Origin of the sequence: Escherichia sp. E2661 (assembly GCF_004745185.1) — a bacterium.
Lineage (GTDB): Bacteria > Pseudomonadota > Gammaproteobacteria > Enterobacterales > Enterobacteriaceae > Escherichia.
The window spans coordinates 1-55,433 of sequence record NZ_PDIG01000035.1 but is presented as its reverse complement, the minus strand read 5'-3'; the positions used below and the strand labels follow the sequence as shown (position 1 = coordinate 55,433).

Here is a 55,433-nt window from a genome sequence, read left to right as displayed (position 1 = left end):
TCCAGCCCCAGATCCACATCCACCGCACCCGGCATTCCGCCGCCGCGATACTTCTCATATTTGCGGGTGAATTTCGGCAGCGTCAGCGACTCAACGATCCCCTGCCAGTTGTTCCCGTCATTAAACAGGTTCAGGTGTTTTAATTTACGTGGTAAAGCCATGTTGCCCCCTTACGCGCTTACCTGGCTGGAGAAATTCACCAGGTACTGATCGGTGATGCGCTGACGCAGCATCAGGTTTTCAAGTGGCGGTACTGGCGTGTAGTCGTAATCGATGGTGAGTTTTCCGGCTTTCAGCGTGTCTTTGTCATTCACCGACTCGTCCAGCCAGCAATCACCACCAATGAGATAGCCCTGACTGACCAGGCTGCGCATTTTGGCGCGGATACCTTCGATAATGTCGCGGGCCAGCGACGGGTTCAGCGGTTTGTCCACCGCCCACATATGCGCTTCTGCCATTGTGTCCGTCAGCACCTGCGCCGTGCGGGTGTAGTTTTCGAAGGCAAAGAGCGGATCATCGCTCAGACAGCGGGAACCCCAGAAGCGGAACCCGTCTTTACGCACAAGCGTGGTGACGTCGTTCTGGTTCAGCAGACCTGCATCGGTTGCCGGGTCCTGCAGATCCCAGAACACATCTGCAGAAATTCCGGTGACACCGTTCACGCCCACGTTGGACAGGCTTTTGTGCCACCCGGTCTGCTCATCAATTTTGGCACGCAGACCAAGCGCACGAGCGGTGGCATATGCCATTGCTTCGGCATTCAGCACCGTGTCCCAGCCAGTAAAGTCAGGCCAGATCAGCATTCCTTCGCGCTGGCTGAAGTTTTCACGGTAAGTGATCGCCTCCTGTACCGTCTTGCAGCCATACGCTGACAGGTAGGCAAACCCACGCAGCTTTGCGCCACACTCAGCAACTCAGTAGCAACGGCTTTGTTATCGTGACCTGGCACGCCGAGAATGCGCGGTTTAACGCCGAGCTGTGTCTGGGCAGATAACAGGGCTTTCATGCCTGTTTTTTTACCTTCAGCAGTCACTGCGCCGATGATATTGGTCGTGGTTTCTTCTTCCGTTTCACCCTGCGGCACACGCACAACAACGGTCACGGGTTTTGCCTGGTCAGCGATGGCATCCAGCGAACGGGCCAGCGTGCCGGACTCACCCGCTTTACCGCTGGCGGTCAGTACATCAGTGATCAGCACGGGTTTATTAAGAGGAAACATTTTTGCATCGGCATCATCGCCCGTGCAGACCATACCCACGATGGCGGTGCTCACCGTGGTAATGGATCGGGTGCCTTCGTTGACTTCAACAACGCGCACCCCGTGGTGGTAATCCTGAGCCATAGTGGCGAACCTCCTGATTGGATTAGGCTTCGCCCTATATTGAAGTGATTGTGCCTGACAAACAGCTAAGCGCAGTTGTACCGTTATTCACACAAAATGACGGTATTTGTCCGCTCACAGAAAAAATCAAAATAATGCTGATTCAGGGCGATTCATTGCTCTTATTTGCCGGAAATTTTCTATACATGGCCAGATTATCTGGATGCGCTTGAGGTGGTAGATACGACCATCGCACCAGATATCAAATGGCCTACACCTCCGGCTTCGGTGGAAAGGTAATGTCAGGCGCGGTACTGGTATCGACTTTAGTCAGTTTGTAGCGGTACCGCTGCCATTCAGCCAGACGTGGCACGTCAACATCGTCGATGTAGCCTCCTGCCTGAGCATCTGCCAGTGGGGCGATAATCGCCGTTGCCTCCGCCAGTAATGCTGATTTCTGAAAGTCCGCAGCGATAATTTGTTCTTTTTTAGATGGTGGCTGTGCATCTATCCATGATGGTTTCCCATTAACATCCGGGCCGCGAGTTTTGCCTTCTGGCGGTGTGCCGCTATATTCCGTAAAAATATCTTCGTCAACATCCACCCCATTTTCAGGCCATGCATTAACTCGCGTGTAATCATCAAATAATGCCCAGGGATAAAAAGAATTTGTCTCGCCAGAATATCTGTATTTCATTATCAATACCCCACAGCTATATATGAGAGGTTGAATCCACCGGCACCACTCATCCAGGCCTGAAAACCTGTCCTGGTTTGTGACCCCACGACTATTCCATAAGACATTGTAGTCCCCGGAGCTGCGCCACCTGACGTGACGTCAGACCACGTTAGATTGACTACTGCCCCTGAAGCAAACGCGATCGGAAATGTAGTGCTTGATAGATTTGAACCAATACTAAATCCCAGCGATCCCTTTTGAATAATCATTCCACCTACAGTTTTGACCCAATTAGGCCCATAACCCTGAAAGCTCATATCCGGTATCTGATTTACCCCCGTTCCCACATCCCGTTTTGCCGCTTCTCCCAAACCAAGGTATGCGAGAAGACCAGCAACATCCTTTCCACTCAAATTAGTCAGCGTATTATCCAGCGGTTGTTTTCCCGCCAGCGAATTGAGCATTGTCGTGGCAAAGTTCGGGTCATTCCCCAGCGCCGCCGCCAGTTCGTTCAGCGTATCCAGTGCCGCAGGTGCAGAACCCACCATTGCCGCAATTGCCGATTTCACAAAAGCCGTGGTGGCAATCTGTGTATTGTTGACCGACTGTGCCGCAGTAGGTGCTGTTGGCGTTCCGGTGAGTGCAGGACTCGACAGCGGTGCTTTGAGTGCCAGCGCATTGTTAATGGTGGTACTGAATTTCGGGTCATTATTAATAGCAGCTGCAATTTCTTTCAGCGTGTCCAGCGTGGCTGGCGCACCGTCAATCAGGGTGAGCAGTGCCGCCTGAACAAACGCGGTGGTCGCAACCTGCGTGGTGTTATTCCCTGCCTCTGGAGTTGGCGCTTTGGGGGTTCCGGTAAACGTCGGGCTGGCTTTTGGCGCGTACTGTGAATGCGGGTCCGGTGCGGCAAGATGTTTTGCCATCAGGTCATCCACGTACACCTTCAGCTCCAGTACCTTATCATCCACATACTTGCGGGTTGCCAGCACGACGGCAGGGTCGATTTTCAGGATGATATTCTCCGTGCTGCTGGTAATCAGCACCATGCGCACAGTCTGGGTGCGCCCGCTGCCTTCAGCCAGTTGCGGCTTGTAGCTTTCCGGGCAGTTGCCCACGGCAATCAATGCCCCTGACTCATCAAAAAGTCCCACTTCACGTATCCACCAACCGCCCTCGTTTTCAGGGATCACCTGTTCAGCAATAATCTGACTGCTGTTTTGCGGGTCGATATAGAGCATATTCAGCGCAGCCCGGCGTTTCTCATTTACCAGTGCAGTCTGCTTTGCGTCCGGCGTCGGCAATGCTCCACTACCATCCCCCACCGCCATATGGGTAATTTTAAGCGGCACACCGAGCGCGGCGGCGCTGGCAAGTTTCGCCGCACCAATCTCCGTCAGCAGGGTATAAAATTTTGTGCTCATGGATTCACTCTCACTGTGTCAATAACGTGGACCGCCCCGCCTTCATGCGCGGTGCCGCCAGAAATAATTGTTTCGTTGATATACGGATAGATCGTGATTTCTTCGCCAAGATAACTGGCTGCCCCCACCCAATGCGGGCCGCTGGTCTGCAGATTGATGGACATGCCGATCATGTGACGGCTACATGGTTTGGCATCGCTTATCAGCCGCTCAAGTTCCAGATAGGTATCTTCAGTGATGCCCTGGTCCTGCACGCCGATGTCCAGGCGAAACGTGCCCGGTGTCTCTCCGGTCTGCCACCACTCAATAATGCGGATCAGAAAGCCGAACGGCTCCACCACCCGCCGCACGGCACTGGTGGTTCCTTTATGCTGATGGATATAAAAAGCATCCTTTACCACCTGGCGCTTGACGCTTTCCGTCCAGTCCTCGTCCCAGCGATCCACAGAGAACGCCCAGGCGAGATAAGGCAGGAAACTGACCGGACAGGTAGCCGGATCCCACAGGTCACGCAGCGGTACCTGCAAATCAGAAATCCCGCTGCACGCTTGCGCCAGTCGGCGCTCCAGTGGCGTTGAACCCGGTGGCAGCAGACTATTCATCCGTTCCCCCGTTGGTCACGCTCCACTGCGTACATGATGCCGCCTGCGTTTTGTTCAGGACCACATCCGCCTGCGGGGAAGCCAGTTCCACACGTTGAACACCCTCAACATGCAGGGCGGCAAAGATGGCACTACGGCGAATATCCCGACCAAGCCGCGTCTGACTGGCGATGTACTTCTGCAGGCTGGCTTTTGCCGCTGCCATTACCGGCTCTGCTTCCGGCCCCGGATAGAGAAAAATGGTGGCTTCCACGCGGTACGGGATGATTTCTGCGCTGCGAACCGTCAGACGGTCAGCCACCGGGCGGACGCTCTCACTGTTCAGGGCGTTCTCCACCACATCCAGCAGGTCTTTTTCTGCTGTTCCGTCGCCTTCGCGGCTAAGGACAGTCAGCACCACCTCTGCAGGCGCCGGACTGGTTGCACTGGCATCCGCCACCCGACCGTCGGCGCTTCGGGCATGAAATTCATAAGCTGCAGTTGGCCCCGCAACTGAAAGTCCTTCAAAGGCTGCAGGCACACGCAGGCGTAACGCTTCATCGCTTTCCATCACAGCCGCAACGGGCGGCACAGCGTCATTATCAGCAGGCGTCACCGTCAGGCGTGTCACGTTGTAGTTGGCAGCGAGCTGGTCCAGATCACCGCCCATCGCATAAGCCACCATCACCGCCTGCGCGGCTTCGTTAATGCGCTGGCGCAGAAGCAACTCACGGTAAGCGTTTTCCTGCAACAATTTAGTGACGGGTTCAGATTCCAGATCCAGCGTACGCATCACAGCTTCCTGTTCATCTTTCGGATGAAGCGCCACAAATTCAGCCTTGCGTTCGGCAAGTAGCGTCTCAAAGTCCGGCACATCGACAATCTGCGGTGCAGGTAACTGCGAAAGGTCAATCACTGCCATTCTCTGCTCCTGTTGATACGGAAAGGGAAACAGGCACACCGTTATTACGCCGCCCGGTCAGCTCCACCACCATTGAACCGTCAAAATTGCTGTTGATGGTGATGGAATCCAGCGTCAGCCGTGGCTCCCAGCGACTCAGCGCCACATACACTGCCGACATGACCTGCAGGCGTAACGCCGGATTTTGTGGCTGATCTATCAGTGCCGACAGCAGGGAACCATATTCACGACGGGCAATACGGCTACCCTGCGGTGTCAGCAGAATGTCCCGCACCGACTGGCGCAGATGGTCAATATCAGTAATGGCTTTACCGCTGGTATTGTTCATCCCGCTATAAAGCGTCATACCGGGCCTCCGGTTGTGTCGCCGCCTTTCAGGACGCCAGTATGCTGATGTGCATCAACCACGATCCCGTTAGAACTCATCGCTCCGCCGCCCTGGGTAACGCCACCATTGATCACCACTTCACTGTTAATACGTGTGCGGTCAGCCTCCAGTACAAACTCACTGGTTTTCAGGGTTATGTTGTCGGCAGCCTCAATGACCATGGATTTGATGCCCCTGACATACCAGCGCCCGGTGGTGGGTTCGTATTCAAACCAGCCACCGTCAGGATGTTCTGTCACGCAGGCTTCCGCCGACGTCGACGGTGGCGCGAAGTGATTCGAATAGACAGCGGGCAGCGCAAAGGCGGTTTCCAGATTGCCTCCCAGACTCAGCAGCACCACCTGCTCACCTTCCGATGGTCGCCACCATGTGCGGGCATTCCCGGCACGCAGCGTCAGCCAACTGATCCAGTTAGTTTCAAGGTCGCCCGTTTTCACCCGACACAGCCAGTTTTCCCGGTCCACTTCGGTGACTACACCTGTGCGGATCAGATTGGTGATAAGGCGCATGATTTCGGTTAATTGTGCGTTCATAGGGAAAGGTTGCCATCAGGGGAAGAAAGGCGGCAGTGCTGCAACTTGTATCAGTGCTGATACAAAGATCACCCCGCCAGCCATTGCAGAATCATGTCACGGGTCATTGCCTCAACATCATCATTTACACCCAGAAGGCGACGCTCTGCGTAACGGACCTCCGGTCCCTTACGACTGACGCGATCGCGCAGGCCGTAGTGATGAACACGGGCAATGCGCTGTACCTTGCCTTCAAACTGGACGCTGGCAGAGTCGGCGCTGGCGGCGGTTTTCAGGTATTTTGTGGTGCGCAGCTTTGCAAACATCTGACGTTTTGATACGGCCTTTTTTACTGCGTGCTGTTACTCGCCTCGGTTCATAGCTGCTGCCATCAGGATTGCGCTGCATCCTGATGTTCTGCTGCTGTGTCCGGCGCAGTTCCTGCGCCAGCTGGCGCATCATGCGGCTTCTGGCGGCTGGTTCCAGATTCGCCAGCAAGGCATTCAGCCAGTCGTCCACCTTCTGCAGTTCAGCCACGTTTCACCGTCCACATTTCTTCAGGTTCATCGGGTTCCGCTACAGCTTCAACACTCGACACACTGCCGTCAGTGCTGACCAGCACACGCTCCGTCAGTTGCAGGTTAAGGCTGATATCACAGACATCGTTGCGCAAAATATCCACCTCAAAGGTGAATAGCTTTTCCCGTAACGCCGGGTTATTGATGGCATCGGGCTGGTTATCCCGCAGCCACAGCAAAACCGGTGCCATCAGCAGATTCTGGTCGCCGCTGAAATCCTCAATCACCACGTTCAGGGTGTAACGGTACTCCCATGACATGGAGCTGGCCCCCGTGGCAACCAGCGAACCGTTATCCACAAACAGATGCAGTTTGTCCGGGTTATGACGGACATAAGGCACCGCTTTATTGAGGGCATGGCGCAGGGATTGTGGTTTGTTCACTGTTTCGCTCCTGACACGCAATAATCATGTCCACTTTGTCTGCACAGACCGCCCAGGCGGCCTCCGTTTCATCCAGCAACGCGTTCAGGTCACCGTTAGTGCGCGGCGCTTCCTGCCCCAGCCGACACGGCGTCACTCGCGGACAACCACTGACGGTAAGCTGCACCTCCGGTGAGTGTCGGCCGTTCCCGCAGCCGGATAATGTCAGCAGGCAAAGGAGTATCAGCCCAGCGGCGTAAATCCTCGTTCTCACGTTTCAGTTCCTCGATCCGGTGTTGTCGTTGTCTCAGCAGCGCGCTGGTCTGTTCTGCTTCGGCATAGAGTCGCGCCTGCTCCCGGTTGTTGGTTTCAGTCAGAATGGACAGGCTGATAAGCTGGCTGTTGCTCTTTGCCAGTGCCTGGCTTTTGCTCTGCAGCTCGTCTGCCTGCGTGGTGATGGTCTGGCTGGCATCAGCCAGCCGCCACGTCTGCCAGCCCAGCGCCGCCAGTAATAACACCAGCACAACCAGCAGCAACCGGTTCATGCTGCTACCTGTTGCGCCATCTGATTACGGGTGATCCAGAAGGCAATAACGGTCAGCAGATAAAAGACCAGGGTAATGGCCCACCCCGTCCAGGCGAGACTGACGACAATCAGCAATCGCATCACCCAGCTGATAAATACGTTTTCTTTTCGGGTAATTTTCTTCAGCAAAGATGCCCTCAACTCCTGCCAGAGCGGGCCATTCTTAATTAACGCAGCCAGTGCTACCGGAATTACCGCCCATGTCAGCAAACAGGCTACCCAAACGCCGGACGCTGCCAGTACCGGAAAAATCCCCTGCGGATACACCATTGCTGCGATTAACAGCGCCATCCATAACATCAGAAACAGCCCGCTGATTAATTTCTTTTTCATTTCAGTTTGCTCCCTGTAAGCACCAGGCCATCTCCCGCGCACGGCGGTTATCCAGCCCCTGATTAAACACACCTTTCACATAAACCCAGCGCGGCAACTGTCGGCACGCATCCGCCCAGCGCCGCTGGTTGAGTAATTTCACCAGCGTGGAACTGCAGGCATTGCCCGTTCCCACGTTGAAGGCAAACGACACCGTAGCGTCATACACCTTCTGCGGCGGCTGTTGCTTCACACACCTTTCCAGCGCCCGCTCCACACGCAGCACGTTAGAGATCAGCCCTTCCGCTGCCTGTCGCTCCGTAATAGTTTTGCCGGGAATGACGCCCGACGTATTACCAATGCCATCGGTCCAGACACCCGCGCTACACTGATACGGCTGCAGACGACAGCCTTCGTAATCGGCAATCAGTTTCAGCCCCTCCACGGAGGTGTGAAGCTGCTGAAAACCCGGCAGCGTGGCAGCAATAGCCAGCACGGTCCCGACAAGGCAGCGTTTAACGATTGATGGATTCATAGTCCTCCCGCGAGATCTGCCCGTCGCGCAGAAGCTGGTAGGCTTTGTGTTTGTAGTACCAGTTGATAGCCAGCATCAGCACACCAATCATCAGGCCGCCCAGCGTTGAGGCATCCTTGATGGACAAATCACCCAGCCAGGCCAGCACAACGGCGATGCAATACGTGATAAAGGCGCTGATTCGCTCAAGCGTCATAATTCAGTCCCATAGCTGGACGTCTGCACGGTGGTGGTGGTCGGAATGTCCGGCAGCTCCACCTGCAGCCCGTGAGGTAAAAAGGGGCCATATTCGGCAAGCCCCGGATTTGCCTTCAGTACCTGCTCCGTGAAACCCTGCGTGCGTCCGTAATGACGCCAGCAAAGCGCGTCCACCGTGTCATACTGATGCGCACGTACTTTCATCAGATAAGCTCCACTGTACAGTGCGGTGCATCCTGTACCCGGCTGATGGCCCAGCGGGCGTCACGCCACAAATCACCGCTGGCTTCCGCCAGTTCTTCGCCCCGCTTCACACCGGACGCCGTGGCGTCATAGTCCTGGTAACGTTCGTTGAGCATGGCGCGTGCCCAGCAGTAAACCGCGTTGAAATAGTGCTGAATGCGCTCACTTTTCCCATCCAGCTGTTCTGCCGGAACCTCTGCCAGCGAGGCATATCCCAGCATCTGCTGGCGTCTGCGAAACTCATACAGCTCTGCGTTGACCTCCGAAATTGCCGACAGGGCAACCTGTTTTAAACGCGGCTGCGTCACCGTGCCGTCAGTGCGCATGACACTGCGAAACTCCGACAGGTCCACATCAGGCCAGAACGGCGTATTTCTGATGATTTCCGCCTGTTCCGGTGCCTGTTCTGGCGCAACAAACTTCATGCTGCTTTCTCCTGAAATAAAGGGCGGTGGACGGGGTTTTGATGTGGCAGTGCCTTTCGCCACCCCGTGCCGCCCGTGCGCGGGGGCACGTTCTGTCAGCGGCTGTCATTGCGCAGTCTGCGCTCCAGCTGCTGTTTGTCTTTTTTCACGCCACAGCGGGGATCGAGCTGTAACGCATGGTTGAGATGATTAAGGGCGGAAGCCGGATTGCTTTCACTCAGGACAGCGCCAATCGCTTTATGCAGACGCGCCCGTGACTGGTCCGGCATATCCAGACCGTCTGTCAGCTCCAGTGTCTGCAGCAACAGATCGGCATCAAAGCCGGTGGCGGCAAGCATTGCGCTCTGCGCGGCGTCTGCCATTTCCTCTGCCAGCACGGTCTGCACATTGCGATTACCCAGCGGCATCACCCAGCCATGACGCAGGGCATGACGCCCGATCTCCAGCGCCCCGGCATAATCTCCGGCATCAATGCGCCACAGCATCACGTACATCAGCACGTCATCCTGTTGAGCGCCTCCGGCAGCCAGGACGCCCTCCGCCCAGGCGGCATATTTCGGCAGCAGCTCCACCTTGATTTCCGCTTTTTTCACCGTGGACTGAACGCCCTTGAGACGGCGGCGGTCTTCCGCCAGTTGCAGCAGCATCAGGTCATAGCCCGACGCGTGGCGAACGCTGCCGCCCTCGCGGGCGGCCTGTTCAGCCTGAACGCGCAGGCGATGCTGCCGTGCGGGACTCAGGCTCATGGGTTACGCTCCGGCTTCTGCTGCGGCGGCGCTGAAGTCGCCAATCTGGATGTTTTCCACCAGTGCAGCGCAGCGGTAGTCCTCAACCACATAGGCTTCGTTAACGGATTCAAAATTTTCAATCCGGTCACGTTTCGGGTTGTCGATAACTGAACGGCGGCGGGTGTCTTCCTGCCAGTAGATGGACAGGTTATCCAGACGGGTGATAAGCAGCGCATTCGGCGGGAAGAACGGCGCACGCACGGCCTGCAGGCCACCCATGCGTTTCTGACTGATGATCATATCGGCAGCCAGTTTTTCACTGTTTTCCTGCTCTTTGTTGACCAGCGGGAAATACTTGTCAGACAGCAGTTCACGACCGCAAATCACCACCAGATCGTCATCGTCCTGGTAGACCACGTCGATAAGCTCATTAACGGCATCCATCACTACGGCGTCCAGGTTGGCATATTCGCCACCTTTGCCGACTTTCACCGCGCCCGGTGTGGTTTCACCGCCCGTGGTGGTGCTGCCCATGACGTGATCCGGTGCATCCTCACGGATTTTCTGCAGCCAGCCTTTATTCACATCCTGCAGCAGCGGGTTTTCGCTACGGTTGGAGGTTTTCGCACGCTTCACGCCGTTAAAGCCGATCATGATGCGGTCCAGTGCCTGACGTTTCACGATGGCGTCACGGATGCGCACCTGGAAATCCTGAAACTTCGCCCACAGATCCAGCTTCGCGTAGGTCAGCACCGTGTCAAAGTTGGTCTGCTCGCATTTATATTCCACATCGACCATCAGCGTCGGATCGACAGGCTCACGCTCTTTAGCTGTGGTATCAGTGGTTCCGGCAATGGTGCTGCCAACACCCAGCCCCAGCAACTGACCAGACTGCTCAGTCACTGGCGTGACGTTAATCAGCGTCAGGAAAGCGGCGGACTGCTGGATCTGGTCTTCCAGCGTCTGCTGCACGGACGGCTCTACGGTGAACTTGCTGGACAGTTCTTCAACTGCCACACCGTTCAGACGCGCCAGCTGCTGCAGGTAAGCGTTAAAAGCAAAGCGGGTATTCTTCTTCATCGGGTTTTGTGCTCCATCAGCAATTGGTCAGAGTGTCAGCGGGGGCGTTACCGCCTGTTGCACGCTGGCGGTAGTCCTGGCGGCTGTCTTCATGACTCAGCTTATTCACCAGTTCGTTAAAGGCGGTTTGCTGCTCCTGCAGAGCAGTCTCCAGCTCAGACAGGCGTTCTTCCTGCTCAGACAGGGATTTTTCGGTGCGTCCGCTCAGGTTTTGCTGCTCAGTGGCGACCAGCTCCACGGCCTTATGCACATCAGAGAACCGGGCATCGTCTGACTGCTCTTTTTGGTGAACAGCGCCGTGACGCGGGCAAACAGGGACGGTTTGTCGTCCTGGACTTCTTCCAGTTCGATCACCGTTTCCTCTGCGGCGGTAAAGAGATTGGCGGGATTCTGCTTGCGATTTGCCAGCGGGTTATGGGCTGCACTGGCGCTGAATGTCAGCATTTCCGTACCCAGACTGGCGGGATCATCAGTGGCAGCCAGGCCGACCAGGTAGGCTTTGCCCGTATCAGCAAACTTCGGGCTGACTTCCATAGAGGTGAATAATTTCTGGCCTTTTTTCACCAGCTCCACCAGGGACTCCGTTGGCTCAACGTCGGCATACAGCGCCATCTTGCCCGCCAGCGGACCTTCCGTGATTTCTTTAGCAAACAATGCCGTCACCTTGCCGTAGCGATTAAAGGTGCTGTCCGGCAGATAAGACTTAATGTGCTCAAGGTTAATCAGCGCGGTATACACCGCCGGGTTGTAGCTGGCTGCCATCTGTTCCAGCCATTCACGCTGGATTTCGCGTCCGTCGGTGGTGGCACCTTCCACCCCGATGCGAAAACGCTTTGCTTTCACTGTCATGAGCCGTGCTCCGTTAGAAAAAACTTACTGGAGCCTTATGGTTGCGGTGATGGGGGCAGTGAAACAATGCGCGGTATTTGTACCGACAACCACACAAACCGCAGGCGGGGAAAGCCTTCATTCAAGGCTGTAGGTTTGTGCCATGAACACCACACTGACACCCGCAGATCTCGATCCCCGTCGGCAGGCCATGCTGCTGTACTTTCAGGGATACCGCGTAGCCCGCATTGCTGAAATGCTGGGCGAGAAAGTTGCAACCGTTCACAGCTGGAAAAAACGCGACAAGTGGGGTGATTATGGGCCGCTGGATCAGATGCAGCTCACCACCGCCGCACGCTACTGCCAGCTCATTATGAAGGAGCACAAAGAAGGGAAAGATTTCAAAGAGATTGACCTGCTGGCGCGCCAGTCGGAGCGCCACGCGCGGATCGGCAAGTTTAACAATGGCGGCAACGAAGCGACTTAAACCCTAACGTCGCCAACCGCAACAAAGGCCCGCGTCGTCAGCCGGAAAAGAACGTTTTCACCGATGAACAGATTGAGAAGCTGGAAGAAATCTTCCATTCCTCCATGTTCAACTACCAGCGCCACTGGTGGGAAGCCGGAAAAACCAACCGCATCCGCAACCTGCTGAAGTCACGCCAGATCGGTGCGACCTTTTACTTTGCCCGTGAAGCCCTGATTGACGCCCTGCTTACCGGACGTAACCAGATTTTCCTTTCTGCCAGTAAGGCACAGGCCCACGTCTTTAAGCAGTACATCATCGACTTCGCCAAAGAAGTGGAGGTGGAGCTGAAAGGCGATCCGATGGTGCTTCCCAACGGGGCCACACTGTATTTCCTCGGCACCAATGCCCGCACGGCCCAGAGTTACCACGGCAACCTGTATCTGGATGAATATTTCTGGATACCGAAATTCCAGGAGCTGCGCAAAGTGGCTTCCGGTATGGCTATTCACAAGAAATGGCGACAGACCTATTTTTCCACGCCATCCAGCCTGACACACAGTGCTTATCCGTTCTGGTCCGGTGCGCTGTTCAACCGTGGGCGCAACAAAGCCGATAAGGTGGACATCGACCTGTCCCACAGCAATCTGGCCCCCGGCCTGCTGTGCGCAGACGGGCAATACCGCCAGATAATCACCGTGGAAGATGCGGTACGCGGCGGCTGTAACCTGTTCGACCTCGACCAGTTGCGCATGGAGTACAGCCCGGACGAATACCAGAACCTGCTGATGTGCGAGTTCGTTGACGATCTCGCATCTGTGTTCCCGCTCAGCGAATTGCAGGCGTGCATGGTGGACAGCTGGGAAGTCTGGACCGACTTTCATGCACTGGCCCTGCGCCCGTTTGGCTGGCGCGAAGTGTGGATCGGTTATGACCCGGCAAAAGGTACGCAGAACGGCGACAGCGCCGGATGCGTGGTGGTGGCACCGCCAGCCGTGCCAGGCGGTAAGTTCCGCATTCTTGAGCGTCACCAGTGGCGCGGGATGGACTTCCGCGCCCAGCTGACGCCATCAAAAAACTGACCGAACAGTACAACGTGACCTATATCGGTATCGACTCAACCGGCGTCGGTCACGGGGTTTACGAGAACGTGAAAGCGTTCTTTCCTGCCGTCCGGGAGTTTGTCTACAACCCCAACGTTAAAAACGCCCTGGTACTCAAGGCCTACGACATTATCAGCCACCGCCGTCTGGAGTTTGACGCCGGACATACCGACATTGCGCAGTCATTCATGGCAATCCGTCGCGCCACCACCGCCAGTGGCAACCGCCCGACCTACGAAGCCAGCCGCAGCGAAGAAGCCAGCCACGCCGATCTGGCATGGGCAACCATGCACGCACTGTTTAACGAACCGCTGCAGGGCGAGTCCGCCAATACCAGCAATATTGTGGAGATTTTTTGATGAAAGAACATATCGCGCCAGGCGAAACCGTAACTGCAGAAGAAACTAAAAAACCCGTTGCGGAGGCTTTCAGCTTTGGTGATCCCATTCCTGTACTGGACCGCCGCGAACTGCTGGACTATGTGGAATGCGTACAGATGGATCGCTGGTATGAGCCACCCGTCAGCTTTGACGGACTGGCGCGCACCTTCCGCGCCGCCGTGCACCACAGCTCCCCGATCAGTGTTAAGCGTGACATTATCAGCAGTACCTATATTCCACATCGCCTTCTCAGCCAGCAGGCATTTACCCGTTTTGTGCAGGACTATCTGGTTTTTGGTAACGCCTACCTGGAGAAACGCACGAACCGCTTTGGTGAAGTTATTTCGCTGGAGCCTGCACTGGCAAAATACACCCGACGCGGGCTTGACCTTGAAACATACTGGTTTGTGCAATACAGCCTGACGACACAGCCGTATCAGTTCACAAAAGGTAACGTCTTCCACCTGATGGAGCCGGATATCAACCAGGAGATTTATGGTCTGCCGGGTTACCTTTCTGCCATTCCGTCAGCTCTGCTCAACGAATCCGCCACGCTGTTCCGCCGCAAGTATTACATTAACGGCAGCCACGCAGGCTTCATCATGTACATGACCGACGCCGCACAGAACCAGGAGGATGTGAACAACATCCGCAAGGCAATGAAAAGTGCTAAAGGACCGGGCAACTTCCGCAACCTGTTTATGTACTCGCCTAACGGCAAAAAAGATGGCATTCAGATTATCCCGTTGTCGGAAGTCGCGGCGAAGGATGAATTTCTGAACATCAAGAACGTCAGCCGCGATGACATGATGGCGGCTCACCGCGTACCGCCGCAAATGATGGGCATCATTCCCAACAACACTGGCGGCTTTGGGGATGTGGAAAAAGCGAGCCGTGTCTTCGTCCGCAATGAACTGATGCCCCTGCAAAAGCGACTGCAGGAGCTGAATGACTGGCTGGATGAAGAGGTTATCCGTTTTGAAGCCTATGACTTAGGACTTAAGGGCAAACGAAGCTGACATACTCATAACATCAATAACCGACCAACTCTCACAACGCCTCAGCAGCATTCTGCGGGGCGTTTCTTTTTGCCCTGACATCGCCCCCCCTCCACTAAATGAGGCCGCCAGCGGGCCAGAGGCTGTGCCGGATTTTGGCCATTTTACCCCGTTGCGCGCGCTCGTATCCCCGCCACGCCTGCCCGCTTTATGTAGTGGTTTTCATGCACCTGCATGACATGAGCAAAAGCCCGCCAGTTCTGGCATGTCTTAGCCAAACCGATCCTCAAACGATCATGCGAACTCATGCAGCATAGACATGCATGACATGAAAATCGGTCAAACCTTGAAACCAGTCATAAATATGAGCCAGCTTAATACACACTAAATAGCTGCGTCTAATACTGCTACACCTGCCGTTTACTGACATGTGGCATGTCGCGTAAGGGCAACATACTGTAGGCCAGATACAGCAGGATCAGGCGAAGAAAACGGCCCCACGCCTTACCCAGCAAGGGCTAACCGAAAGTGGAGCATTATTCCGCGCAGTTATTTAGTGTCAGCTCTTTTGAGCTAAAATCAAGTTTCAACATGAGGGGCTGCGCAGGCTTTCTCATCCCGCTAATTTATACAGCACACCTATATGGCTATGAGTTTGTCATGCCAGCTAATCCTGTTAGGATTAGCCTTGTTTTTTTACGATTGGGATAGGGATATGAAGAAATTAACTGGCGTAATTGCTTTTGCTCTGCTGCTTACTGCTTGTGACAAACCGAAGATCGATGCATCAAGCGATCAGTCGATGAAAGAGTCCATTCAAAAAGTAAGAGAGTCCTTACCTGCAGATAAAAAAGCTCAGTTTGATGATGCAGTTAAAGTCGTTGCCTTTAGCCAAATCAACATGAGAGAGCTAATGCAGGCTGGAACGTCTTCTGGGGACGTCTACGAAACAAAAATTAAGTCAGCGTTGGAAGGTAAAACTGGTGATGAGGTTATAAATTACGCACAAACTATTCGCCTTGAGCGTGAGAAGAGAGAGAAAGAACAGGCTCTGCAAGAAATAAAAGAACTGGAAGCCAAACAAACCTCTGCAACACAGGCTGCGGAAAAAATGAAAGCCTTCAAGGTCGAACGTTCCCGTTTTTATTTCCAGAAAGAGGATTACGGCAATGATCAGCCAATTCTGGATATTAGCGTTGAAAACGGAACAGACAAAGCGGTTGCCAGAGTATTCTTCAAAGGAGTTATTGCCAGTCCAGGAAGAAGCGTCCCTTGGTTCTCTGACGTCTTCAACTATAAAATTTCTGGAGGTCTGGAACCAGGTGAGAAAGCCAACTGGAAATTAGCCCCTAATAGATACTCTGATTGGGGAAAACTTAAAGTTCCGGCTGATGCTATATTTACCGTCACAGTCATTGGCCTTGAAGACGCAGATGGGAAATCGATCTATGGTGACGCCGAGTTTTCAGAACGCGATGCTGACAGACTGAATCAACTTAGAGATAAGTACCTTTCTAAATAATCGAAATTAAAGCTACTTCAGCATAGTCCCTGAGAATATATATCAGGGACTACCAAATCACGGCAGATACCCCTTAGTTAAATAATGCTAAACGCTTAGAAAGAGACCATGAAACGTATAACTTTCTCCTTTACGTTAGTAGCAATCATCATAGCCTTGGCTGGATGTGCTTTGCCAGATAAAGACGGCGACTTCGGAGCTTATGTTCATGCCTGTCAGCAATATGCATACGGAAAATCCTATGCCTTTGAGAATAGAGACTTCGCGTATAAGGTCTGTAAGGACGCGGCGAAACTGTGGAGTGACGAAGTTCCTGGCTATGTCATCAGGCAAATTCAACTACATCCTGAAATACCCAGCGAAGAAATTAAATATGCAGCCATGGCCGGCTCTTTGGGGAACAACTAAATCAACTTATGAGAAAGGGGCTTAATGCCCCTTTTCGGTTCCCTTATCAAGTCCTAACGAAACAAGCTCAACTGATTACATCCATCGACCTACTGTATTCATGGCTTCGAATTTTCGCCATCAACTCATCAGTCAATTCAGAAACCCACTGCAGAGCCAGCCCCTTCTCTTCATCGCTACACTCACTAGCCGCTACAAGCTTAAGAAAAAAATCAATGCGCTGGAGCTTCAAAGACTCCCAAAAATAGTCCTGCATCTTTCCTCCTATAACACCATACGCAACACTGTATATATAACCACTGTTTATATTTACAGTATATAATAATCTTACTGATGTAAAACGTTTTTTTTACGTTCATCAGCCTGATATGCCTGGTATTATTAAGAGCACGAATTGTTAACCCGCGTAATTAATACAGATCCCGCCACTTATCATCTTCCTGCAAACGCTGGTTCCGATAGAAGATACGCAGGCCTGCTCCTGACGGAATACTGCCGCCACGAAGCAGTAAATCGACTTCTTTCTCGCTGCCATCAAATCCTCTGGACTTCAGTTCATAGACGAGCTGCTGACGCTGATGGTCTGTAATTCGCTGTTTGTGGTCTTTACGCCGTTTCGGTTTAACCAGGCGTAATCTTGCTGCCAGTTCCCGGTGCTCTTTTTTGCCCATACTGTGCAGGTAATCGTGCAATTCCTTGTCATCCATGCAGGAAATGTCCGTTCTGGTATCCCCGTCTGCTGATTTATCTTTCTCATGTTGGTTCAAATTTTCAGCAAGGGGACAGTTATTGCCACGAGTCCAAGGGGCGCAAGCGCCCTGGTCGGCTACCGCCTCCTGAACGTCAACGGCTTTACGAACCATTTTCCACTTCACTGCATGAGTGCAGATCTTGCCCTCTGCAATGGGTGACCAGATGCCATAAATACGAATGCCGTGATCGCCATAGGCGGTCGGCTCTTCGTTAATTTCATAAGCAGTTCTGATGAGGTGATATTTGCGGGGAACCAGTACACCACCCTGCTTCATGATGTAAGTGGCAAAACAACCAGCATCAGCAGCAGCCAGGATGGCATCAAGGCGCGGGTTATCCAGTACCGGCGCACCTGCTTTTTGTCGCCCTGTTGCCTTGCCGCCTGACCAGCCAGCAATCGCAGTTCACGGTAAGCCTGACGCCCCGGAATACCAAAGAAGCGGAATTGCTGAACACGATGCAGAGACGCCCAGGCATTAACGTATTCAGCGTTATCACGCAGAGATTTACCCGTTTCCTTGCTGATCTCGCCAGCCAGACCACGCCCGTCAATGTTCTTGCTGATATATTTCGCGATGTAGCTTGTCGGCGTTCCTTTGCGCGGGTTAATCAACTCAGACTTAAAGCGTGGTCCCGTGTTATTCCCCAGCTCCTCGCGGTCTTCACGAATGGCAAACTTACGCAACAAAGCAGTAATGGCGCGGCGATCTTTTTTGCGCATAAAACACAACAGGTGCCAGTGAACTGTACCGTCATGATGCGGCTCAGCCACCCGCACGCCATACCAGCGCAATCCGGCTTTGTGCATCGCCTTACGAAATGCAGCAAACATGCCGACCAGATAATCACTGCTTTGTCTTACCGTCGCATTTGTCCAGGTCGGGTTGGGCCTGCCGTTATTTAGCGTGGAATGGAAACGTGACGGACAGGTGATGGTGTAGAAAACGGCGCAGTCACCGCGCATTTCCGCGATAAGCTCCAGGCCTTTAACACAGGCCATCATCTCATTGCGGCGATGCGCAGAGTTGCTGCTGCTGGCGTTTACCACATCCTCCATGTCCAGCGTGTCGCCGTCTTCGTTCACCAGTTCATGAGAACGAAAAAACTCCAGCGACTTACGGCGCTGCTCACGTTTATGCATCACGGCTTCATAGCTGACATAGGGAGATGCTTTTTTGCTGACCAGGCAGACAGCACGCAACTGCTCTTCCCGCCATTCGCAACGCATCTTCCATAATTTCCGGTACCACCAGTCAGCGCACAACATACGCGCCAGCGAACCCGGAATGAGTTCATAGGGCACGGGTTTACGGCGGTTTCTTTTCCGGCGGAGTTGCTCAAACGCAGGCGGGATGACATCCAGACGCAGGGTTTCCGCTGCCACCTTTTCCCATGTATTGCGGATTTCTTCTGGCTTAACGTCATCGGTGACATACAAATCGCCACAAGCTGCATCAAGGCACATGCTCATATGCGCAGCGACAAGGGTAGACAAGCGTTTCACCTGATCCTGACTCATTTCAGGCAGGATCAGCAGGCCGTCCAGCCCTTCATGGCTTGCCATAAAGCGAAAAGAAGTGGATAGCTGACTGTCGCGTACATGCTCCAGTCGTTCCAGACATGGCTTAATCGTCTCACGCAAATAGCGGGAATAAGCCTTTGGCCTGCCCAGGCTGCTGAAGTATTCAATACGTTGCATCAGCGGCTTGCTGATATGGGAAGGCTGGGCATTGACGTCCGCCAGAATGACCATATCTGGATTAAAACGCTGCTGCTCATGCGCCAGCTTTGCCCGGCTAATGAGCTTATCCTGCTCCATTTCGCGTTGGACAGGATCACGGGATTCATTAAAGAAATAACGCTCCCAGACCTGATCACTCAGTGCCTCGCGGCGCAGTTGTTCCTGCTCGTTATCGGCAGCGTACAGAGTGATCAGGTTTGAAAGCGCAGAAACCGGCGCAACTTCCGCCGGGTCCAGATAAGGGTTAATGGCCTTTTTCGGGCCGTTCCATGAAAATGCTGCTGCGGCCTCGTTAAAGCCGCTAGAGTTGCTCATATCGTCATGACTCATACACGCACCTCGTACACAGCAGAACTATCCACGCCACGCGAAGGATCAAATCCCACCCAGCAGCGCGCCCCGGAAACAGCAATGATTTCTGTTGCAGATTTACTCTCGCCAGCCGACACGCCGATGCTGCGTTTTGCCTTGATGTAGTGGTGAGTGAAATTGCGATACAGCGAACGAATCAGGGATGTGTCACTGTTAGAAACAATGACCGGATGACCTTCAGATGATCGATGTTCAAGAACGGATGCCAGGTGATACTGGTCATCCTCAGTGAAGCCATCAGTGTGATAGCCGGAAAACGTACCGTCATACGGCGGATCGCAATACACCACATCCCCCGCCTTCAACATCGCCAGCGTTTCATCAAAGCTGGCGCAGATAAACGTTGCTCGCTGGGCTTTTTCTGCAAATGCGCGAATTTCTTTTTCAGGGAAATACGGATTTTTATAATTACCGTAGGGAATGTTGAAATGCCCGCTCTTGTTATAGCGACATAAACCACGGTAACCGTGACGATTGAGATACAGGAAATATACCGCTTTCATGAAATCAGTAATTTCAGTTGAGTAATTAAACTCCTGCCTTATGTTGTAATAAGCCACCTCCCTGTTTGCGATCTCAAATAAAACTCTGGCGCGAGATATAAACGATTCACAATCAGCAGCAACCTTTTTATAGAGGTTGATTAAATCAGGATTAATATCCGCAACAAGATAGCTGGGGTACTCCGTCTCCATCATCACTGCACAGGAACCCGCGAAAGGTTCAACCAGTCGCGGGCCAGCAGGAAGATGCTTTTTCAGTTCGGACATAATGGCGGTTTTATTTCCCGCCCATTTCAGGATGGTGCTCATACAGCACCTCCGTTGTAATGTTTGCCTTTCAGCTCTGCGATTTCCTGACAGGTAATGCAAAGCTGCACATCCGGAATGGCACGGCGGCGTGCTGGCGGAATTGGCGCTTCACACTCAATGCAAAGCACGCGGGACACGCCCGGCGTTTTGGCACGGGCGGCACGGATATGACGCTGGCGTTCTTCTTCAACGCGCTGCTGTACGAGATCCATTGCATCAGCCATTAGTGGATCTCCTGCGCTTCGTTCTGGATTGCTTCAGCTGCCACACGCAGCAGTTCAGCCGCTTCAACGTGGTTTAGCTGGCGGGATGTGATATGGCACGCAAGGCTATCAAGGCGAGCTGCCATTGCTTCAGCTCTTGCCCGACGTTCTTCCAGACGAGCCTCTGTCAGTAAAATATTAAGTCCTGCGTCATCCGGTCCGGTTTTAGTCGAGAGGGTTTCAATATTACGCATAATCAATTCTCCTGAATTTAGATAAAGGAATGCCCGGCGGGTTTACGCCATGAATTTCATTAATTGGTTAATTCGGCATGGCTAGCCGTCTGGGAAATAAGCTCACCACTGCACGAAGATGATTCATTACTTTAATCAACTCCCGCTTTTCGTCAGTGGTCAGCTCATTAATGCTGATGCTATGACGTTCAGCTGGAATTTTTGCTATAAAGAATATAGCAGCCAGTGCCCGTTTATTTCGTTCATAATTAACATCCCGTGGATCACGTATATCTTTAATAAACCGCTCAAGCTCTGACTCAATATTCAGGCCAAATACTTTCGCCCTTAATTCCGCAATATGATTAAGTCCATTCAGGCGTTCACCTGGGCTTAATGGAACAGTCGCCGCAGCGCCATTAATTGCCATAATTCATATCCCCAAAACGCAACTATCGCTCTTTGTTCTTACGGTAACGCTCAAGAGGAGATATATTTTTTCGTATCATCTCTTTAACCTGCTCTCCCCGTAAAAACGTCCCATCCTTTAGCGTGAAAAAGTAACTGCCATCGCCCGACAACGACGGATAACAACAGAGCAAATCATCTTCAGGTACTGAATAACTCTCCCCTCTGTAACGAAACTGATAAACCACTTCACTTTCCGCTGCATACATTTTGACTTTCTCCGTTTCCCCGTGGTCAATTCAGACAGCAATTCATCTTGTGAACGGCACGGATGCCAGCGTTTACCATCCTCACCCATGATCCAGCCGTGACCGTAGTGCATTGCCGGGCTTTGTTTTACCAGCAGCGATGCAAATGATGGTTCTTTCGTCAGCATAAGCACCTCACAGCAAACCGAATGAAGCACCGAGGCCAGTCACGGTATCAACTGCACTCGCCATCGCAGGATTAGCCTGTAAACGGGCCTGCAATGAAACAGCCGCCAGCGCCATCAATCGTGTTACAGAGTTAATGCTGCTGATAGCATCACGACGACCTGCACTGGTTTTTACATCGCCAGATACCGCACCTGCAGCAACACGCCCGATCTCTGCAGTTGCACTCATGACGTAATGCGGCAGTTTCTCTTTTGCCACTTCATTAATCGGTACGCATGGCAGGCAGTGAATCTGTGCCAGAAAGCCATCTACCAGCGTTGAATCTTCAGTCAGATCGGTAAGCAGCCAGATTTCTGGTGCGGTGAGCTGATGCGATTGATCTGGGTTGAGTTTGTTTCGCAGTGTCTGAACATTCATTCCTGCACGTTCTGCCAGCTTCGCCATATTGTGACGTAGTGCAAAAGCTCTACAGGCTTCATCAAAATGCGGATGTTTGGAAATCTTGTAATCAAACATGCTGCCCCCTTAGAAAGTTCTCATAATTGAACTTAGTCACCAACGATGACATTAAAGTTGAAATTGGATTGGCCCATGTTTTTCCTGACTTGTTCCTTTTTGTACTCAAGGTAACGTATACATACTCTGTCTTTCGGTTTTTCTTTTCTTTCCAAGAATTTAGCGAGTTTTCCATTATGAATCATTTGATATACCGAACCGCGAGAGCGGCCTTCCCATTCCGCGAACTCAGCTGGTGTCGCCATCACTTTTGGTACACGAATTGAAATGTCGTTGCTCATAGTGCAGTATCTCTTAGTTTGTAATCGTATCATCTCGTTTTATGTGGTTTGGTTTTGCTTTTCAAACCATGAATGGATATTAAGATCTCATTTTATATGCGTCAAGGGGTTTGATTATGAGTCTAATCAAGGGTGGAAACGATAGTGGGGGTCGTGATGCCATCAACAGGCTGATAAAAGCCTACAATTTCAGCTCACGCCAACAACTCTGCGAACACTTAAAAGTATCTAAAAGCACCATGGCAAACAGATACTTAAGAGATAGCTTTCCAGCAGAGTGGGTAATTCAATGTGCTCTAGAAACCGGGATCTCGCTTCTTTGGTTGGCAACCGGACAGGGTGATATGTATGCAGATAACTGTGACTCAAACATTCTCAAAAATGATAATGACGTCACAATTAGACCACTTTCTAAAATCGTAGCTCCCAGTATCAAATACACAGAATTAAGAAATGGTGAACTTCAATCATATGACGAAATTTTATTAGATAGCAGGTTGGTTGAGGGCGATTCGTCAAACTATCTATTCATACAAACGACAACAGAAAGTTTTATTGTTGATGTATCTGTAAAACAGATCAGTAATGGCTCTTGGCTTGTTGATATTGATGGAGTGAAAAGCATCGTAAAAGTAGCTCGAATTCCCGGAAATAAGCTTGTTGTTCATCAGGAAGAAACAACCTTTGAATGTGCAGTTGATGACGTAGCCGTTGTAGGGCGTGTGGTAAAAGTGATTAAGAGCATCTAATAATGACGATCAGAAAACAGCCGAACGGAAAGTGGTTATGTGAATGCTACCCAAACGGGCGAGATGGCAAACGCGTACGTAAACAATTTGCGACAAAAGGCGAAGCCATTGCGTTTGAACGTTTCACAATGGAAGAAGTGAACAAAAAACCGTGGCTGGGGGAAAAGGAAGATCGGCGACATTTGTCAGAAGTGATTGAACAATGGTACTCACTTTACGGACAGACGCTTGCTGACCCCAAACGCCTGATGGCGAAACTTAAAATTATCTGTAATGGTCTGGGCGATCCCATCGCTTCAGAACTGACCGCCGGTGATTTTACGAAATACCGGGAAGCACGGCTAAAGGGTGAAGTGCGAAATGAAGATGGCGCGCTTATGTCGCCTGTTAAGCCCCGCACGGTAAATCTTGAACAACGCAACCTGTCATCGGTTTTTGGCACACTGAAAAAGCTGGGACACTGGTCAGCACCAAACCCACTGGCAGGACTTCCTACATTTAAAATTGCTGAAGGTGAGCTGGCCTTTCTTTCCATGGACGAAATCAAGCGCCTGTTGGATGCCTGCGCAGATTCTCAAAGCCCCAGCCTGCTGATGATTGCAAAAATATGCCTGGCCACCGGAGCACGCTGGAGTGAAGCAGAAAATCTGCAGGGACACCAGTTGTCAAAATACCGCATCACATACACCAAGACGAAGGGCAAGAAAAACCGTACCGTGCCAATATCTCAGGATCTGTATGACGAACTTCCCAAAAATAGAGGGAAATTATTCACACCATGCAGAAAAGCCTTTGAGCGGGCAGTAAAGCGGGCCGGTATCGAACTGCCAGAAGGACAATGCACCCACGTGCTACGCCATACATTCGCCAGCCACTTTATGATGAATGGCGGTAATATACTTGTGCTTAAAGAAATTTTAGGCCATACCGATATAAAAATGACCATGATTTATGCTCATTTCGCACCAGAGCATCTTGAAGATGCGGTGACAAAAAATCCTTTAGCCACTCTTTTTTCTACTAATTAAAAGGTAATTATTATGACAGAGCTCTACCTTTTAGATCGAAACATAATTGATCTAATGAATAAGCACAACAATTCTTCTAATATCCCAGAACCTAATAGAATTGATATGCTTAATAAATTAAAAGCATTAGATATCAAAGGAAATACTTTCTCACCTTTACTATCAATAATAGAAGGAAAAACCCATAAAAAAACTTGACAGTAACGGCAAATTAGAAATCATAAAAACACCTAATAAAAAAATAAGAAAATTAATTATAGAGGATAGTGAAATTGTAAAATCATTTATTAAAGAAGCTAACACTGATTATGATTTCCTAACATCCAATGTAAATAAACTATCAAAAATAATATATGAAAAAGAAACTGACAGATTAATAGATAAAAAAACAAAATTCCTTGATAAGCTACAAGAAAAAATAGGGGAAACAAAGAAAGTAGAACAACGAGAGAATACATATTATGAGTTTAAAGAGATAGTAAACGAGTTTAATGAATTTAAAAACCAACCGTTTACAATTGTAGCTCTGATGTATATCTTTGGAAGCCAACGAGCTGAGAAGATATTAAAATTTAAAAGTAAAAATTTTTCATCTTATAACCCAATTGCTGATTTTAATCATTACAAAACCACTATCCAACTTAGATTTGATGATAGATTAAAAGATAATGCAAACATACATTTTATTTCACTTGATTCAGATATTGAATTTATACAGCAACTTTTTCATCCTAATAATGCTAAAATTAGTAGTTCAACAAACTACACTAATACTTTAGCTATTGAGTGGACAATTAATAAAAATTTTCTACAGAGTGAAATACCGGAAACAAAGGGCGAACTCAACAATCAAGAATTGTTTTACTCATGCTTTCAAGACTTGTATGGGTACGATGCCCGCGTGTCTTAACAACAGGTGATAAATAGTAGACTTAATACCTACAATGTGGCGGCATTTTGGCGGCAGAGCATTAAAAAAGCGTAAAACGGACAAACACAAAACAACAATAACAGACTGATTTTAAATGAAACTTAATGTTTTTGTTATGGTAAAAATGGTATGTAGGAATTTCGGACGCGGGTTCAACTCCCGCCAGCTCCACCAATCATGATTGGATGGTGTTATCACAACACCAACAAAAACAGGAAGTTAGAAGTCTCATCAGGACACCGACCAGACGGTGGGGAGGACAAAAAAGGAATACGCAACGGAGTCGCGACTCCCTGTGACATTAAAGCCCGCTGATGCGGGCTTTTTTATTGGTCCAGATTCCATCGTGTGTAAACCCCATTCAATTACAGTCCAGACATATACAGCATCCCTCAGGTCAGTATCAGCTTCTCGAAAAATAGTAACTGTCATTAACCCGTTGCCAGAAATAGAAAAATTAGCCTCCATAGCCAGTCTTCCCGGAATCTGTTTGTTCATTAAGATTGTTATCGATGTCATCAAATAACATCGGTTGAATGGGATTGTTCTTACTCACATTAGTCGATACGGAACTCAGTAAGTTGAAGTAACTCCGAACTCTGAAAAAGTAGTTTAAATAGCATTTCAACAGATGAGCAAACAAATGCCATCTGGCCGAAAACTGGATAAAACCGAAATTAATATATTGTTTTAATTATATATTTATGTTCAGCCCAATTTTTATCCCTTACATTTTTTGTTATTGATTTGTTGTTTTTGATCACAATAAGAAAACAATATGTAACTTTTGTGCGCATTTTTCAGAAATGTAGATATTTTTAGATTATGGCTACGAAATGAGCATCGCCATGTCACCCTACATCTCATAAGAGGATCGCTTCTGATGAATGCACTGACCGCCGTACAAAATAACGCTGTCGATTCAGGCCAGGACTATAGCGGATTCACCCTCACCCCGTCGGCGCAATCCCCGCGTCTGCTGGAACTCACCTTCACCGAACAGACGACCAAACAGTTCCTCGAGCAGGTTGCCGAGTGGCCCGTGCAGGCGCTGGAGTACAAATCGTTTCTGCGTTTTCGTGTGGGTAAAATTCTTGACGATCTCTGTGCGAACCAGCTGCAACCGTTGCTGTTGAAAACGCTGCTAAACCGCGCTGAGGGTGCGCTGTTGATCAATGCGGTGGGCGTCGATGATGTCGCGCAGGCAGATGAGATGGTAAAGCTGGCGACGGCGGTGGCGCATCTGATTGGACGTTCCAATTTCGATGCCATGAGCGGTCAGTATTATGCGCGTTTTTGTCGTGAAAAATGTTGATAACTCAGACAGCTATCTGCGCCAGCCGCACCGCGTAATGGAGCTGCACAACGACGGCACCTACGTCGAAGAAATCACTGATTACGTACTGATGATGAAAATCGACGAGCAGAACATGCAGGGCGGAAACTCGCTGCTGCTGCATCTCGATGACTGGGAACATCTGGACCATTATTTCCGCCATCCGCTGGCACGTCGCCCAATGCGTTTTGCCGCGCCGCCGAGTAAAAACGTCAGCAAAGATGTCTTCCATCCTGTGTTCGATGTCGATCAGCAGGGTCGCCCGGTGATGCGTTATATCGACCAGTTCGTCCAGCCGAAAGACTTCGAAGAAGGCGTGTGGTTGAGCGAGCTTTCGGACGCCATTGAAACCAGCAAAGGCATTCTTTCTGTTCCCGTTCCCGTTGGCAAATTCCTGTTGATTAACAACCTGTTCTGGCTGCACGGTCGCGACCGCTTTACCGCGCATCCGGATCTGCGTCGCGAACTGATGCGCCAACGCGGCTATTTCGCTTACGCCACTCACCACTACCAGACGCATCAGTAAGCGCAAAGGAATTGAGCGGATGTATGATTTTGTGATTATTGGCGGCGGCATCATCGGCATGTCGACCGCCATGCAACTGATTGATCTCTATCCGGACGCCCGCATTGCGTTGCTGGAAAAAGAGTCCGGCCCGGCCTGTCACCAGACGGGCCACAACAGCGGCGTGATCCATGCCGGGGTCTATTACACGCCCGGCAGCCTGAAGGCGCAGTTTTGCCTGGCGGGAAATCGCGCCACCAAAGCCTTTTGCGATCAAAACGGCATTCGCTACGACAACTGCGGCAAGATGCTGGTTGCCACGTCCGATCTCGAAATGGAACGGATGCGCGCGTTATGGGAACGTACAGCGGCGAACGGTATCGAGCGCGAATGGCTAAACGCCGACGAACTGCGCGAGCGCGAACCGAATATCACCGGGCTCGGCGGTATTTTTGTGCCGTCCAGCGGTATTGTCAGCTACCGCGAAGTGACGGCGGCGATGGCAAAAATCTTCCAGGCCAGAGGCGGTGAGATTATTTATAACGCCGAAGTCAGCGGCCTTAATGAGCATAAAAACGGCGTGGTGATACGTACCCGCCAGGGCGGCGAATATGAAGCATCGACGCTGATTAGCTGTTCCGGGCTGATGGCTGACCGGCTGGTGAAAATGCTCGGCCTCGAACCTGGCTTTATTATCTGCCCGTTCCGCGGCGAGTATTTCCGCCTTGCGCCGGAGCATAACCACATTGTTAACCACCTGATTTACCCCATTCCCGATCCGGCAATGCCGTTTTTGGGCGTGCATCTCACCCGCATGATCGACGGCAGCGTCACCGTCGGGCCAAACGCGGTGCTGGCGTTCAAACGCGAAGGCTATCGCAAGCGCGACTTCTCATTTAGCGACACGCTGGAGATTTTGGGCTCGTCGGGGATTCGCCGGGTGCTGCAAAACCATCTACGCTCAGGACTGGGCGAGATGAAAAACTCGCTGTGCAAAAGCGGCTATCTGCGGCTGGTGCAAAAGTATTGTCCCCGGCTTTCGTTAAGCGATCTCCAGCCCTGGCCTGCCGGTGTGCGGGCGCAGGCGGTATCGCCGGACGGCAAGCTGATTGACGATTTTCTATTTGTCACCACCCCGCGCACGATCCACACCTGCAATGCGCCCTCCCCGGCAGCGACATCAGCAATTCCTATTGGTGCGCATATTGTCAGCAAGGTACAAACGCTGTTGGCAAGCCAGAGTAACCCCGGACGCACGCTGCGAGCGGCACGTAGTGTGGATGCCTTACACGCCGCGTTTAATCAATAACCTTTGAAAACAGGATGTAGCGATGAAACTTAACGACAGTAACTTATTCCGCCAGCAGGCGTTAATTAACGGGGAATGGCTGGACGCCAACAATGGCGAGGTCATCGACGTCACCAATCCGGCGAACGGCGACAAGCTGGGTAGCGTGCCGAAAATGGGCGCTGATGAAACCCGCGCCGCTATCGACGCTGCCAACCGCGCCCTGCCCGCCTGGCGTGCGCTCACCGCCAAAGAACGCGCCAACATTCTGCGCAACTGGTTCAATTTGATGATGGAGCATCAGGACGATTTAGCGCGCCTGATGACCCTCGAACAGGGCAAACCGCTGGCTGAAGCGAAAGGCGAAATCAGCTACGCCGCCTCCTTTATTGAGTGGTTTGCCGAAGAAGGCAAACGCATTTATGGCGACACCATTCCCGGTCATCAGGCCGATAAACGCCTGATTGTGATCAAGCAGCCGATTGGCGTTACCGCCGCCATCACGCCGTGGAACTTCCCGGCAGCGATGATTACCCGCAAAGCCGGTCCGGCGCTGGCGGCAGGCTGCACGATGGTGCTGAAACCCGCCAGTCAGACGCCGTTCTCTGCGCTGGCGCTGGCGGAGCTGGCGATTCGCGCGGGCATTCCGGCAGGCGTGTTTAACGTGGTCACCGGTTCGGCGGGCGCGGTCGGTAACGAACTGACCAGCAACCCGCTGGTACGCAAACTGTCGTTTACCGGCTCGACCGAAATTGGCCGCCAGTTAATGGAACAGTGCGCGAAAGACATCAAAAAAGTGTCGCTGGAGCTCGGCGGCAACGCGCCGTTTATCGTCTTTGACGATGCCGATCTCGATAAAGCCGTGGAAGGCGCGCTGGCCTCGAAATTCCGCAACGCCGGGCAAACCTGCGTTTGCGCCAACCGTTTATACGTGCAGGACGGCGTGTATGACCGTTTTGCCGAAAAATTGCAGCAGGCGGTGAGCAAACTGCACATCGGCGACGGGCTGGATAAAGGCGTCACCATCGGGCCGCTGATCGATGAAAAAGCGGTAGCAAAAGTGGAAGAGCATATTGCCGATGCGCTGGAGAAAGGCGCGCGCGTGGTTTGCGGTGGTAAAGCGCACGAACGCGGCGGCAACTTCTTCCAGCCAACCATTCTGGTGGACGTTCCGGCTAACGCCAAAGTGTCGAAAGAAGAGACATTCGGCCCCCTCGCCCCGCTGTTCCGCTTTAAAGATGAAGCTGATGTGATTGCGCAAGCCAATGACACCGAGTTTGGTCTTGCCGCCTATTTCTACGCCCGTGATTTAAGCCGCGTCTTCCGCGTGGGCGAGGCGCTGGAGTACGGCATCGTCGGCATCAATACCGGCATTATTTCTAATGAAGTGGCCCCGTTCGGCGGTATCAAAGCCTCGGGTCTGGGTCGTGAAGGTTCGAAGTATGGCATCGAAGATTACTTAGAAATCAAATATATGTGCATCGGTCTTTAACTGGAGAACGCGAATGAGCAGCAATAAAGAGTTAATGCAGCGCCGCAGTCAGGCAGTTCCTCGTGGCGTTGGGCAAATTCACCCGATTTTCGCTGACCGCGCGGAAAACTGCCGGGTGTGGGACGTTGAAGGCCGTGAGTATCTCGATTTCGCGGGCGGGATTGCGGTGCTCAATACCGGGCACCTGCATCCGAAAGTGGTTGCGGCAGTGGAAGCGCAGTTGAAAAAACTGTCGCATACCTGCTTCCAGGTGCTGGCCTACGAGCCGTATCTGGAGCTGTGCGAAATAATGAATCAGAAGGTGCCGGGCGATTTCGCCAAAAAAACGCTGCTGGTCACCACGGGTTCGGAAGCGGTGGAAAACGCGGTAAAAATCGCCCGCGCTGCCACCAAACGCAGCGGCACCATCGCCTTTAGCGGCGCTTATCACGGGCGCACGCACTACACGCTGGCGCTGACCGGCAAGGTGAATCCGTACTCTGCGGGTATGGGGCTGATGCCGGGCCATGTTTATCGCGCGCTTTATCCTTGCCCGCTGCACGACATCAGTGAAGACGACGCTATCGCCAGTATCCACCGAATCTTCAAAAATGACGCGGCGCCGGAAGATATCGCCGCCATCGTGATTGAGCCGGTTCAGGGCGAAGGCGGTTTCTACGCCGCGACGCCAGCCTTTATGCAACGTTTACGCGCGCTGTGTGACGAGCACGGGATCATGCTGATTGCCGATGAAGTGCAGAGTGGCGGCGGGGCGTACCGGCACGCTGTTTGCGATGGAGCAGATGGGCGTTGCACCGGATCTCACCACCTTTGCGAAATCCATCGCGGGCGGCTTCCCGCTGGCGGGCGTCACCGGGCGCGCCGAAGTGATGGACGCTGTCGCACCGGGCGGCCTGGGCGGCACCTATGCGGGTAACCCGATTGCCTGCGTGGCCGCGCTGGAAGTGTTGAAGGTGTTCGAGCAGGAAAATCTGCTGCAAAAAGCCAACGACCTGGGGCAGAAGCTGAAAGACGGATTGCTGGCGATCGCCGAAAAACACACTGAGATCGGCGACGTACGCGGGCTGGGGGCGGATGATCGCCATCGAGCTGTTTGAAGATGGCGATCACAGTAAACCGAACGCCAAACTCACCGCCGACATCGTGGCGCGCGCCCGCGATAAGGGCCTGATTCTTCTCTCCTGTGGCCCGTATTACAACGTGCTGCGCATCCTGGTACCGCTCACCATTGAAGACGCACAGATCCGTCAGGGTCTGGAGATCATCGGCCAGTGTTTTGATGAGGCGAAACAATAGCCCCGCACCATGCCGGAGGCGATGCTTTGCGTCTTGTCCGGCCCACGGAAATGTAGGTCGGATAAGGCGTTTACGCCGTATCCGATAATCTGTATGTGAACAGGAATAAATCTATGTCGGCCGGATAAGGCGGAGCCGCTCTCCGGCAAAAGAATCAATAACAATTAAACGCGTGACCCGACGCGGGAAATGTCGGGGCGCTCTCCCAAGTGACACACTTTCGAGAGGATTCAGGATGGGGCAATCATCGCAACCACATGAGTTAGGCGGCGGGCTGAAATCACGCCACGTCACCATGTTGTCTATTGCCGGTGTTATCGGTGCAAGTCTGTTTGTCGGTTCAAGCGTCGCCATCGCCGAAGCGGGCCCGGCGGTATTACTGGCCTATCTGTTCGCCGGATTACTGGTGGTTATGATCATGCGGATGCTGGCGGAAATGGCGGTTGCTACGCCCGATACCGGCTCCTTTTCCACCTATGCCGACAAGGCAATTGGCCGCTGGGCAGGTTATACCATCGGCTGGCTGTACTGGTGGTTTTGGGTACTGGTTATCCCACTGGAGGCTAACATCGCCGCTATGATCCTGCATTCATGGGTTCCCGGCATTCCCATCTGGTTGTTTTCCCTGGTCATTACCCTCGCCTTAACCGGCAGTAATTTATTAAGCGTTAAAAACTACGGTGAATTTGAGTTCTGGTTGGCGATATGCAAAGTGATTGCCATCCTGGCATTTATTTTCCTCGGCGCAGTGGCGATTAGCGGTTTTTACCCATATGCAGAAGTGAGCGGTATTTCAAGATTATGGGATAGCGGCGGCTTTATGCCTAACGGCTTCGGGGCGGTATTAAGCGCGATGCTGATCACCATGTTCTCGTTTATGGGCGCGGAAATTGTCACCATCGCCGCCGCAGAATCCGACACGCCGGATAAACATATTGTTCGCGCCACCAACTCGGTTATCTGGCGTATCTCTATTTTCTATTTGTGTTCTATTTTTGTCGTCGTGGCTCTCATTCCGTGGAATATGCCAGGACTGAAAACCGTGGGTTCCTACCGTTCCGTGCTGGAGCTGCTGAATATTCCGCATGCAAAATTCATTATGGATTGCGTTATTTTGCTGTCAGTAACCAGTTGCCTGAACTCGGCGCTGTATACCGCGTCAAGGATGCTCTACTCCTTAAGCCGTCGCGGTGATGCGCCCGCGGTAATGGGTAAAATCAACCGCAGTAAAACCCCGTACGTGGCAGTATTACTCTCCACCGGTGCGGCATTTTTAACGGTGGTAGTGAACTATTACGCGCCTGCGAAAGTGTTTAAATTCCTGATCGACAGCTCCGGCGCTATCGCCTTGCTGGTTTATTTAGTCATTGCCGTTTCGCAATTACGGATGCGTAAAATCCTACTGGCGGAAGGCGGCGATATTCGCCTGCGCATGTGGCTTTATCCGTGGCTCACCTGGCTGGTGATTGGCTTTATTACTTTTGTGTTGGTGGTGATGCTATTCCGTCCGGCTCAACAGTTAGAAGTGATCTCCACCGGCTTATTAGCGATAGGGATTATCTGTACCGTGCCAATTATGGCTCGCTGGAAAAAGCTGATAATGTGGCAAAAAACACCCATTCATAATACGCGCTGATAATGATCAGGAGTCACACCATGACCATTACCTCTCTGGATGGCTATCGCTGGTTGAAGAACGATATTATTCGCGGCAATTTTCAGCCGGATGAAAAATTACGGATGAGTTTGCTGACATCGCGTTATGCACTTGGCGTCGGGCCGTTGCGGGAAGCGCTTTCGCAACTGGTGGCAGAACGACTGGTCACGGTGGTGAATCAAAAAGGGTATCGGGTGGCGTCTATGTCAGAGCAGGAGTTGCTCGATATTTTCGATGCCCGTGCCAATATGGAAGCGATGCTGGTAAGCCTGGCGATTGCCCGCGGTGGCGATGAGTGGGAGGCAGACGTTCTTGCGAAGGCGCATCTGCTCAGTAAGCTTGAGGCCTGTGACGCCAGTGAGAAAATGCTTGATGAGTGGGACCTGCGTCATCAGGCGTTTCATACTGCAATTGTGACAGGCTGTGGTTCTCACTATTTGCTGCAAATGCGTGAACGGTTGTTTGATCTGGCGGCGCGCTATCGCTTCATCTGGCTGCGGCGAACAGTGCTTTCGGTGGAAATGCTGGAGGATAAACACAACCAACATCAAATTTTAACCGAAGCTGTGCTGGCGCGGGATGCCGCGCGCGCCAGTGAGTTAATGCGCCAGCATTTGCTGACGCCGATTCCCATTATCCAGCAGGCGATGGCGGACTAACCGCCATTACTCTGGAATACGCAACACTTGTCCCGGATAAATTTTATCCGGGCTTTTCAGCATCGGTTTATTCGCTTCGAAGATTTTATTGTACAGATTGGCGTTGCCGTAGACCTGTTTGGAAATGGCGCTAAGCGTGTCGCCAGACTTAACGGTATAAAACTGGCTGGCAGTGGCTGGTGTCGCAGTTTTTACCTGATCGTCTACGCTGGCGATACCAGAAATATTCCCCACCGCAACAAGGATTTTTTCCTTCGCTTCCTGGCTCAAACCATCACCAGTCACCGTCGCTTTGCCATCGGTAATTTGGATATTTACTTTATCGGCATCTGGAATGCCGGTTTTGTTCAGATGCTCCTGCACCTTCTTCGCCTGATCGTCTTTATCATGCTGACCAGTAACTGTATCCCAGAGTTTTTCTCCGGCATCTTTCACAAAATTGAACAGACCCATAGTTACCTCGTTCGTTAACGGAAACACTCAGAAAGTGTAGCAGAGGAACGCGGCGCACTAACGCCGCGGAGTAAGCACAGAGTTAATCGCGGGTTTGCACCCAGAAAGCGTGAATTAAACCAGGGATATACCCAAGCAGCGTCAACAAGATATTAATGATGAACGCCCAACCAAATCCTTTGCCCAGCAGCACGCCGAGCGGCGGCAAAATGATGGTGATGACGATTCTCCAGAAACCCATATGTACTCCCTATAAGAAAATTAACCATTGTTTAAAAAGAGATTTTATCTCCTAAGCGAAATAATTTTAGCGGAACCTGCCAGTTTCAGCCTACGCGTTTACCCTCATTTACGCTGCTGACGCTGGTATACGCTGAACTTTTAGTTTAGAATTTACTTAATTTAGAAAACACTTAAATAACTATGACTGAACTCGCCCAACTACAGGCCAGCGCCGAACAGGCTGCGGCCTTACTGAAAGCAATGAGTCACCCCAAACGGTTGTTGATTCTGTGCATGCTTTGCGGGTCACCTGGGACCAGCGCCGGAGAACTGGCTCGCATTACCGGACTTAGCGCCTCCGCCACGTCACAGCATCTGGCTCGCATGCGTGACGAGGGACTTATTGACAGCCAGCGGGACGCCCAACGCATCCTTTATTCCATTAAAAATGAGGCGGTAAATGCCATTATCGCCACCCTGAAAAATATCTATTGTCCGTAAGGAGTGACGATGGCTTTGATAACAATTTCACCGCATGACGCGCAAGAATTAATCGCGCGTGGTGCAAAGTTAATCGATATTCGTGATGCCGACGAATATCTTCGTGAACATATTCCAGCAGCTTCTCTGGCACCATTATCCGTGATAGAACAGTCCGGTCTTCCAGATAAATTACGTAGCGAACAAATTATATTCCACTGTCAGGCGGGTAAACGCACCCGTAATAACGCTGATAAATTAGCAGCGATTGCCGCCCCCGCAGAGGTCTTTTTACTGGAAGATGGGATCGATGGCTGGAAAAAAGCGGGATTGCCGATAGCAGAAAATAAATCTCAACCGTTGCCATTAATGCGTCAGGTACAGATCGCCGCTGGCGGCTTAATATTAATCGGCGTCGTACTGGGTTATGCCATTAATAGCAGCTTCTTCTTATTAAGTGGATTTGTCGGCGCAGGATTAATGTTTGCAGGAATCAGCGGTTTTTGCGGGATGGCAAGGCTATTAGACAAGATGCCGTGGAATCAGCGAACTTGAGAAGCAACGCCGGATGCGCCATAGAGGCGGCATCCGGCGCCAGGGATTAGATCAGGAAATCGTCGAGAGATTTACCTTCTGCCAGCGCCTGAGCAATTGGCTTCGGCGTACGGCCCTGACCGGTCCAGGTTTTGGTTTCACCATTGAAGTCGGTGAATTTATATTTTGCTGGACGCGGTTCACGCTTTTTACCTGCACGCGGTGCAGCTGTGCCGTTAGCCAATAACTCTTCCGGGTTAATACCGTCAGCTTTCATCAGCTCCAGCCAGGTGCTAATTTTTTCCTGGCGTTCTGCCAGTTCACGCTGCTGCTGTTCTTCTTCTTCACGTCTTTCTTTAGTGACAACCCTGAATTTTTCGAGCATTTCTTCAAGAACGTCAATGGAGAATTCGCGAGCCATTGCACGAAGGGTGCGGATATTATTTAAGCTTTGTAACATTACGGACATAATAAAGAAAACCTTTTAACGCCAAAACAAAAAGTATTTCGCCGCGTAGTGTAAGCGATCACTTATTATATTTCCACAAAATTTAATATATTTACAATCGCGAAGGGATATTATTTCGTGCGTTATTTGCTGACACATTAATGCTTATATGCAAATTATATAGCAGCCATTTAACTTACTTATTACAGCTACTGGTGAGTGTTCCGGCGTACGATACAACCTCCCGGCCGATAACGGAACACACAATCAGCATAAATATGCATATAAAAAGAATACATATTATCCATGTCAACTTGAAACTTTGTGCTGCCATTACAGGCTTTACAACATAAAAGATGCGGAATGAGGCCAGGCGCGCCCCTAAGCCGAATTCTCTACGCTTTGCTGCGTAAACACACCTTGTACACTTTGCTAAAAAATATCAGAACTACGTCATAACATAATGATTTAAAATAATATTATCTTTTAAGACATAAAAAAATCCAGAATGTACAAAAAATGCGCCACTACGGAATATTTTATCTACAAAAACCAAGGAAATAAAAATTTTTTCACTAATTGATAAGTCATAGCCAGCGATATACGCTATGCGAAAGTGCAAACGGTAATTTAAACCACTGCATTCACATTCATCCGATTTCGCGTTTATTAAGGAGCATGGGCATGTTCTCACCGCAGTCACGCTTGCGTCATGCAGTAGCAGATACGTTCGCGATGGTTGTTTACTGTTCTGTCGTGAACATGTTTATCGAAGTATTTCTCTCCGGAATGAGCTTCGAACAGTCCCTTTATTCCAGACTGGTAGCGATTCCGGTGAACATCTTAATTGCATGGCCATACGGTATGTACCGCGATCTATTTATGCGAATGGCACGCAAAGTTGGCTCGTCGGGCTGGGTAAAAAATCTTGCGGATATTCTGGCTTATGTGACGTTCCAGTCACCGGTATATATGGCAATCTTACTCGTCGTGGGCGCGGGTTGGCACCAGATTATGGCAGCGGTCAGTTCAAACATCGTCGTTTCGATGTTGATGGGTGCGGTCTATGGCTACTTCCTTGATTACTGCCGCCGCCTGTTCAAAGTCAGCAATTACCAGCAGGTAAAAGCCTGATCCTTCTTTGTCGCGACTGGCAATGCCAGTCGCGTCTTTAATTGGCTTCGCCAAACAATCCATGTAAATAACGTTCAAGCGCAACACGCGAGCTGAAACCGTGTGGAATGCCGTAATGCTCGTGACGCTCACCCGCTAAATAGAGCGGGAACTGCTGGTAATGATCGCAAGTTTTAATATCGGAAGCCGGTTCTGCCAGTGTCGAACTACGTTCTTTTAACGTGGGATGAATTACCAGTGCGGTACGTCCCATTCGCGCTTCGCGATTAACATAGACATAATTTTCCCCACGGCGATAACCATAAGTTTTCTGGGTTACCACATCGACGGTAAAACCGACTTTCTCAAGTACGCGCGCCACCTCGTCTGGTCGTAAATACATATTTTATCCTCGTTATTATCTACCGCGGCCCTACCTTACCTGATTGAGCATTCACAACGCTTTCAGAAAAGTCCATAAAGCCACGATGAATCTCTGTTAAGAAAATTATGGTCTACACTGAAAATTACATTGAATCCTGATGGGAGATCATATGTTTAACAGACCGAACCGCAACGACGTCGATGATGGCGTGCAGGATATTCAGAATGATGTCAATCAATTAGCTGACAGCCTGGAATCTGTATTGAAGTCCTGGGGCAGCGACGCTAAAGGGGAAGCCGAAGCCGCACGCAGTAAAGCTCAGGCTTTACTGAAAGAAACCAGGGCGCGGATGCATGGTCGAACTCGCGTCCAGCAAGCCGCGCGCGATGCTGTTGGCTGCGCAGACTCTTTTGTTCGTGAAAGACCCTGGTGTAGTGTGGGAACAGCTGCTGCGGTAGGTATTTTTATCGGCGCGTTGTTAAGCATGCGTAAATCGTAGTGAAACAATGATAATATATACACGTCCCTGGCCCCGAAGCCTGACTTCGGGGTTTTTAACTTAAGGCACTGCGTAATTGTTGTGCCACCTGCTGCGCCATACTTTCGCTAACGATATTGGTAAACGAGAGCAGCAATCCTCCTTCCCCATTTGAGCGGATACGCCAGTCGCTAAGTGCCTGCACCGCAAGGCCAGCAGCATTGGCTTTACGCGCGTGGGCAATATCGTCGCCCACCATGCTGATAACCATCTGGATACCGCCTTTTTGCGGCACAACCTGAAATCCCTGCTGCGTCAACGCCTGCTCAATCCACTGCCGACGTTGAGCATAGTGCTGACGCATTTTCTTCAGATGCCGCCAGAAATGCCCCTCACGAATGAAATCTGCCAGTGTGTTCTGCCACAGTACGGGTACCGCACATGGCTCCAGTGACGCCTGTTGGCGGAATTGCGTAATCTGCTCCACCGGCACCACCAGCCACGCACAGCGCAGTGCAGGAAATAGCGATTTGCTGAATGTTCCGGCATAAATTACCCGCTGCGGTGCGTCGAGACTTTTCAGCGCCGGTAACGGCTTACCGTGATAGCGAAACTCACTGTCGTAATCATCTTCAATAATCCATGCCTGACTACGCTCTGCCCATTCCAGTATCTGGTGCCTGCGCGCTAAAGAGAGCGCCACACCCAGCGGGCTCTGGTGTGCCGGCGTAATCAGAGCAAAACGCGCATCAGGATAATTTTGTATTCCGCTTGTGACATCCAGTCCGTTGTCATCAACCGGCACCGGTAAAATTTCCACACCGTGGCGAGTGACAATCGGGCGAATCAGTGGAAAGCCGGGATCTTCCATCCACATCCCGTTTCCCGGTTTCGCCAGCGCGTGCAGAATTAAAGCCATTGAGGCCGCATAACCGTGAGTGATAAAGACCTGCTCTGGCTGGCATTCAATCCCGCGTGAAACGCGTAAGTAATCAACTATTGCCTCACGCAAGGCTGCCTCGCCGCAGACATCACCTAATGCCAAATCAAAGCGCGTCTGGGTACGCAGACGGCGGCCCATCACCCGCGCCCACTGCTCTCGCGGAAAGAGATCGAGTGCGGGTAACCCCATCTGAAAAGGCAGTGGCTGCTGACTTTCACCAGCAAAAGCCACGACATCCACAGCAGATTGTTGCGGATGTAACTGCTCACTGACAAATGTGCCAGCCTGTCCCCGCCTGACCAGCCATCCTTGCGCCACCAGCTCAGCATACGCATTTTCGACAGTGGATCGAGACACACCCAGTTCCTGCGACCAGGTACGACTCGAAGGTAGCCTTGCGCCAGGTTTCAGTTCCCCTTGCTCAATAGCCGTTTTTAACTGACGGGCGATATCCTGATAACGTGGCATATGGTCTGCTTTTTTACGTAATTTATGGCTCTCTTTAGCAGTCCATTATAGTGCTACATTGCGGGCGTTAATAAGAGGAGAAACAGTATGACTACATTACGTCAGCCTTACTACGAACTTAGCCCGGCAGTGTATAACGCACTGGTGCAGGCCAAAACAGCACTGGAAAATAGCGCGCTGGATACCACGCTGATGGAGTTAATTTATTTGCGCGTCTCGCAAATCAACGGCTGCGCATTTTGTCTGGAGATGCACAGCAAAGCATTACGCAAATCCGGCGTGCCGCAGCACAAACTGGACGCCCTGGCAGGCTGGCGCGTAAGCCATCATTTTGACGATCGCGAGCGGGCGGCGCTGGCATGGGCGGAATCGGTAACCGATATTGCCCGAACCCATGCGGAAGACGAGGTTTATCAGCCTTTGCTTGAATATTTCAGTGCAGCAGAGATCAGCGACTTAACCTTTGCCATCGGGCTGATGAATTGTTTTAACCGTCTGGCCGTTTCCATGCGCGTGTAACTTCTTGATGCCGGGTAATCACCCGGCTATAGAACAACAATCCCCCTACCCCGTCACGCTCATATCCAGGGTAATTCTGACCACTATTTGCTATATATTGTGTGGTTGAATCTTTTTTCAACTACATCTAGTATCCCTGTATCAACAGAGAGACAACCCGACGCGTATCATCGCGCCGTATCTTCATTTTAAACGGAAATACGAATCATGCGCATTACTATTTACACTCGTAACGATTGCGTTCAGTGCCACGCCACCAAACGGGCGATGGAAAACCGGGGCTTTGATTTTGAAATGATTAATGTCGATCGCGTTCCTGAAGCGGCAGAAGCGTTGCGTGCTCAGGGCTTTCGTCAGTTGCCGGTTGTGATTGCAGGCGATCTTAGCTGGTCTGGTTTCCGCCCGGACATGATCAATCGTCTGCATCCAGCGCCACACGCGGCCAGTGCATGAGCCAGCTCGTCTACTTTTCCAGCAGCTCCGAAAATACGCAGCGTTTTATCGAACGTTTAGGGCTGCCCGCGGTGCGCATCCCGCTCAATGAGCGGGAGCAGATTCAGGTAGACGAGCCTTACATCCTGATCGTGCCCTCTTACGGCGGCGGCGGTACGGCTGGCGCGGTGCCACGACAGGTAATTCGCTTTTTAAACGACGAGCACAACCGGGCGTTGCTTCGCGGCGTGATTGCTTCGGGTAATCGCAACTTTGGTGAGGCGTATGGCCGCGCCGGAGATGTGATAGCCCGGAAATGCAGCGTGCCGTGGCTGTACCGCTTTGAGCTCATGGGTACGCAAAGCGATATCGAAAACGTTCGTAAAGGAGTAACCGAATTTTGGCAACGACAACCGCAGAACGCCTGACGCAGAACACGATGGATTACCACGCGCTGAATGCGATGCTTAACCTTTACGATAGCGCAGGTCGCATTCAGTTCGATAAAGACCACCAGGCTGTTGACGCCTTTATGGCGACGCATGTGCGTCCGAACAGTGTGACCTTCAGTAGCCAGCAGCAGCGCCTGAACTGGCTGGTCAACGAAGGTTACTATGATGAAAGCGTTCTTAATCGCTACTCTCGCGATTTTGTCATTACGCTGTTTGCCCACGCGCACGCCAGCGGTTTTCGTTTCCAGACATTCCTCGGGGCATGGAAGTTTTACACCAGCTATACGTTAAAGACATTCGACGGTAAGCGTTATCTGGAAGATTTTGCCGATCGAGTCACGATGGTGGCGCTGACGCTGGCACAAGGCGATGAGACGCTGGCGTTACAACTGACTGATGAGATGCTGTCAGGACGCTTTCAGCCAGCCACGCCGACATTCCTCAACTGCGGTAAACAGCAGCGCGGCGAACTGGTTTCCTGTTTTTTACTGCGTATTGAAGACAATATGGAGTCGATTGGTCGGGCGGTAAATTCCGCACTGCAACTGTCGAAACGCGGCGGCGGCGTGGCATTTTTGCTGTCGAATCTGCGGGAAGCAGGCGCGCCAATTAAACGTATTGAAAATCAATCTGCTGGCGTAATTCCGGTGATGAAAATGCTGGAAGACGCATTTTCCTATGCCAACCAACTCGGCGCTCGTCAGGGGGCAGGTGCAGTCTATTTACATGCCCATCATCCCGATATTCTGCGTTTTCTCGATACAAAGCGGGAAAATGCCGACGAAAAAATCCGCATTAAAACACTGTCGCTGGGCGTGGTGATCCCGGATATCACTTTCCATCTGGCAAAAGAGAATGCGCAGATGGCGCTGTTTTCGCCTTATGACGTTGAGCGAGTTTATGGCAAGCCGTTTGCCGATATCGCCATCAGTGAACACTATGACGAACTGGTTGCCGATGAACGCATCCGCAAAAAATACCTCAACGCCCGTGATTTCTTCCAGCGACTGGCAGAAATCCAGTTTGAGTCCGGCTATCCCTACATCATGTATGAAGACACGGTTAACCGTGCTAACCCTATCGCCGGGCGCATAAATATGAGCAATCTCTGCTCAGAAATTTTGCAGGTTAACAGCGCATCAGAGTATGACGAGAATCTCGACTATGCCCGCACAGGCCATGATATTTCCTGCAATTTAGGTTCGTTGAATATTGCCCACACCATGGATTCCCCCGACTTTGCCCGCACGGTAGAGACCGCGGTACGCGGTTTAACAGCGGTGTCAGATATGAGTCATATCCGCAGCGTGCCGTCCATCGAAGCCGGAAATGCCGCCTCACACGCCATCGGTCTGGGGCAGATGAATTTACACGGTTATCTGGCGCGAGAAGGCATCGCTTATGGTTCGCCGGAAGCACTGGATTTCACCAATCTCTATTTCTATACCATCACCTGGCACGCACTGCGTACCTCGATGTTGCTGGCGCGCGAACGCGGTGAAACCTTCGCCGGGTTCAAACAGTCACGCTATGCCAACGGTGAATATTTTAGCCAATATCTGCAAGGTAACTGGCAGCCGAAAACGGCGAAAGTTGGCGAACTGTTTGCCCGCAGCGGAATTACGTTACCTACCCGTGAGATGTGGGTGCAACTGCGCGACGACGTGATGCGCTACGGCATTTACAACCAGAATCTTCAGGCGGTGCCGCCAACCGGTTCTATCTCTTACATCAACCATGCTACGTCGAGTATTCATCCGATTGTGGCGAAAGTAGAGATACGCAAAGAGGGCAAAACAGGACGCGTTTACTACCCTGCCCCGTTTATGACTAACGAGAATCTGGCGCTGTATCAGGATGCTTACGAAATCGGCGCAGAAAAGATCATCGACACCTACGCGGAAGCGACTCGCCATGTCGATCAGGGGCTGTCGCTGACGCTGTTTTTCCCCGATACCGCCACCACTCGCGATATCAACAAAGCGCAGATTTACGCCTGGCGCAAAGGCATCAAAACGCTCTACTACATCCGCCTGCGTCAGATGGCGCTGGAAGGCACTGAAATTGAAGGCTGCGTCTCCTGTGCACTTTAAGGAATATCTATGAAACTCTCACGTATCAGCGCCATCAACTGGAACAAGATATCTGACGATAAAGATCTGGAGGTGTGGAATCGCCTGACCAGCAATTTCTGGCTACCAGAAAAGGTGCCGCTGTCGAACGATGTTCCTGCGTGGCAAACGTTAAGTGCCGTAGAACAACAACTGACGATGCGCGTTTTTACTGGCCTGACGCTGCTCGACACGCTGCAAAATGTTATCGGCGCGCCTTCGCTGATGCCCGATGCGCTCACGCCTCATGAAGAGGCGGTATTATCGAATATCAGCTTTATGGAAGCGGTTCATGCCCGCTCTTACAGTTCGATTTTCTCGACGTTGTGCCAGACCAAAGATGTCGATGCCGCCTACGCCTGGAGTGAAGAAAACGCACCGTTGCAGCGAAAAGCTCAGATTATTCAGCAACATTATCGCGGCGATAATCCGCTGAAAAAGAAAATCGCCAGTGTCTTTCTTGAATCATTTTTGTTCTATTCTGGCTTCTGGCTGCCGATGTATTTTTCCAGCCGCGGAAAGCTGACCAATACCGCAGACCTGATCCGACTGATTATCCGCGATGAAGCAGTCCACGGTTACTACATCGGCTATAAATATCAGAAAAACCTGGAAAAGATCTCCCAGGCACAACGTGAAGAATTGAAGAGTTTCGCCTTCGATTTGTTGCTGGAACTTTATGACAACGAGTTGCAATACACCGATGAGCTGTACGCCGAAACCCCGTGGGCTGACGATGTAAAAGCGTTTCTCTGCTACAACGCCAATAAGGCGTTGATGAATCTGGGCTACGAACCGTTATTTCCCGCAGAAATGGCGGAAGTGAATCCGGCAATCCTCGCCGCGCTTTCGCCGAATGCCGATGAAAATCACGACTTCTTTTCCGGCTCTGGCTCCTCTTATGTGATGGGGAAAGCGGTCGAAACAGAAGATGAAGACTGGAATTTCTGACGGGGCTATTTTTAAAAATATCACTACCCGCAGCAGGGAATTAATTCCTGCCAGATAGCTTTTTATCACGCAAATATTTTGTGGTGATCTACACTGATACTCTGTTGCATTATTCGCCTGAAACTACAATATTCAGGCGTTTTTTTCGCTATCTATGACAAAAAATATCAACTTTCTCGATTTGCTCTCAGCCCTTATATCATGGGAAATTCCGGCAATTTGCTCGCATCAATATTCATGCCACATTTGCCATCAGGGGTTGCCTCAGATTCTCAGTATGTTAGGGTAGAAAAAAGTGACTATTTCCATTGGGTAATATATCGACATAAACAAATAACAGGAATCTTTCTATTGCATGGCAATTAAATTAGAAATTAAAAATCTTTATAAAATATTTGGCGAGCATCCACAGCGAGCTTTCAAATATATCGAACAAGGACTTTCAAAAGAACAAATTCTGGAAAAAACTGGGCTATCGCTTGGCGTAAAAGACGCCAGTCTGGCCATTGAAGAAGGCGAGATATTTGTCATCATGGGATTATCCGGCTCGGGTAAATCCACAATGGTACGCCTTCTCAATCGCCTGATTGAACCCACCCGCGGGCAAGTGCTGATTGATGGTGTGGATATTGCCAAAATATCCGACACCGAACTCCGTGAGGTGCGCAGAAAAAAGATTGCGATGGTCTTCCAGTCCTTTGCCTTAATGCCGCATATGACCGTGCTGGACAATACTGCGTTCGGTATGGAATTGGCCGGAATTAATGCCGAAGAACGCCGGGAAAAAGCCATTGATGCACTGCGTCAGGTCGGGCTGGAAAATTATGCCCACAGCTACCCGGATGAACTCTCTGGCGGGATGCGTCAACGTGTGGGATTAGCCCGTGCATTAGCGATTAATCCGGATATATTATTAATGGACGAAGCCTTCTCGGCGCTCGATCCATTAATTCGCACCGAGATGCAGGATGAGCTGGTAAAATTACAGGCGAAACATCAGCGCACCATTGTCTTTATTTCCCACGATCTCGATGAAGCCATGCGTATTGGCGACCGAATTGCCATTATGCAAAATGGTGAAGTGGTACAGGTCGGCACACCGGATGAAATTCTCAATAATCCGGCGAATGATTATGTCCGTACCTTCTTCCGTGGCGTCGATATTAGTCAGGTATTCAGTGCGAAAGATATTGCCCGCCGCAGCCCTAATGGCTTAATTCGTAAAACCCCTGGCTTCGGCCCACGTTCGGCACTGAAATTATTGCAGGATGAAGATCGCGAATATGGCTACGTTATCGAACGCGGTAATAAGTTTGTCGGCGCAGTCTCTATCGATTCGCTTAAGGCCGCATTAACGCAGCAGCAAGGTCTTGATGCGGCGCTGATTGATGCGCCGTTAGCGGTCGATGCGCAAACGCCTCTTAGCGAGTTGCTCTCTCATGTCGGACAGGCACCCTGTGCGGTGCCCGTGGTCGACGAGGACCAACAGTATGTCGGCATCATTTCGAAAGGAATGCTGCTGCGCGCTTTAGATCGTGAGGGGGTAAATAATGGCTGATCAAAATAATCCGTGGGATACCACACCAGCGGCGGACAGTGCCGCACAATCCGCAGATGCCTGGGGTACACCGGCTGCTACACCGACTGACGGTGGCGGCGCCGACTGGCTGACCAGCACGCCTGCGCCAAACGCCGAGCATTTTAACATTCTCGATCCGTTCCATAAGACACTGATCCCACTCGACAGTTGGGTCACTGAAGGGATCGACTGGGTCGTTACCCATTTCCGTCCCGTCTTCCAGGGCGTGCGCGTTCCGGTCGATTACATCCTCAACGGTTTCCAGCAATTGCTGCTGGGTATGCCCGCGCCGGTGGCGATTATCGTATTCGCTCTCATCGCCTGGCAAATTTCCGGTGTCGGAATGGGCGTCGCGACGCTGGTTTCGCTGATTGCCATCGGCGCAATCGGTGCCTGGTCGCAGGCCATGGTTACCCTGGCGCTGGTGTTAACCGCCCTGCTGTTCTGTATCGTCATCGGTTTGCCGTTGGGGATCTGGCTGGCGAGAAGTCCGCGAGCGGCGAAAATTATTCGTCCACTGCTTGATGCCATGCAGACCACGCCGGCGTTTGTTTATCTGGTGCCAATCGTCATGCTGTTTGGTATCGGTAACGTGCCGGGCGTGGTGGTGACGATCATCTTTGCGCTGCCGCCGATTATCCGCCTGACTATTCTGGGGATTAACCAGGTTCCGGCGGATCTGATTGAAGCCTCGCGCTCATTCGGTGCCAGCCCGCGCCAGATGCTGTTCAAAGTTCAGTTACCGCTGGCGATGCCGACCATTATGGCGGGCGTTAACCAGACGCTGATGCTGGCCCTTTCTATGGTGGTCATCGCCTCGATGATTGCCGTCGGCGGGCTGGGTCAGATGGTACTTCGCGGTATCGGTCGTCTGGATATGGGGCTTGCCACCGTTGGCGGCGTCGGGATTGTGATCCTCGCCATTATCCTCGACCGCCTGACGCAGGCCGTTGGGCGTGACTCACGCAGTCGCGGCAACCGCCGCTGGTACACCACTGGCCCTGTTGGTCTGCTGACCCGCCCATTCATTAAGTAACTCTGCACTTGCCCGGTGACGCCGGGCATATCACCCTGCCAAAAAAAGGAATAACAATGCGACATAGCGTACTTTTTGCGACAGCGTTTGCCACGCTTATCTCTACACAAACTTTTGCTGCCGATCTGCCGGGCAAAGGCATTACCGTAAACCCGATTCAGAGCACCATCACTGAAGAAACCTTCCAGACGCTGCTGGTTAGTCGTGCGCTGGAGAAATTAGGTTATACCGTCAATAAACCCAGCGAAGTGGATTACAACGTTGGCTATACCTCGCTTGCTTCCGGCGATGCAACCTTTACCGCCGTGAACTGGACGCCGCTGCATGACAACATGTACGAAGCTGCCGGTGGCGATAAGAAATTTTATCGTGAAGGGGTATTTGTTAACGGCGCGGCACAAGGTTACCTGATCGATAAGAAAACTGCCGACCAGTACAAAATCACCAACATCGCGCAACTGAAAGATCCGAAGATCGCCAAACTGTTCGATACCAACGGCGACGGTAAAGCGGATTTAACCGGCTGTAATCCTGGCTGGGGCTGCGAAGGTGCCATCAACCACCAGCTTGCCGCGTATGAACTGACCAATACCGTGACGCATAATCAGGGGAACTATGCGGCGATGATGGCCGACACCATCAGTCGCTACAAAGAGGGCAAACCAGTGTTTTACTACACCTGGACGCCGTACTGGGTGAGTAATGAGCTGAAGCCAGGGAAAGATGTGGTCTGGTTGCAGGTGCCGTTCTCTGCACTGCCGGGCGATAAAAATGCCGATACCAAACTGCCGAATGGCGCGAATTACGGCTTCCCGGTCAGCACCATGCATATCGTTGCCAACAAAGCCTGGGCCGAGAAAAATCCGGCGGCAGCGAAACTGTTTGCCATTATGCAGTTGCCAGTGGCAGATATTAACGCCCAGAACGCCATTATGCATGACGGCAAAGCCTCAGAAGGCGATATTCAGGGCCACGTTGATGGCTGGATCAAAGCCCACCAGCAGCAGTTCGATGGCTGGGTGAATGAGGCGCTGGCAGCGCAGAAGTAATTTTTATTCGGGCGGATAAGGCGTTTTTTGCCTCATCCGCCGCTCTGTACACAATGCCTGATGCGACGCGCCGCGTCTTATCAGGCCTACAAACCACACTCATTCCGTAGAGCGGATAACGCGTTTTCGCCGCATCCGCCGTTCTGTGCTCAATGCCTGATGCGACGCGGCCGCGTCTTATCATGCCTACAAAACCACACCGCACATTTCAACAATCTATCTTTCATCCCATATTCATCAACATCCGCTATTATTGATTTCCAGCTTAATCATCACCTGATGAACAAAAATAATGACTAAACCCAATCATGAGCTTAGCCCGGCGCTGATCGTGCTAATGTCGATCGCCACCGGTCTGGCGGTCGCCAGCAACTATTACGCACAGCCATTGCTCGACACCATCGCGCGTAACTTTTCCCTTTCCGCCAGTTCGGCGGGCTTTATTGTTACCGCCGCGCAGTTGGGCTATGCCGCAGGTCTGCTGTTTCTTGTTCCCCTCGGTGATATGTTTGAACGCCGCCGCCTGATTGTCACCATGACCTTACTGGCAGCAGGCGGTATGTTGATTACCGCCAGCAGTCAGTCGCTGGCGATGATGATCCTCGGTACGGCATTAACCGGTTTATTCTCTGTCGTGGCACAAATTCTGGTTCCGCTGGCGGCGACGCTGGCTTCACCGGACAAACGCGGCAAGGTGGTTGGCACCATTATGAGTGGCCTGCTGCTGGGGATTTTGCTGGCGCGTACCGTTGCCGGGTTGCTGGCGAATCTCGGCGGCTGGCGCACCGTCTTTTGGGTCGCATCGGTGTTAATGGCACTGATGGCACTGGCGTTATGGCGCGGCCTGCCACAAATGAAATCTGAAACCCACCTCAACTACCCACAGTTGCTTGGTTCCGTTTTCAGCATGTTTATCAGCGATAAGATCCTGCGTACCCGCGCGATACTGGGCTGCCTGACTTTTGCCAACTTCAGCATTCTCTGGACATCAATGGCTTTTTTGCTCGCCGCGCCGCCTTTTAATTACAGCGATGGCGTAATTGGTCTGTTTGGACTTGCGGGAGCTGCCGGGGCGTTGGGCGCTCGCCCGGCGGGCGGTTTTGCCGATAAGGGCAAATCGCATCTCACAACAACGTTTGGTCTGCTGCTGTTGTTACTTTCATGGTTGGCGATCTGGTTTGGCCACGCTTCCGTACTGGCGCTAATTATCGGCATTCTGATACTGGATCTCACCGTGCAGGGCGTGCATATCACCAATCAAACCGTGATTTATCGTATTCATCCTGATGCGCGTAATCGCCTGACCGCAGGTTACATGACCAGCTACTTTATTGGCGGTGCTGCTGGTTCGCTGATCTCGGCATCCGCCTGGCAACATGCCGGTTGGGCTGGCGTTTGTCTGGCTGGCGCGACGATTGCCCTAGTTAACTTACTGGTCTGGTGGCGAGGTTTTCATCGTCAGGAAGTCGCAAATTAAGCAATCAGCAACCGTTTTCGTGGCTTTACACTTATAAGGGTGTTAAGAATCCCATCAGTCTGATAAGGTTAGGATATTCATCCAGACTATTAATAATATTAACAATCGTTAAGCGTACACTCTATGGTAAGCCCTACTCCACTGCCTGCTTCTGGTTCGGCGACCTTCATGGAAGGCTGCAAAGATAGTTTACCGATTGTTATTAGTTATATTCCGGTGGCCTTTGCATTTGGTCTGAATGCGACCCGTCTGGGATTCTCTCCCCTGGAAAGCGTTTTTTTCTCCTGCATTATTTATGCAGGAGCGAGCCAGTTTGTCATCACCGCAATGCTGGCAGCTGGTAGTAGCTTGTGGGTAGCCGCATTGACCGTTATGGCAATGGATGTTCGCCATGTACTGTATGGTCCATCGTTGCGTAGCCGCATTGTTCAACGCCTGCAAAAATCGAAAACCGCACTGTGGGCGTTTGGCCTGACGGACGAAGTTTTTGCCGCAGCAACGGCAAAACTGGTACGTAATAATCGCCGCTGGAGCGAAAACTGGATGATCGGCATTGCCTTCAGTTCATGGTCATCGTGGGTATTTGGTACGGTAATAGGGGCATTTTCGGGCAGCGGTTTGCTGCAAGGTTATCCAGCCGTCGAAGCAGCATTAGGCTTTATGCTGCCGGCACTCTTTATGAGTTTTCTGCTCGCCTCTTTCCAGCGCAAACAATCTCTTTGCGTTACCGCAGCGTTAGTTGGTGCCCTTGCTGGCGTAACGCTATTTTCTATTCCCGTCGCCATTCTGGCCGGCATTGTCTTTGGCTGCCTCACTGCGTTAATCCAGTCATTCTGGCAAGGAGCACCTGATGAGCTATGAGGTTCTGCTGCTTGGATTACTGGTTGGCGCGGCGAATTACTGCTTCCGCTATTTACCCCTACGCCTGCGAGTGGGCAATGCCCGCCCAACCAAGCGTGGCGCAGTGGGTATTTTGCTCGACACCATTGGCATCGCCTCGATTTGCGCTCTGCTGGTTGTCTCTACCGCACCAGAAGTGATACACGATTCACGCCGTTTCGTACCCACGCTGGTCGGTTTTGCGGTACTGGGAGCCAGTTTCTATAAAACACGCAGCATCATTATTCCCACTTTATTGAGTGCGCTGGCCTACGGGCTGACGTGGAAAGTGATGACGTTTCTATAGACCACAAGAATCATTTTTCTAAAACAATACATTTACTTTATTTGTCACTGTCGTTACTATATCGGCTGAAATTAATGAGGTCATACCCAAATGGATAGTTCGTTTACGCCCATTGAACAAATGCTAAAATTTCGCGCCAGCCGCCACGAAGATTTTCCTTATCAGGAGATCCTTCTGACCCGTCTTTGTATGCATATGCAAAGCAAGCTGCTGGAGAACCGCAATAAAATGCTGAAGGCTCAGGGGATTAACGAGACGTTGTTTATGGCGTTGATTACGCTGGAGTCTCAGGAAAACCACAGTATTCAGCCTTCTGAATTGAGCTGTGCTCTTGGATCATCCCGTACCAATGCGACGCGTATTGCCGATGAGCTGGAAAAAACGTGGCTGGATCGAACGTCGTGAAAGCGATAACGATCGCCGCTGCCTGCATCTGCAATTAACGGAAAAAGGTCACGAGTTTTTGCGCGAGGTTTTACCGCCGCAGCATAACTGCCTGCATCAACTCTGGTCCGCGCTCAGCACAACAGAAAAAGATCAGCTCGAGCAAATCACCCGCAAATTGCTCTCCCGTCTCGATCAGATGGAACAAGACGGTGCTGTTCTCGAAGCGATGAGCTAACGCGTCATCTCGCTCAAAAATCCAGACTTATAAAAGAAAAACTGACCGGCCAGCATCGCAACGTGCTGGCCTTTTTGGCAAGCAGGTCGGCTCAGCCGATGAGTTAAGAAGATCGTGGAGAATACTATGAGCGCAAATGCGGAGACACAAACCCCGCAGCAACCGGTAAAGAAGAGCGGCAAACGTAAGCGTCTGCTCCTCCTTCTCACCTTGCTCTTTATTATTATTGCCGTAGCGATAGGGATTTATTGGTTTTTGGTACTGCGTCATTTCGAAGAAACGGATGACGCATACGTGGCAGGAAATCAGATTCAAATTATGTCTCAGGTGTCAGGCAGTGTGACGAAAGTCTGGGCCGATAACACCGATTTTGTAAAAGAAGGCGATGTGCTGGTCACTCTCGACCCGACGGATGCTCGCCAGGCGTTTGAAAAAGCCAAAACTGCGCTGGCTTCCAGCGTACGTCAAACCCACCAACTGATGATTAACAGCAAACAGTTGCAGGCAAATATTGAGGTGCAGAAAATCGCCCTCGCCAAAGCTCAGAGTGACTACAACCGCCGCGTGCCGCTGGGCAATGCCAACCTGATTGGCCGCGAAGAGCTGCAACACGCCCGCGACGCCGTCACCAGCGCCCAGGCGCAGCTGGATGTCGCCATTCAACAATACAATGCCAATCAGGCGATGATTCTGGGGACTAAACTGGAAGATCAGCCTGCCGTGCAACAGGCTGCCACTGAAGTGCGTAATGCCTGGCTGGCGCTGGAGCGTACCCGTATTGTCAGCCCGATGACTGGTTATGTCTCCCGTCGCGCAGTACAGCCTGGTGCACAAATTAGCCCAACCACGCCGCTGATGGCGGTCGTTCCAGCCACGAATATGTGGGTGGATGCTAACTTTAAAGAGACGCAGATTGCCAATATGCGCATCGGTCAGCCGGTTACCATCACCACCGATATTTACGGCGATGATGTGAAATACACCGGTAAAGTGGTTGGTCTGGATATGGGTACGGGTAGCGCGTTCTCGCTGCTTCCGGCGCAAAACGCCACCGGTAACTGGATCAAAGTCGTTCAGCGTCTGCCTGTTCGTATCGAACTGGACCAGAAACAGTTGGAACAATACCCGCTGCGTATCGGTTTATCCACGCTGGTGAGCGTCAATACCACTAACCGTGACGGCCAGGTACTGGCAAACAAAGTACGCTCCACACCGGTCGCGGTAAGCACCGCGCGTGAAATCAGCCTGGCACCTGTCAATAAACTGATCGACGACATCGTAAAAGCTAACGCTGGCTAATCCAGAGGTGCGTGTGATGCAACAGCAAAAACCGCTGGAAGGCGCGCAACTGGTCATTATGACGATTGCGCTGTCGCTGGCGACATTCATGCAGGTGCTGGACTCCACCATTGCTAACGTGGCGATCCCCACTATCGCCGGGAACCTGGGTTCATCACTCAGTCAGGGAACGTGGGTAATCACCTCCTTCGGGGTGGCGAATGCCATCTCGATCCCTCTTACCGGCTGGCTGGCAAAGCGCTTCGGGGAAGTGAAACTGTTCCTCTGGTCGACCATCGCCTTCGCCATTGCTTCGTGGGCATGTGGTGTCTCCAGCAGTCTGAATATGCTGATCTTCTTCCGCGTGATTCAGGGGATTGTCGCCGGGCCATTGATCCCGCTTTCGCAAAGTCTGTTACTGAATAACTACCCACCTGCCAAACGTTCTATCGCGCTGGCGTTGTGGTCGATGACGGTGATTGTCGCGCCTATCTGCGGGCCAATCCTCGGCGGTTATATCAGCGATAATTACCACTGGGGCTGGATATTCTTCATCAACGTACCGATTGGCGTAGCCGTTGTGTTGATGACACTGCAAACCCTGCGCGGACGTGAAACCCGTACCGAGCGGCGGCGGATTGATGCCGTGGGGCTGGCGCTGCTGGTGATTAGTATCGGCAGCCTACAGATTATGCTCGACCGGGGTAAAGAGCTGGACTGGTTCTCATCACAGGAAATTATTATCCTTACCGTGGTGGCGGTGGTGGCTATCTGCTTCCTGATTGTCTGGGAGCTAACGGATGATAACCCGATAGTCGATCTGTCGTTGTTTAAGTCGCGCAACTTCACCATCGGCTGCTTGTGTATCAGCCTCGCGTATATGCTCTACTTCGGCGCTATTGTTCTGCTGCCGCAGCTGTTGCAGGAAGTCTACGGCTACACGGCAACATGGGCAGGGCTGGCCTCTGCGCCGGTAGGGATTATTCCGGTGATCCTGTCGCCGATTATCGGTCGATTTGCGCATAAACTGGATATGCGGCGGCTGGTGACGTTCAGCTTTATTATGTATGCCGTCTGCTTCTACTGGCGTGCCTATACCTTTGAACCGGGTATGGATTTTGGCGCGTCGGCCTGGCCGCAGTTTATCCAGGGCTTCGCAGTGGCCTGCTTCTTTATGCCGCTGACCACCATTACGCTGTCTGGTCTGCCACCGGAACGACTGGCGGCGGCGTCGAGCCTCTCCAACTTTACGCGAACGCTGGCGGGGTCTATCGGTACGTCCATAACGACGACGATGTGGACTAACCGCGAGTCGATGCACCATGCTCAGTTGACCGAATCGGTGAACCCGTATAACCCGAACGCCCAGGCGATGTACAGTCAACTGGAAGGTCTGGGGATGACGCAACAGCAGGCATCGGGCTGGATTGCTCAGCAGATCACCAATCAGGGGCTGATTATTTCCGCCAATGAGATCTTCTGGATGTCAGCCGGGATATTCCTCATCCTGCTGGGGCTGGTGTGGTTTGCTAAACCGCCATTTGGCGCAGGTGGCGGCGGAGGCGGTGCGCACTAAGGTTGTCAAAGGGAGCTGCAGCTCCCTTTTTTATATGCTCATTCTGTAAACGGTTGTTTAATCAACGCCAAATGATGCCATTATTGAGAGTTGCTTAATAAACAGTTCTGCAATCAAAAAAATAGACAATGTATTTATATTCTTCTTAAGAATCGTGTGTTTTATCTCATATTTTTATGCGTTTTATCGATACACAGAAATCACATTTATATTATTTTTTTGATAAAAATCCTGGTGTTTACCCCTTCTAAGAAAATGTACAAACAATAAACATGCAATTAATTCGTCACTTTTATTAAATTCAAAAAATATCGGCATCATATATCTTAATGATTTTCCTCATTTTTCTTTTTATCATTTTTTACCACTTAAGATATTTAAAGATTTTTGCTACAGAAAACTATGCAACTTATTTTTTAGCACAACACCTAAACCATCAAAATAAATTAATATTAAATTAACCATAAATTAAACTGATTTATAAACATTGGTTTCACGCACTACTCTTCATTTGAAGAAACAGTAACCTGTTCCAAAGACGTTAAAATCTAATTTTCTTACGTAGTTACTGTGAGTTCATTATTTATCTAAAAATAAATCATAAGGATGAGAAGGAACTTTATGAACATCAAAAAGCATCCCTTGTCAACGCTGGCAATAGCTATTTCGACCGTGTTATCAATACCCGTTGCACTGGCATGGGCACCACCAACAAGTATCAACAGTGATGTTACTATCAACAATAATGATGTTGTAACGCTATCCTCATCCGAAAATAATTCATCAACCTGGGATCAATTTCGTTATCTTAATGTTGGAGCAACAAGTGAAGGAACGTTAAATATAGATGGGCGTGATCTGACCACCTCCAAAATCACAATCGGTAATGCAACTTCAGGGATAATGAAATTAGAAAACAATGCTCATCTGACGATTAATAAGGCATCGCCTTATGAACGCAATATTTATTTAGGTATCAATGGTGGTTCAGGAACCTTAATGGTGCTTAGCGGCAGTACTATCACCGATTTAAATGAATTTAGAATCGGTGAATATGATTACCAGGCACAAGGGCAAGTCATAATTGACGGTGCGGGTTCTTCCGTTTCTGCAACGTATGTGATGGTCGGCGATCAGGGAACAGGTAAACTCGAAATCACGCATGGCGGTCGTCTTACAGCATCAAAGGATGTGCTCATTGGTTTTACTGGAAGTTCAGCTGATTTTCACGGGACTGGATACGGTGAAACGCTGGTTGATGGCGATAATTCTTCATTAACAGTGAATGAATATATCAACCTCGGGGGATTGAGTTCATTGCAGAACGAGGCCAAGGGGATACTTACCGTTAGTAATAATGCTACGGTCAGTGCTAATCAATTTATCTGGCTTGGGATAGCAGAAACCAGCACCGGTATTCTAAACATTGGTGGAGCGCAGGGAGAAGCAGAACAGAAAGCGGGGATCATCAAGACGCCGATTATCCATATGGGAAGCAATGTCGGGAATAGTACTGCCCAAATTAATTTTAACCACTCCAGCGAAGATTTTATCCTGGCTGCAGATATAGTTGGCAAAGGCGAAGTTAACCAGGAAGGTTCCGGAGTCACGACGTTGACTGGCGCAAATACCTACTCTGGCCAAACAAATATTAATAAAGGCACCTTGCGCGCCGGTATCAACGATACCTTCAGCCCAAACTCCGATTATGTTGTCGACAGTGAAGGGAATATCGATTTAGACGGTTTTTCACAAACCTTAAATACACTGGATTTGGCGGGTACAGCAACACTGTCTTCCTCAAAAAATGGCGACAAATTCACGCCTGCCACACTCACCATTAATGGTAATTACACTGCTAATAATGGTTTGTTAGTTATGCGTACCGAGCTCGGCGATGATAATTCCGCGACTGATAAGCTCATCGTAAAAGGGGATACTTCCGGTAGTACCCGCGTTATGGTCAACAATGCGGGCGGTCTGGGCGCGGATACTCTGGAAGGGATAAAAATTGTCGAGGTTGGCGGCCTGTCAGAGGGCGTTTTCAGTAAAGAAGGTCGTATTGTTGCCGGTCCCTATGACTACAACGTGGTAAAAAGCGACAACCAGAACTGGTTTTTAACCAGTGAAATTCCCGCTGGACCGTATACCCCGGTACTCCCCGTCATCCCGGAACCCGATCCTGAGCCACCTGTAACACCTGAGCCCCCTGTAACACCAGAACCGCCTGTGACACCTGAGCCACCTGTAACCACCAGAACCGCCTGTTAGAAAACATCTGTATCGCCCGGAAATTGGTAGCTATCTGGCCAATATTCAGGCGGCAAATACGCTGTTTAATACCCGGCTGCATGACCGTCTGGGG

58 protein-coding genes and 11 pseudogenes (1 of these 69 running past the window's edge) are annotated in these 55,433 nt (G+C 51.2%); 34 read left to right on the top strand and 35 right to left on the bottom strand.

Annotated features, from left to right (window positions below; all coding sequences use genetic code 11):
- Together CRI63_RS17360 and CRI63_RS17355 are read right to left on the bottom strand one after the other, a co-directional pair.
- Positions 1–161, bottom strand: the start of a protein-coding gene (locus CRI63_RS17360; RefSeq protein WP_001207656.1) for a phage major tail tube protein. Its footprint begins 355 nt before the window's first position; the window shows 161 of its 516 coding nt (coding positions 1–161); the start codon lies at positions 159–161; its stop codon lies beyond the left edge, outside the window.
- Between the two features lie 9 nt (positions 162–170).
- Positions 171–1,342, bottom strand: a pseudogene (locus tag CRI63_RS17355) (phage tail sheath protein).
- A gap of 186 nt (positions 1,343–1,528) precedes the next feature.
- Between CRI63_RS17355 and CRI63_RS17350 the strand changes: the two are divergent.
- A pseudogene (locus CRI63_RS17350) lies at positions 1,529–1,621 on the top strand (tail fiber assembly protein); the annotation flags it as partial.
- Here the strand turns inward: CRI63_RS17350 and CRI63_RS17345 are convergent.
- From CRI63_RS17345 to CRI63_RS17260, 18 genes and pseudogenes are all read right to left on the bottom strand, one after another.
- Positions 1,593–2,018, bottom strand: a complete 426-nt coding sequence (locus tag CRI63_RS17345; protein WP_135520231.1) for a tail fiber assembly protein — start codon at positions 2,016–2,018, stop codon at positions 1,593–1,595. The pseudogene CRI63_RS17350 and the gene CRI63_RS17345 overlap by 29 nt on opposite strands.
- Before the next feature lie 2 nt (positions 2,019–2,020).
- Positions 2,021–3,424 carry a phage tail protein gene (locus tag CRI63_RS17340; RefSeq protein WP_135520229.1) on the bottom strand — a complete coding sequence of 468 codons (1,404 nt, stop codon included), beginning with the start codon at positions 3,422–3,424 and terminating at the stop codon, positions 2,021–2,023.
- A complete protein-coding gene (locus CRI63_RS17335) occupies positions 3,421–4,026 on the bottom strand; it encodes a phage tail protein I (protein ID WP_135520227.1) in 606 nt (201 codons plus the stop codon). Before CRI63_RS17335 ends, CRI63_RS17340 begins: the two co-directional genes overlap by 4 nt.
- Complete coding sequence (locus CRI63_RS17330) at positions 4,019–4,927, bottom strand: baseplate assembly protein (RefSeq protein ID WP_135520225.1); 909 nt, start codon at positions 4,925–4,927, stop codon at positions 4,019–4,021. Before CRI63_RS17330 ends, CRI63_RS17335 begins: the two co-directional genes overlap by 8 nt.
- On the bottom strand, positions 4,914–5,273 hold the full coding sequence (locus tag CRI63_RS17325; RefSeq protein WP_000177580.1) for a GPW/gp25 family protein: 360 nt from the start codon (positions 5,271–5,273) through the stop codon (positions 4,914–4,916). The genes CRI63_RS17330 and CRI63_RS17325 overlap by 14 nt, the downstream gene beginning before the upstream one ends.
- A complete protein-coding gene (locus CRI63_RS17320; RefSeq protein WP_135520223.1) occupies positions 5,270–5,848 on the bottom strand; it encodes a phage baseplate assembly protein V in 579 nt (192 codons plus the stop codon). The genes CRI63_RS17325 and CRI63_RS17320 overlap by 4 nt, the downstream gene beginning before the upstream one ends.
- Positions 5,849–5,916: 68 nt before the next feature.
- Positions 5,917–6,364, bottom strand: a pseudogene (locus tag CRI63_RS17315) (phage virion morphogenesis protein).
- The gene (locus CRI63_RS17310; protein WP_135520221.1) at positions 6,357–6,788 is read right to left on the bottom strand and encodes a phage tail protein; all 432 of its coding nucleotides are present in this window, start codon (positions 6,786–6,788) and stop codon (positions 6,357–6,359) included. The pseudogene CRI63_RS17315 and the gene CRI63_RS17310 overlap by 8 nt, the downstream one beginning before the upstream one ends.
- A complete protein-coding gene (gene lysC / locus CRI63_RS24455; protein ID WP_240782770.1) occupies positions 6,751–6,999 on the bottom strand; it encodes an Rz1-like lysis system protein LysC in 249 nt (82 codons plus the stop codon). Before lysC ends, CRI63_RS17310 begins: the two co-directional genes overlap by 38 nt.
- Positions 6,884–7,312, bottom strand: coding sequence for an Rz-like lysis system protein LysB (gene lysB, locus CRI63_RS17300; protein ID WP_135520218.1), 429 nt, complete (start codon positions 7,310–7,312; stop codon positions 6,884–6,886). The genes lysC and lysB overlap by 116 nt, the downstream gene beginning before the upstream one ends.
- On the bottom strand, positions 7,309–7,686 hold the full coding sequence (locus CRI63_RS17295) for a DNZ54_00345 family protein (RefSeq protein ID WP_021514966.1): 378 nt from the start codon (positions 7,684–7,686) through the stop codon (positions 7,309–7,311). The genes lysB and CRI63_RS17295 overlap by 4 nt, the downstream gene beginning before the upstream one ends.
- Position 7,687: 1 nt before the next feature.
- The gene (locus CRI63_RS17290; protein ID WP_033817172.1) at positions 7,688–8,200 is read right to left on the bottom strand and encodes a lysozyme; all 513 of its coding nucleotides are present in this window, start codon (positions 8,198–8,200) and stop codon (positions 7,688–7,690) included.
- Positions 8,181–8,396, bottom strand: a complete 216-nt coding sequence (locus CRI63_RS17285; RefSeq protein ID WP_000171568.1) for an HP1 family phage holin — start codon at positions 8,394–8,396, stop codon at positions 8,181–8,183. The genes CRI63_RS17290 and CRI63_RS17285 overlap by 20 nt, the downstream gene beginning before the upstream one ends.
- Positions 8,397–8,399: 3 nt before the next feature.
- Positions 8,400–8,602: pseudogene (locus CRI63_RS17280) on the bottom strand (tail protein X).
- Positions 8,602–9,066, bottom strand: a complete 465-nt coding sequence (locus CRI63_RS17275) for a head completion/stabilization protein (protein ID WP_000673523.1) — start codon at positions 9,064–9,066, stop codon at positions 8,602–8,604. The pseudogene CRI63_RS17280 and the gene CRI63_RS17275 overlap by 1 nt, the downstream one beginning before the upstream one ends.
- 95 nt (positions 9,067–9,161) lie before the next feature.
- Positions 9,162–9,812: a terminase endonuclease subunit gene (locus CRI63_RS17270; protein ID WP_000059191.1), complete on the bottom strand. Its 651-nt coding sequence runs from the start codon at positions 9,810–9,812 to the stop codon at positions 9,162–9,164.
- A gap of 3 nt (positions 9,813–9,815) precedes the next feature.
- A complete protein-coding gene (locus tag CRI63_RS17265; protein WP_000742510.1) occupies positions 9,816–10,874 on the bottom strand; it encodes a phage major capsid protein, P2 family in 1,059 nt (352 codons plus the stop codon).
- A 16-nt stretch (positions 10,875–10,890) separates the two neighbouring features.
- Positions 10,891–11,723, bottom strand: a pseudogene (locus tag CRI63_RS17260) (GPO family capsid scaffolding protein).
- Between the two features lie 142 nt (positions 11,724–11,865).
- Here CRI63_RS17260 and CRI63_RS24450 point away from each other — a divergent pair.
- The 4 genes and pseudogenes from CRI63_RS24450 to CRI63_RS17240 all read left to right on the top strand — a co-directional run bounded on the left by CRI63_RS24450 (position 11,866) and on the right by CRI63_RS17240 (position 16,579).
- Positions 11,866–13,630, top strand: a pseudogene (locus tag CRI63_RS24450) (terminase ATPase subunit family protein).
- Entirely contained in the window at positions 13,630–14,670 is a 1,041-nt protein-coding gene (locus tag CRI63_RS17250; RefSeq protein WP_000658059.1) for a phage portal protein, read from the top strand. The pseudogene CRI63_RS24450 and the gene CRI63_RS17250 overlap by 1 nt, the downstream one beginning before the upstream one ends.
- Before the next feature lie 694 nt (positions 14,671–15,364).
- Positions 15,365–16,171, top strand: coding sequence for a DUF6694 family lipoprotein (locus CRI63_RS17245; RefSeq protein ID WP_001580535.1), 807 nt, complete (start codon positions 15,365–15,367; stop codon positions 16,169–16,171).
- 108 nt (positions 16,172–16,279) lie between these two features.
- The gene (locus CRI63_RS17240) at positions 16,280–16,579 is read left to right on the top strand and encodes a hypothetical protein (protein ID WP_135520214.1); all 300 of its coding nucleotides are present in this window, start codon (positions 16,280–16,282) and stop codon (positions 16,577–16,579) included.
- A 67-nt stretch (positions 16,580–16,646) separates the two neighbouring features.
- Here the strand turns inward: CRI63_RS17240 and CRI63_RS17235 are convergent, their stop codons facing one another.
- The 10 genes and pseudogenes from CRI63_RS17235 to CRI63_RS17195 form a co-directional block, all read right to left on the bottom strand.
- On the bottom strand, positions 16,647–16,835 hold the full coding sequence (locus CRI63_RS17235) for a hypothetical protein (protein ID WP_135520213.1): 189 nt from the start codon (positions 16,833–16,835) through the stop codon (positions 16,647–16,649).
- Positions 16,836–16,989: 154 nt separating this feature from the next.
- Positions 16,990–19,403: pseudogene (locus tag CRI63_RS17230) on the bottom strand (replication endonuclease).
- Complete coding sequence (locus tag CRI63_RS17225; protein ID WP_135520211.1) at positions 19,400–20,257, bottom strand: DNA adenine methylase; 858 nt, start codon at positions 20,255–20,257, stop codon at positions 19,400–19,402. The pseudogene CRI63_RS17230 and the gene CRI63_RS17225 overlap by 4 nt, the downstream one beginning before the upstream one ends.
- Positions 20,254–20,481: a TraR/DksA family transcriptional regulator gene (locus CRI63_RS17220; RefSeq protein WP_135520209.1), complete on the bottom strand. Its 228-nt coding sequence runs from the start codon at positions 20,479–20,481 to the stop codon at positions 20,254–20,256. Before CRI63_RS17220 ends, CRI63_RS17225 begins: the two co-directional genes overlap by 4 nt.
- Complete coding sequence (locus CRI63_RS17215) at positions 20,481–20,714, bottom strand: DUF2732 family protein (RefSeq protein WP_001244212.1); 234 nt, start codon at positions 20,712–20,714, stop codon at positions 20,481–20,483. Before CRI63_RS17215 ends, CRI63_RS17220 begins: the two co-directional genes overlap by 1 nt.
- A 67-nt stretch (positions 20,715–20,781) precedes the next feature.
- Positions 20,782–21,123 carry a DUF5347 family protein gene (locus CRI63_RS17210; RefSeq protein ID WP_000996713.1) on the bottom strand — a complete coding sequence of 114 codons (342 nt, stop codon included), beginning with the start codon at positions 21,121–21,123 and terminating at the stop codon, positions 20,782–20,784.
- A gap of 22 nt (positions 21,124–21,145) precedes the next feature.
- Entirely contained in the window at positions 21,146–21,370 is a 225-nt protein-coding gene (locus tag CRI63_RS24845; protein WP_021576389.1) for a hypothetical protein, read from the bottom strand.
- An 11-nt stretch (positions 21,371–21,381) separates the two neighbouring features.
- A pseudogene (locus tag CRI63_RS24445) lies at positions 21,382–21,537 on the bottom strand (phage filamentation protein Fil family protein); the annotation flags it as partial.
- A gap of 7 nt (positions 21,538–21,544) precedes the next feature.
- Positions 21,545–22,054, bottom strand: a complete 510-nt coding sequence (locus CRI63_RS17200) for a phage regulatory CII family protein (protein ID WP_135520207.1) — start codon at positions 22,052–22,054, stop codon at positions 21,545–21,547.
- 32 nt (positions 22,055–22,086) lie between these two features.
- Positions 22,087–22,335, bottom strand: coding sequence for a hypothetical protein (locus CRI63_RS17195; protein WP_000063849.1), 249 nt, complete (start codon positions 22,333–22,335; stop codon positions 22,087–22,089).
- 116 nt (positions 22,336–22,451) lie between these two features.
- Here CRI63_RS17195 and CRI63_RS17190 point away from each other — a divergent pair, with 116 nt between their 5' ends.
- The 10 genes and pseudogenes from CRI63_RS17190 to csiR all read left to right on the top strand — a co-directional run bounded on the left by CRI63_RS17190 (position 22,452) and on the right by csiR (position 33,276).
- Positions 22,452–23,084, top strand: coding sequence for a phage repressor protein CI (locus tag CRI63_RS17190; RefSeq protein ID WP_024221118.1), 633 nt, complete (start codon positions 22,452–22,454; stop codon positions 23,082–23,084).
- Between the two features lie 2 nt (positions 23,085–23,086).
- The gene (locus CRI63_RS17185; RefSeq protein ID WP_024221119.1) at positions 23,087–24,112 is read left to right on the top strand and encodes a site-specific integrase; all 1,026 of its coding nucleotides are present in this window, start codon (positions 23,087–23,089) and stop codon (positions 24,110–24,112) included.
- 12 nt (positions 24,113–24,124) lie between these two features.
- Positions 24,125–24,310 (top strand): hypothetical protein, encoded by a 186-nt coding sequence (locus CRI63_RS17180; RefSeq protein ID WP_135520206.1) that lies wholly within the window; start codon positions 24,125–24,127, stop codon positions 24,308–24,310.
- 331 nt (positions 24,311–24,641) lie between these two features.
- Entirely contained in the window at positions 24,642–25,022 is a 381-nt protein-coding gene (locus CRI63_RS17175; RefSeq protein ID WP_135520204.1) for a hypothetical protein, read from the top strand.
- Between the two features lie 904 nt (positions 25,023–25,926).
- Positions 25,927–26,905: pseudogene (glaH, locus tag CRI63_RS17170) on the top strand (glutarate dioxygenase GlaH).
- A gap of 19 nt (positions 26,906–26,924) precedes the next feature.
- Positions 26,925–28,193 carry an L-2-hydroxyglutarate oxidase gene (gene lhgO, locus CRI63_RS17165; protein WP_135520202.1) on the top strand — a complete coding sequence of 423 codons (1,269 nt, stop codon included), beginning with the start codon at positions 26,925–26,927 and terminating at the stop codon, positions 28,191–28,193.
- 22 nt (positions 28,194–28,215) lie between these two features.
- Positions 28,216–29,664, top strand: a complete 1,449-nt coding sequence (gene gabD, locus CRI63_RS17160; protein ID WP_000772848.1) for an NADP-dependent succinate-semialdehyde dehydrogenase — start codon at positions 28,216–28,218, stop codon at positions 29,662–29,664.
- Positions 29,665–29,677: 13 nt separating this feature from the next.
- Positions 29,678–30,960 (top strand): annotated as a pseudogene (gene gabT / locus CRI63_RS17155) (4-aminobutyrate--2-oxoglutarate transaminase).
- A gap of 235 nt (positions 30,961–31,195) precedes the next feature.
- Positions 31,196–32,596, top strand: a complete 1,401-nt coding sequence (gabP, locus tag CRI63_RS17150; protein WP_130217239.1) for a GABA permease — start codon at positions 31,196–31,198, stop codon at positions 32,594–32,596.
- A 20-nt stretch (positions 32,597–32,616) separates the two neighbouring features.
- Positions 32,617–33,276 carry a DNA-binding transcriptional regulator CsiR gene (csiR, locus tag CRI63_RS17145; protein ID WP_130217237.1) on the top strand — a complete coding sequence of 220 codons (660 nt, stop codon included), beginning with the start codon at positions 32,617–32,619 and terminating at the stop codon, positions 33,274–33,276.
- A 6-nt stretch (positions 33,277–33,282) separates the two neighbouring features.
- On the opposite strand, the gene kbp is transcribed toward csiR, so the two are convergent.
- Both kbp and CRI63_RS17135 read right to left on the bottom strand, forming a co-directional pair.
- Entirely contained in the window at positions 33,283–33,729 is a 447-nt protein-coding gene (kbp, locus tag CRI63_RS17140) for a potassium binding protein Kbp (protein WP_064529911.1), read from the bottom strand.
- A gap of 82 nt (positions 33,730–33,811) precedes the next feature.
- Positions 33,812–33,970, bottom strand: a complete 159-nt coding sequence (locus CRI63_RS17135; protein ID WP_000508177.1) for a YqaE/Pmp3 family membrane protein — start codon at positions 33,968–33,970, stop codon at positions 33,812–33,814.
- 182 nt (positions 33,971–34,152) lie between these two features.
- Here CRI63_RS17135 and CRI63_RS17130 point away from each other — a divergent pair, with 182 nt between their 5' ends.
- Positions 34,153–34,452, top strand: coding sequence for a metalloregulator ArsR/SmtB family transcription factor (locus tag CRI63_RS17130; protein WP_130208087.1), 300 nt, complete (start codon positions 34,153–34,155; stop codon positions 34,450–34,452).
- A 9-nt stretch (positions 34,453–34,461) separates the two neighbouring features.
- Complete coding sequence (locus CRI63_RS17125; RefSeq protein WP_135520200.1) at positions 34,462–34,986, top strand: rhodanese family protein; 525 nt, start codon at positions 34,462–34,464, stop codon at positions 34,984–34,986.
- 46 nt (positions 34,987–35,032) lie between these two features.
- On the opposite strand, the gene stpA is transcribed toward CRI63_RS17125, so the two are convergent.
- Complete coding sequence (stpA, locus tag CRI63_RS17120) at positions 35,033–35,434, bottom strand: DNA-binding protein StpA (RefSeq protein ID WP_064529914.1); 402 nt, start codon at positions 35,432–35,434, stop codon at positions 35,033–35,035.
- Between the two features lie 663 nt (positions 35,435–36,097).
- Between stpA and alaE the strand changes: the two genes are divergently transcribed.
- Positions 36,098–36,547 carry an L-alanine exporter AlaE gene (gene alaE, locus CRI63_RS17115; RefSeq protein ID WP_130208083.1) on the top strand — a complete coding sequence of 150 codons (450 nt, stop codon included), beginning with the start codon at positions 36,098–36,100 and terminating at the stop codon, positions 36,545–36,547.
- A 37-nt stretch (positions 36,548–36,584) separates the two neighbouring features.
- Here the strand turns inward: alaE and CRI63_RS17110 are convergent, their stop codons facing one another.
- A complete protein-coding gene (locus CRI63_RS17110; protein ID WP_130221564.1) occupies positions 36,585–36,929 on the bottom strand; it encodes a DUF2002 family protein in 345 nt (114 codons plus the stop codon).
- A 151-nt stretch (positions 36,930–37,080) separates the two neighbouring features.
- Here CRI63_RS17110 and CRI63_RS17105 point away from each other — a divergent pair, with 151 nt between their 5' ends.
- On the top strand, positions 37,081–37,410 hold the full coding sequence (locus CRI63_RS17105) for a DUF883 domain-containing protein (protein ID WP_001295174.1): 330 nt from the start codon (positions 37,081–37,083) through the stop codon (positions 37,408–37,410).
- Between the two features lie 55 nt (positions 37,411–37,465).
- Here CRI63_RS17105 and CRI63_RS17100 read toward each other — a convergent pair whose 3' ends face one another.
- Positions 37,466–38,800, bottom strand: coding sequence for a PLP-dependent aminotransferase family protein (locus tag CRI63_RS17100; RefSeq protein WP_135520198.1), 1,335 nt, complete (start codon positions 38,798–38,800; stop codon positions 37,466–37,468).
- Between the two features lie 87 nt (positions 38,801–38,887).
- Between CRI63_RS17100 and CRI63_RS17095 the strand changes: the two genes are divergently transcribed.
- The 15 genes and pseudogenes from CRI63_RS17095 (at position 38,888) to CRI63_RS17015 (ending at position 55,339) form a co-directional block, all read left to right on the top strand.
- A complete protein-coding gene (locus CRI63_RS17095) occupies positions 38,888–39,319 on the top strand; it encodes a carboxymuconolactone decarboxylase family protein (RefSeq protein WP_135520197.1) in 432 nt (143 codons plus the stop codon).
- A 207-nt stretch (positions 39,320–39,526) separates the two neighbouring features.
- Positions 39,527–39,772 carry a glutaredoxin-like protein NrdH gene (nrdH, locus tag CRI63_RS17090; RefSeq protein WP_001223227.1) on the top strand — a complete coding sequence of 82 codons (246 nt, stop codon included), beginning with the start codon at positions 39,527–39,529 and terminating at the stop codon, positions 39,770–39,772.
- The gene (gene nrdI / locus CRI63_RS17085) at positions 39,769–40,179 is read left to right on the top strand and encodes a class Ib ribonucleoside-diphosphate reductase assembly flavoprotein NrdI (protein WP_135520195.1); all 411 of its coding nucleotides are present in this window, start codon (positions 39,769–39,771) and stop codon (positions 40,177–40,179) included. Before nrdH ends, nrdI begins: the two co-directional genes overlap by 4 nt.
- Positions 40,152–42,296, top strand: coding sequence for a class 1b ribonucleoside-diphosphate reductase subunit alpha (nrdE, locus tag CRI63_RS17080; RefSeq protein ID WP_135520193.1), 2,145 nt, complete (start codon positions 40,152–40,154; stop codon positions 42,294–42,296). Before nrdI ends, nrdE begins: the two co-directional genes overlap by 28 nt.
- 9 nt (positions 42,297–42,305) lie before the next feature.
- Positions 42,306–43,265, top strand: coding sequence for a class 1b ribonucleoside-diphosphate reductase subunit beta (nrdF, locus tag CRI63_RS17075; protein WP_135520191.1), 960 nt, complete (start codon positions 42,306–42,308; stop codon positions 43,263–43,265).
- Between the two features lie 355 nt (positions 43,266–43,620).
- Positions 43,621–44,823, top strand: coding sequence for a glycine betaine/L-proline ABC transporter ATP-binding protein ProV (gene proV, locus CRI63_RS17065; protein ID WP_130260066.1), 1,203 nt, complete (start codon positions 43,621–43,623; stop codon positions 44,821–44,823).
- Positions 44,816–45,880, top strand: coding sequence for a glycine betaine/L-proline ABC transporter permease ProW (gene proW, locus CRI63_RS17060; protein ID WP_130208067.1), 1,065 nt, complete (start codon positions 44,816–44,818; stop codon positions 45,878–45,880). The genes proV and proW overlap by 8 nt, the downstream gene beginning before the upstream one ends.
- A 56-nt stretch (positions 45,881–45,936) precedes the next feature.
- Positions 45,937–46,929 (top strand): glycine betaine/L-proline ABC transporter substrate-binding protein ProX, encoded by a 993-nt coding sequence (gene proX / locus CRI63_RS17055; RefSeq protein WP_032226031.1) that lies wholly within the window; start codon positions 45,937–45,939, stop codon positions 46,927–46,929.
- Positions 46,930–47,221: 292 nt separating this feature from the next.
- Positions 47,222–48,406: an MFS transporter gene (locus CRI63_RS17045; protein ID WP_135520187.1), complete on the top strand. Its 1,185-nt coding sequence runs from the start codon at positions 47,222–47,224 to the stop codon at positions 48,404–48,406.
- A 123-nt stretch (positions 48,407–48,529) separates the two neighbouring features.
- Positions 48,530–49,267 (top strand): L-valine exporter subunit YgaZ, encoded by a 738-nt coding sequence (gene ygaZ / locus CRI63_RS17040; protein ID WP_130210896.1) that lies wholly within the window; start codon positions 48,530–48,532, stop codon positions 49,265–49,267.
- Positions 49,257–49,592 carry an L-valine transporter subunit YgaH gene (ygaH, locus tag CRI63_RS17035; protein WP_130210894.1) on the top strand — a complete coding sequence of 112 codons (336 nt, stop codon included), beginning with the start codon at positions 49,257–49,259 and terminating at the stop codon, positions 49,590–49,592. The genes ygaZ and ygaH overlap by 11 nt, the downstream gene beginning before the upstream one ends.
- 90 nt (positions 49,593–49,682) lie before the next feature.
- Positions 49,683–50,214: pseudogene (gene emrR, locus CRI63_RS17030) on the top strand (multidrug efflux transporter EmrAB transcriptional repressor EmrR).
- 126 nt (positions 50,215–50,340) lie between these two features.
- A complete protein-coding gene (gene emrA, locus CRI63_RS17025) occupies positions 50,341–51,513 on the top strand; it encodes a multidrug efflux MFS transporter periplasmic adaptor subunit EmrA (RefSeq protein WP_001295175.1) in 1,173 nt (390 codons plus the stop codon).
- A 16-nt stretch (positions 51,514–51,529) separates the two neighbouring features.
- Positions 51,530–53,068, top strand: coding sequence for a multidrug efflux MFS transporter permease subunit EmrB (emrB, locus tag CRI63_RS17020; RefSeq protein WP_135520185.1), 1,539 nt, complete (start codon positions 51,530–51,532; stop codon positions 53,066–53,068).
- 621 nt (positions 53,069–53,689) lie between these two features.
- On the top strand, positions 53,690–55,339 hold the full coding sequence (locus CRI63_RS17015; protein WP_240782759.1) for an autotransporter outer membrane beta-barrel domain-containing protein: 1,650 nt from the start codon (positions 53,690–53,692) through the stop codon (positions 55,337–55,339).
- The last annotated feature ends 94 nt before the right edge of the window (positions 55,340–55,433 follow it).

What these genes read in the sequence shown, in the direction of transcription:
- CRI63_RS17270 (WP_000059191.1), bottom strand. Translation starts at nt 9,812, where the DNA reads ATGAGCCTGAGTCCCGCACGGCAGCATCGCCTGCGCGTTCAGGCTGAA.
- CRI63_RS17240 (WP_135520214.1), top strand. Translation starts at nt 16,280, where the DNA reads ATGAAACGTATAACTTTCTCCTTTACGTTAGTAGCAATCATCATAGCC.
- CRI63_RS17245 (WP_001580535.1), top strand. Translation starts at nt 15,365, where the DNA reads ATGAAGAAATTAACTGGCGTAATTGCTTTTGCTCTGCTGCTTACTGCT.
- CRI63_RS17330 (WP_135520225.1), bottom strand. Translation starts at nt 4,927, where the DNA reads ATGGCAGTGATTGACCTTTCGCAGTTACCTGCACCGCAGATTGTCGAT.
- CRI63_RS17105 (WP_001295174.1), top strand. Translation starts at nt 37,081, where the DNA reads ATGTTTAACAGACCGAACCGCAACGACGTCGATGATGGCGTGCAGGAT.
- CRI63_RS17340 (WP_135520229.1), bottom strand. Translation starts at nt 3,424, where the DNA reads ATGAGCACAAAATTTTATACCCTGCTGACGGAGATTGGTGCGGCGAAA.
- CRI63_RS17185 (WP_024221119.1), top strand. Translation starts at nt 23,087, where the DNA reads ATGACGATCAGAAAACAGCCGAACGGAAAGTGGTTATGTGAATGCTAC.
- CRI63_RS17290 (WP_033817172.1), bottom strand. Translation starts at nt 8,200, where the DNA reads ATGAATCCATCAATCGTTAAACGCTGCCTTGTCGGGACCGTGCTGGCT.
- gabP (WP_130217239.1), top strand. Translation starts at nt 31,196, where the DNA reads ATGGGGCAATCATCGCAACCACATGAGTTAGGCGGCGGGCTGAAATCA.
- CRI63_RS17325 (WP_000177580.1), bottom strand. Translation starts at nt 5,273, where the DNA reads ATGACGCTTTATAGCGGGATGAACAATACCAGCGGTAAAGCCATTACT.
- CRI63_RS17275 (WP_000673523.1), bottom strand. Translation starts at nt 9,066, where the DNA reads ATGAAGTTTGTTGCGCCAGAACAGGCACCGGAACAGGCGGAAATCATC.
- CRI63_RS17250 (WP_000658059.1), top strand. Translation starts at nt 13,630, where the DNA reads ATGAAAGAACATATCGCGCCAGGCGAAACCGTAACTGCAGAAGAAACT.
- CRI63_RS24845 (WP_021576389.1), bottom strand. Translation starts at nt 21,370, where the DNA reads ATGTATGCAGCGGAAAGTGAAGTGGTTTATCAGTTTCGTTACAGAGGG.
- CRI63_RS17100 (WP_135520198.1), bottom strand. Translation starts at nt 38,800, where the DNA reads ATGCCACGTTATCAGGATATCGCCCGTCAGTTAAAAACGGCTATTGAG.
- CRI63_RS17045 (WP_135520187.1), top strand. Translation starts at nt 47,222, where the DNA reads ATGACTAAACCCAATCATGAGCTTAGCCCGGCGCTGATCGTGCTAATG.
- lysB (WP_135520218.1), bottom strand. Translation starts at nt 7,312, where the DNA reads ATGAACCGGTTGCTGCTGGTTGTGCTGGTGTTATTACTGGCGGCGCTG.
- CRI63_RS17285 (WP_000171568.1), bottom strand. Translation starts at nt 8,396, where the DNA reads ATGACGCTTGAGCGAATCAGCGCCTTTATCACGTATTGCATCGCCGTT.
- CRI63_RS17225 (WP_135520211.1), bottom strand. Translation starts at nt 20,257, where the DNA reads ATGAGCACCATCCTGAAATGGGCGGGAAATAAAACCGCCATTATGTCC.
- CRI63_RS17320 (WP_135520223.1), bottom strand. Translation starts at nt 5,848, where the DNA reads ATGAACGCACAATTAACCGAAATCATGCGCCTTATCACCAATCTGATC.
- proX (WP_032226031.1), top strand. Translation starts at nt 45,937, where the DNA reads ATGCGACATAGCGTACTTTTTGCGACAGCGTTTGCCACGCTTATCTCT.
- CRI63_RS17015 (WP_240782759.1), top strand. Translation starts at nt 53,690, where the DNA reads ATGAACATCAAAAAGCATCCCTTGTCAACGCTGGCAATAGCTATTTCG.
- emrB (WP_135520185.1), top strand. Translation starts at nt 51,530, where the DNA reads ATGCAACAGCAAAAACCGCTGGAAGGCGCGCAACTGGTCATTATGACG.
- nrdI (WP_135520195.1), top strand. Translation starts at nt 39,769, where the DNA reads ATGAGCCAGCTCGTCTACTTTTCCAGCAGCTCCGAAAATACGCAGCGT.
- CRI63_RS17110 (WP_130221564.1), bottom strand. Translation starts at nt 36,929, where the DNA reads ATGTATTTACGACCAGACGAGGTGGCGCGCGTACTTGAGAAAGTCGGT.
- CRI63_RS17265 (WP_000742510.1), bottom strand. Translation starts at nt 10,874, where the DNA reads ATGAAGAAGAATACCCGCTTTGCTTTTAACGCTTACCTGCAGCAGCTG.
- nrdH (WP_001223227.1), top strand. Translation starts at nt 39,527, where the DNA reads ATGCGCATTACTATTTACACTCGTAACGATTGCGTTCAGTGCCACGCC.
- gabD (WP_000772848.1), top strand. Translation starts at nt 28,216, where the DNA reads ATGAAACTTAACGACAGTAACTTATTCCGCCAGCAGGCGTTAATTAAC.
- emrA (WP_001295175.1), top strand. Translation starts at nt 50,341, where the DNA reads ATGAGCGCAAATGCGGAGACACAAACCCCGCAGCAACCGGTAAAGAAG.
- CRI63_RS17180 (WP_135520206.1), top strand. Translation starts at nt 24,125, where the DNA reads ATGACAGAGCTCTACCTTTTAGATCGAAACATAATTGATCTAATGAAT.
- CRI63_RS17200 (WP_135520207.1), bottom strand. Translation starts at nt 22,054, where the DNA reads ATGTTTGATTACAAGATTTCCAAACATCCGCATTTTGATGAAGCCTGT.
- proW (WP_130208067.1), top strand. Translation starts at nt 44,816, where the DNA reads ATGGCTGATCAAAATAATCCGTGGGATACCACACCAGCGGCGGACAGT.
- nrdF (WP_135520191.1), top strand. Translation starts at nt 42,306, where the DNA reads ATGAAACTCTCACGTATCAGCGCCATCAACTGGAACAAGATATCTGAC.
- CRI63_RS17195 (WP_000063849.1), bottom strand. Translation starts at nt 22,335, where the DNA reads ATGAGCAACGACATTTCAATTCGTGTACCAAAAGTGATGGCGACACCA.
- csiR (WP_130217237.1), top strand. Translation starts at nt 32,617, where the DNA reads ATGACCATTACCTCTCTGGATGGCTATCGCTGGTTGAAGAACGATATT.
- alaE (WP_130208083.1), top strand. Translation starts at nt 36,098, where the DNA reads ATGTTCTCACCGCAGTCACGCTTGCGTCATGCAGTAGCAGATACGTTC.
- CRI63_RS17210 (WP_000996713.1), bottom strand. Translation starts at nt 21,123, where the DNA reads ATGGCAATTAATGGCGCTGCGGCGACTGTTCCATTAAGCCCAGGTGAA.
- CRI63_RS17175 (WP_135520204.1), top strand. Translation starts at nt 24,642, where the DNA reads ATGTATATCTTTGGAAGCCAACGAGCTGAGAAGATATTAAAATTTAAA.
- kbp (WP_064529911.1), bottom strand. Translation starts at nt 33,729, where the DNA reads ATGGGTCTGTTCAATTTTGTGAAAGATGCCGGAGAAAAACTCTGGGAT.
- stpA (WP_064529914.1), bottom strand. Translation starts at nt 35,434, where the DNA reads ATGTCCGTAATGTTACAAAGCTTAAATAATATCCGCACCCTTCGTGCA.
- ygaH (WP_130210894.1), top strand. Translation starts at nt 49,257, where the DNA reads ATGAGCTATGAGGTTCTGCTGCTTGGATTACTGGTTGGCGCGGCGAAT.
- lhgO (WP_135520202.1), top strand. Translation starts at nt 26,925, where the DNA reads ATGTATGATTTTGTGATTATTGGCGGCGGCATCATCGGCATGTCGACC.
- CRI63_RS17345 (WP_135520231.1), bottom strand. Translation starts at nt 2,018, where the DNA reads ATGAAATACAGATATTCTGGCGAGACAAATTCTTTTTATCCCTGGGCA.
- proV (WP_130260066.1), top strand. Translation starts at nt 43,621, where the DNA reads ATGGCAATTAAATTAGAAATTAAAAATCTTTATAAAATATTTGGCGAG.
- CRI63_RS17130 (WP_130208087.1), top strand. Translation starts at nt 34,153, where the DNA reads ATGACTGAACTCGCCCAACTACAGGCCAGCGCCGAACAGGCTGCGGCC.
- ygaZ (WP_130210896.1), top strand. Translation starts at nt 48,530, where the DNA reads ATGGTAAGCCCTACTCCACTGCCTGCTTCTGGTTCGGCGACCTTCATG.
- CRI63_RS17235 (WP_135520213.1), bottom strand. Translation starts at nt 16,835, where the DNA reads ATGCAGGACTATTTTTGGGAGTCTTTGAAGCTCCAGCGCATTGATTTT.
- CRI63_RS17295 (WP_021514966.1), bottom strand. Translation starts at nt 7,686, where the DNA reads ATGAAAAAGAAATTAATCAGCGGGCTGTTTCTGATGTTATGGATGGCG.
- CRI63_RS17190 (WP_024221118.1), top strand. Translation starts at nt 22,452, where the DNA reads ATGAGTCTAATCAAGGGTGGAAACGATAGTGGGGGTCGTGATGCCATC.
- CRI63_RS17215 (WP_001244212.1), bottom strand. Translation starts at nt 20,714, where the DNA reads ATGCGTAATATTGAAACCCTCTCGACTAAAACCGGACCGGATGACGCA.
- CRI63_RS17335 (WP_135520227.1), bottom strand. Translation starts at nt 4,026, where the DNA reads ATGAATAGTCTGCTGCCACCGGGTTCAACGCCACTGGAGCGCCGACTG.
- CRI63_RS17125 (WP_135520200.1), top strand. Translation starts at nt 34,462, where the DNA reads ATGGCTTTGATAACAATTTCACCGCATGACGCGCAAGAATTAATCGCG.
- CRI63_RS17220 (WP_135520209.1), bottom strand. Translation starts at nt 20,481, where the DNA reads ATGGCTGATGCAATGGATCTCGTACAGCAGCGCGTTGAAGAAGAACGC.
- CRI63_RS17095 (WP_135520197.1), top strand. Translation starts at nt 38,888, where the DNA reads ATGACTACATTACGTCAGCCTTACTACGAACTTAGCCCGGCAGTGTAT.
- CRI63_RS17135 (WP_000508177.1), bottom strand. Translation starts at nt 33,970, where the DNA reads ATGGGTTTCTGGAGAATCGTCATCACCATCATTTTGCCGCCGCTCGGC.